Source organism: Vibrio sp. RW (assembly GCF_027587105.1).
Taxonomy (GTDB): Bacteria; Pseudomonadota; Gammaproteobacteria; order Enterobacterales; family Vibrionaceae; genus Vibrio; species Vibrio toranzoniae.
In genome coordinates this window covers 1-57,671 of sequence record NZ_JAPPTM010000004.1, presented here as the reverse complement: position 1 = coordinate 57,671, position 57,671 = coordinate 1, and the positions used below count along the sequence as shown (strand labels likewise).

Here is a 57,671-nt window from a genome sequence, read left to right as displayed (position 1 = left end):
CACCCACTGCCACGCGTCGACGAAATCACCACCGACGTCGATAAAACGCCACACGCTTACTACTTCGAACAAGCTGAGAATGGTGTATACGCTCGCGAAGCCCTATTGGCCCTAGTTCTTAACGACACTTTATAAGCAGGAGAAACAGTCATGGTTAAACAAACTCAGCTACAAGTAGAAGCGATCCGTAACGGCAGCGTCATTGACCACATCCCTGCTCACCTTGGTATAAAAATCCTTAAACTGTTTAAGCTGCATAAAACAGAACAACGCATCACCATGGGGTTAAACCTGCCATCATCAGCACTCGGTAACAAAGACCTGATCAAGATTGAGAACATCTTTCTGACCAAGGAACAAGCCAACCAATTGGCTCTGTATGCGCCGCAAGCCACAGTCAACCAAATTGAAGAGTACAAAGTAGTCAACAAGCTAACCCTTGTGCTGCCAGAGCAAATCAACAGTGTGTTCGCTTGCCCAAATAGCAACTGTATTTCACACGATGAACCGGTCGAAAGTAGCTTTAAAGTGCAGCTAAAACACGAAAACGTACAGCTAAAATGTCACTATTGTGAAAAAGTATTCTCTCGCGAGATCATGAGCGAAATTCGCTAACCCTTAGCGCTATTACCTTTGCTACAAAAAACCACTTAATCCTAATGGATATTTATTCTCAACCTGGAATAAATATCCATTCAACCAAAGAATAAAAAACCAAAATAAAAGCACTTAACCAGAATATTGTTTGGTGATCATCTTCAAAAAGATAACTATCCTTTAGTGTTAGACTTAGTGAATAGATGATCATACATCTCGCATACCCTCCCTTCTTTATTTCGGGATTCATCGGTAAGCCCTAATTAATCATTGTACTCTACGGCTTTGGGAGTGCGTTCGACGCTATGGACAAGCGATATCCACACGTTGACCTTAAGGAGTTGTTCATGAACGAAATCACTGAGCACGGTTGCTTGTATTCAGCTGAAGATAAAACACTGACTGCAGCGTGCAAACGCTTGCTACAACAACAAAGCTTCTCGACCCAGAATCAACTGAGAGAGAAACTCGTCGACATTGGCTATATAGGTATTAGTCAATCGACCGTATCTCGCATTTTGTCACAACTCGGCGTTGTAAAAGTTCAAAACGCCTGTGGTAAGAAGGTCTACTGCATAACTGTTGAGAGTGCACCGGTACGTGTCGACGCATCCATCTCCTCGCAAATCGAATTAATTACTCACAACCAAGCTATGGTGATAGTAAAGACTCACCCGGGTTGTGCACAGCTGGTCGCAAGATTAGTCGATATCGACCCACACACTGAAATTATCGGTACCGTTGGCGGCAATGACACGGTGTTAATTATTCCAAAAGACACGATGAATATTGATGCCTGCGAACAAGTGGTAAAAGCACGTTTGGGCGTCGCCTAAGCGTCTCACTTGCACAAAACTAAGCACTTAAATCCATAACTCCCCTTAGATACGGCAAGCCAATGCTTCACTTCTCCAAGGGGATATTTATTTGTCGATGAAACTAATCACAAACTATTACGGTCTGATTGAGTTAAGATACCTTCAACTCCATTTTGATGACTAAATAGTATGCGACGACTTGCCACATTACTTTTTGTTTGTATTTCCCTATTCACCCAGCCTGCGTGGGCGCTTTTTGGAAATGACAACGCCGAGCCAAGCTTCAGAGGCAATAACAATGGTTTTGTCCCTGTAGACCAAGCTTTCCCTTTCAATTACTACCAGCAAGACGGCAAGGTGCTTCTCGACTGGCAAGTAAAAGAAGGCTACTACCTCTACCAACATAGCCTCTCTTTCAGCGGTCAAAATCTCGCGATCGGTAATGTTGAAATAGAAGATGGCCAACCACACCAAGATGAATTTTTTGGTGAGGTGAGCATTTATACTCAACCGTTGTTCGTGCAAGTTCCGCTACAGAGTTACCAAGATGGCTCACAGCTGATCGTTAAATACCAAGGGTGTGCGGACGCGGGTTTCTGCTATCCACCCGAAACTCGAATCATCGACATTGAGCCATTTACGGCTACAGGTTCAGGCGACTCTCAAGCTAATGCCGTGTCGCAAGACTCATCGGCTGCTAGCAATGAGACCGAAGCTTCAACACAACAAGCTTCCCCAAGAGCAGACGTTGCAAGTAACACCACTTCACAATCCAGTGCACCCGTTTCAAAAGACGCAGGCTTAGCAGATAAGCTCGGTGACAGTTGGTGGACACCATTACTATTCTTAGCGCTCGGTGTTGGTTTAGCCTTTACGCCGTGTGTTCTGCCTATGTATCCAATTCTAACGGGTATCGTTTTAGGTGGTGGCAAGCTCAGCCAAGGTCGTGCGCTGATGCTGTCGTTCATTTATGTGCAAGGCATGGCGTTAACCTACACCTTATTGGGTTTAGTGGTTGCCTCTGCGGGTATGCAGTTCCAAGCTGCGATGCAACATCCTTACGTATTAATTGCGTTGAGCGTTCTGTTCGTGGCGTTGGCGATGTCGATGTTTGGCGTTTATAACCTGCAACTGCCGAGCAGTATCCAAACTTGGCTCAACAACCAAAGTAACAAGCAACAAGGTGGCAATACCTTGGGGGTGTTCGCGATGGGTGCGATCTCGGGCTTGGTGTGTTCACCTTGTACCACTGCGCCACTGTCGGGTGCGCTGTTGTACGTGGCTCAAAGTGGTGACCTATTTACCGGTGCTATTGCTCTGTACGCCTTAGCCATGGGTATGGGTATCCCGCTGATCTTGGTGGCGGTATTTGGTAATAAACTTCTGCCGAAAGCAGGCAGTTGGATGGACAAGGTGAAGATCGTATTTGGATTTATCTTGCTGGCAGCTCCTATCTTCTTACTAGAGCGCATTATCCCTGAGTTATGGGCAACCGTGCTTTGGTCTGGCCTTGGCTTCATCGCCTTTGGTTGGCTGTACCACAGCAAGAATGCACTGCCATTCGGCGGTTGGAAGCAGAGCGCTGTGGGCATCATCGCGATGCTTGGCCTGTTCGCTTCCGCACAACCGGCGTTGAACTATTGGTTTGCGGAGAAGAGCATAACGGTAGAGCAACAGCATATCCAATTTGCACGCATCAATACCGTTGAAGAGCTCGAAATCCAACTCATCGAAGCGAAAAAACTGGGTAAACCTGTGATGCTCGATTTCTACGCCGATTGGTGTGTGGCGTGTAAAGAGTTTGAGAAGTACACCTTCCATCAAGCCGATGTCGAAAACAAACTATCTGACTTCGTACTGCTGCAGGCTGACGTAACGAGAAACATGCCTCAAGACATTGAACTGCTTAAACAATTACAGGTACTCGGCTTGCCAACGATTGAGTTCTGGGATGGCGAGGGTAACCATGTTCCAAATGCTCGTGTCACTGGTTTTATGCCTGCCGATGTATTCTTAAAACACATGCAAGACCACCAGCTATAACGACGACATTCATCTAAAGAAAAGCCCAAACGAAAGCCGCACTGCCCCTCGGTAACGAGATGACAGTGCGGCTTTTTTATTATTCAGAGTAACACTTTCTTATTCTGGGGATAAAAGTCGATATGGTTCAGACTTTTCATGCATAGATATTGTCCACATACTCAATCAGGATGATAATAAATCTTAACTAAATTGTTAAAAGTATGAACGTCATGGATTCGACCTATACCATCATCATTGCTGATGACCACCCTCTCTTCCGCAACGCCCTGTTTCAGTCAGTTCATATGGCGATCAGTGGCGCGAACCTTCTTGAAGCCGATTCTCTGGATGCCTTGCTGACTTTACTAAAGAAAGAAGATGAGCCCGACCTCTTGTTACTCGACCTTAAAATGCCAGGTGCAAATGGGATGTCAGGTTTAATTCAGCTGCGCGCTGAATACCCAGATTTACCGATTGTCGTGATCTCAGCCAGCGAAGATGCCAGCGTGGTCAGCCAAGTTAAAAGTCATGGCGCTTTTGGCTTTATTCCTAAGTCGAGTGATATGCGTGAACTCTTGAGTGCACTCAACCAAGTTCTCAACGGTGATCCATTCTTCCCTGAAGGGCTCATCACCAATAATGCGGCTTGTAGCGACCTTGCAGAAAAACTCTCCACACTGACCCCTCAACAATATAAGGTCTTGGGAATGCTATCTGATGGTCTACTTAACAAGCAAATTGCCTATGAATTGAATGTATCAGAAGCGACCATAAAAGCACATATGACCGCTATCTTCCGTAAACTGGACGTGAAAAACAGAACTCAAGCCGTTATCTTGCTACAAGAAGTCCACAATTAGGCTTCACTAATATCCTTTTCTAAAGTCGTCTTTGGTAAACATAAGCCCAGCTTGACGACTTGATAATCATTGACCTCAGCGACCACCCAATTAATGTCATGCCACTCAAAGCTGTCACCCAATACTGGATATACACCAAGCTCTTGTTCTACTAACTGTTTTAGCGTCATTTCTCGCTCTTCTTCCGAGCCAAGCTCAATACCATACCAGTCACTTACCGCAGTAATTGATAAGCTAACATCCAGGAAGAAATCACCAAAAAATCGTGCCGTTTCTTCGGCTAACGGAGCTTCACTGAATAGCTGGCTTAAACTACCTAAGTCTTTATCTTGGCCCAGTACGCACAGAATATCATTGGCCTCTAATACTGTACTGCCCGATGGGTGAAGCAAGACATCTTGTCGAAATAGTGCGGTAATTCGCGTTCCTTCAGGCATAGACAAACGCTTTAGAGGCTCGCCAATACACCACTTTTCGTCTTTCAGCTTGTAAACAAACATCTCCCACTCACTGGTAGGGTAGATCTCAATCCCCGTGCGAGAAATCGGTGTCGGCGTTGGTGGTAGCGTCACCTGAGCTAATCGAGCAACTTTCATCAAGCTACCACCTTGAACAATCAACGAAACCATCACCACGAAGAAGGCGATATTGAAATACAGCTGCGCATTTGGCAAACCAGCCATCATCGGGAAAACCGCTAAAATGATCGGTACTGCGCCACGTAAACCAACCCAAGACACAAACCAACGCTCTTTGGTGGTAAAGTTTCTGAACGGCAGTAAACCCAACCAAACAGACACTGGACGAGCAAACAAAATCATACCGAAAGCAAGCACAAGTGCCGGTACTGCTATGTCCATCAACGTCGATGGTGTCACTAATAAACCCAACACCAAGAACATCACGATCTGGCTTAACCACGTCATCCCATCAAGAACATTGAGAATAGAATGTCGAGAGCGAGTCGGGCGATTTCCGATGAACAGACCTACGAGGTAAATCGATAAAATCCCGCTGCCGCCGAGCATGTTAGAGAATGCAAACAGAGCAATGCCACCACTGAGCACTAAAATAGAATAAAGACCATCAGCCAGCTGCACTCGATTAATTGATTTCCACAGAATCCAACCACCGCCAATTCCGACAACAATGCCGATACCAAACTGCATTACAAAACTTTTGAGTAGGAAAGCTCCCCCCATATCGGCATCTGGGTTGCCCAACAGTGCGATTAAAGTCACCGTCAGAAAGACCGCCATTGGATCGTTAGTGCCGGATTCGATCTCTAGTGTTGAACCCACACGCTCATTGAGACTCTGCCCTTTCAACAAAGAAAATACCGCAGCAGCATCGGTTGAACCGACAATCGCTCCAACCAAAATCCCCTGCATAAACGAAAGGTCAAATAACCAAGCTGCCATTAGACCCGTTAAGGTTGCAGTACATGCTACCCCTACGGTTGCCAACGAGAGTGATGGCCAAAAAGCCACTTTGAAACTCGCAACTTTGGTTCGCATACCGCCATCCAGAAGAATTACGGCAAGCGCAAGGTTACTCACCAAGTATGTCAGTGAATAATCATCGAACTTAATGCCACCGAGTCCATCTTCACCCGCTAACATACCAACGAAAAGGAAGATCAAAAGAATAGGAATGCCCAATCGAGAGGACACTGGTGAGAAAAGCACACTGATGGAGATTAATACTGCACCAGTTAAAAACAAGTGGTTGATAGTTATTGCGTCCAATTCGTTCCCCTAAAGAATACAACACCGTGCTTTAAGCATGTCAAACGTTTGCCGTAAAGCAATGCACGGTCGGTGAACATGCCTTTTTACTATAACAAAATTATATCGTTGTTCATGACATATACGGGTTCAGAGACAATTTATCTGTCATTTCATTGTTAAATTTTATGACCAACGCACTAATTCAGACTTTTTTGTTAGACCTTTGGCTAATTTAACAACATTGCAACATCACATTTTTTTGCACTTATGGCTTCTCAGTCCCAAATTTCAGTACATTAGCGTTAATAATGTCCCGACTAAAGTTGCACAGATACCTTGACTTATCCTTGCTACATTCTAAATCGTAACATTACATTAACATATTAATTTATAAAGACACGGTTTCTACGAAAACGGAATAAAGGAGAAGGCAATGGCGTTCGAATCTACGGAACATGCTCAAGCCTACTGGAAAGAAAACTTGGGGATTATGGGAACACTGCTCGCGACCTGGTTCGCAGTGTCTTACGGCGCTGGCATCTTATTTGTGGATGCCCTTAACACCGTTCAGTTTGGCGGGTTCAAGCTCGGCTTTTGGTTCGCTCAACAAGGTTCGATATACACCTTCGTTGCGCTGATATTTATTTACGTTGTACGCATGAACGCGCTCGACAAAAAATACAACGTACAGGAAGACTAGAGGCTAGAACATGGATATTCAAACTTGGACGTTTATTCTCGTCGGTATTACTTTTGCAGTATATATCGGCATCGCAATCTGGGCTCGTGCAGGGTCAACCAGTGAATTCTACGTTGCTGGCGGTGGTGTACACCCAGTAGCAAACGGCATGGCGACTGCCGCTGACTGGATGTCGGCAGCATCATTCATCTCAATGGCAGGTATCATCTCATTCGTTGGTTACGACGGTGCGGTTTACCTAATGGGTTGGACAGGTGGTTACGTACTACTGGCGCTATGTTTAGCACCTTACCTACGTAAGTTCGGTCAGTTTACGGTTCCTGATTTCATCGGTGAGCGTTACTACTCGAAAACAGCCCGTATGGTCGCGGTATTCTGTGCAATCTTCGTATCATTCACGTACGTTGCAGGTCAGATGCGTGGTGTAGGCGTTGTATTCTCTCGTTTCCTAGAAGTCGACATTAACCTAGGTATCATCATTGGTATGGGTATTGTGTTCTTCTACGCAGTACTGGGTGGCATGAAAGGCATCACTTATACGCAGGTAGCTCAATTCTGTGTCCTCATTTTCGCCTTCCTTGTCCCTGCTATCTTTACTTCAATTATGATGACGGGTAACCCGCTACCACAAGTTGGCATGGGTTCGACGATCACAGGTACTGATGTTTACCTACTTGATAAACTGGATGGCCTCACCGAAGAGCTCGGATTTACCGCCTATACCGAAGGTAACAAGAGCACTGTCGACGTCTTCTTCATCTGTGCGGCTCTAATGGTTGGTACAGCCGGTCTTCCACACGTAATCATTCGTTTCTTCACGGTACCAAAAGTACGTGATGCACGTATCTCAGCGGGTTGGGCTCTACTGTTCATCTCATTGTTATACACAACAGCACCAGGCGTTGCAGCCTTCGCTCGTGTAAACATGATCGAGACAATCAACGGCCCAGACATGCAAGGTGTCACCGCAGTAGACGCGCCAAGCTGGTATAAAAACTGGGAAAGCACTGGCCTAGTGGGCTGGGAAGACAAGAATGGCGATGGCAAAATGTTCTACTCGGGCGATGAACGAAACGAGATGAATATTAACCGTGACATCATTGTACTGGCTTCTCCAGAGCTAGCAAAACTACCAAACTGGGTTGTAGCACTACTGGCCGCCGGTGGCCTAGCAGCCGCACTATCAACAGCCGCTGGTCTACTATTGGTAATCTCAACGTCGATTTCACATGACTTGTTGAAGAAAGGCTTCAGACCAAACATGACCGACAAGCAGGAGCTGTTAGCCGCTCGTTTGGCCGCCATGGTCGCGATTGTGGGTGCCGGTTACTTAGGTATTAATCCACCAGGCTTCGTAGCTCAGGTAGTAGCATTTGCCTTCGGCCTTGCCGCCGCATCTTTCTTCCCTGCCATCATCCTAGGTATCTTCTACAAGAAGATGAACAAGGAAGGCGCGATTGCGGGTATGTTGACGGGTATCGCCTTTACGGCAAGCTACATCATCTACTTCAAGTTCATTAACCCTGCAGCAAGCACACCTGAAAATTGGTGGTTTGGTATCAGCCCTGAAGGCATCGGTACGCTAGGTATGTGTCTAAACTTCGTCGTATCAATTGCAGTGAATAAAGTGACAGCTGAAGTTCCTGAAGATGTACAAGAGATGGTTGAGTCTATCCGCTACCCTAAAGGTGCTGGTGAAGCTCACGACCACTAAGCAGAGATGTTTAGAAAAAATGAATCAGTACTTACATTGTAGGGATTAGGTACTGAATCTCAGAAAGCCGATACTTCATGTATCGGCTTTTTCTTTTCCCCCTTTCATTTTATAAAAAGAAAAATAAAGGGTTGTTTTTAAAACCTCATTTGATAATAATTATCATTAACATCCAATGAAGAGATGCAAATGATGATAAAAGAACAGCAGGGTCTCTATTCGAGGTTTTACAAAGCACAAGATCGCTTTGCTTCATTAGAACAAGTTCAAGGCCACGAGCCGTTTGTGATTCGAGACTACATCGAGTGTGCGCTTACGCTTTCTACTTATTATGAAAGGCATGCCACCCAAGAAAATACCTTGCTGTGTGAACTGTACCTGCGCCAAGTGTTCTTCCATTTAATTGAAGCAATCGAATCACCAGGTCGCAGTTTCACCTTTCGTCATATCTGCCTAGACTCTATTCACGCGCCACTATTTTATTTAAAACGCCATTATTGCCAGCAACCACAGGGCCAAGCGCGTTTTTTGAATCTCAGCCAAATACTACAACAAGTCCAAGCGCCACTTGGCTAATAAGGATAGAAGATGACCCAAAAATTTCGGATTGAAAAAGACAGCATGGGCGAAGTGAAAGTCCCTGCTGATGCGCTATACCAAGCACAAACTCAACGTGCTGCAGATAACTTCGCTTTTAGCTCACACAAGATGCCAACCAGCTTTATTCAAGCACTGGCATTCATTAAGCAGGCCGCCGCTGACACCAACGCTCAGTTAGGTTTATTGGAAGGTGATATTGCCAACGCGATAGCCGAAGCCAGCCAAGAGATCATCGAGGGTAAACACCTCGAGCAATTTCCTATTGACGTCTATCAGACGGGCTCTGGCACCAGCTCCAACATGAATGCCAATGAAGTGATTGCGACACTCGCTTCAAGAAGCTTGCAAGGCGACGTGAACCCCAATGATCACGTAAACATGGGGCAAAGCAGTAATGACGTGGTGCCAACCGCAATCCAAGTCAGTGTCGCTCTGATGGCAGAAAATAAGTTGTTGCCGGCATTAACCCACCTTTCTGCAGCGCTTGCTGTAAAACAACATGAGCTTGCTAAGATAATCAAAACTGGCCGTACCCACCTAATGGATGCGATGCCGATAACCTTTGCTCAAGAGCTTGGTGGTTGGAAGTGTCAGATAGAACACGCCAAGCAAGCGATTGAAAGCAGCTTGCCAGCAATCAAGGCACTTGCTCAAGGTGGCACAGCGGTAGGTACAGGGATCAATGCTGAGCCACGCTTTGCCGATAAGTTTGCGATCAATCTTTCTCAATCGACAAAGATCAGTTTTACCTCAAGTGAAAACTTCTTTTTTAACCTCAGCAGCCAAGATGCGATCGTAGCATTCTCTGGCCAGCTAAAAACGGCAGCCGTTGCGATCATGAAGATCTCAAATGATCTTCGCTGGATGAACTCAGGGCCACTGGCCGGCTTGGGTGAAATTGAATTGCAGGCACTACAGCCGGGCTCATCTATCATGCCGGGTAAAGTGAACCCTGTGATTCCAGAAGCCGCAGCAATGGCGGCGGCGCAAGTGATTGGTAACGACACTACCATCACTGTCGCAGGCCAATCGGGCAACTTCCAACTGAATGTGATGCTGCCTGTGATTGCTCATAACGTATTAGAAAGTATTGAGCTGCTAGCAAACAGTTCCGTCGCATTGGCTGATAAAGCGATTGCTACCTTCACGGTACGACAAGACAACCTTGATTTAGCGCTTTCAAAGAACCCAATTCTCGTCACGGCACTTAACCCTGTGATTGGTTACTTGAAGGCGGCTGATATTGCTAAAAAGGCTTACAAAGAAGGATTACCGATCCTTGATGTCGCCGAAAGAGAAACCGATCTTAGCCGAGAAGAACTCAGCAAGCTGCTTGACCCAACCACACTGACGCAGGGTGGTATTGCCGGCTAGTTAGCAAGCTGACAGGCATTTGCTGAAACTCGCTGAAATAGCAGAGACAAAAAAAGGCCTCATACGAGGCCTTTTTCATATCTTGGATGTTAATTTCATTAACTCACACGATTCAGTACCGCTCTGAGTTTGAGCGGCTTCACAGGCTTAGCGATAAAACTAAAGTTGTTAGCCTTTATCGCTGCCAACATATCATCGGTTCTATCGGCACTGATGATGACGCCTTCAAAAGAATCTCCAAGGCGTAAACGACACTGTTGTAACACTTCCAGACCCGTTCGATCATTATCGAGACGATAATCCGAGAAGATCACATCTGGCTGCCAATCATTCTCTAGGCACTTCAAACTTTCGACTAAGTCGACAGCGGTCTTCACTTCACACCCCCAACGGCCTATCAAGTTCTCCATGCCAACTAAGATTTCTCGTTCATTATCGACACATAGTATTTTTAGGTGTTCGATATCGCTAGTGGCCATTGGAGCTGAAACTTGAACAACCGGAGCCACCTTTTCTGCTCTCGCTAAGGTGATAGAAAAAACGCTGCCTTGCCCCGGCCATGAGCGCATCGATATTTGATGACCGAGTACTTGAGCAATACCTTTAGAGATAGCTAACCCTAAACCCAAACCTTGATCGGCGCGCACTTGGCTACCACGAGTAAACTCTTCAAAGATCTCTTGCTGTTTATCTTCATCAATACCGGTTCCATTATCCCATACATCGATTCGAACCTGACCGTTAACTCGTTTCGCTCCGAGTATCACTTTACCTTCTGGGTTATAACGAAATGCATTGCTCAAAAAGTTCTGAATAACACGCCTTAATAACTTCGGATCAGAGTGAATAAATAGCGACGATGGGACCATCTTAAACTCAATGTTCTGCTGAGTGGCTAGGGCGTTAAACTCGGCATTCAAATTGGCTAGTACATCACGCACTGCGATCGCGTGGGTGTTGGTTTCTAATTTCCCCGATTCCAATCGAGAGATATCCAGCAGGTCACCAATCAGATCTTCCGCGGCTCCGAGTGCACTCTCGATATGGGACGAAAGCTGCTTCACTTCTTGCTCTTTTGCCATCTCAGAAAGTGACGAAGCAAACAAGCGTGCCGCATTCAATGGCTGCATCAAATCGTGGCTTACTGCCGCGAGAAAACGACTCTTAGATTGAGATTCTTGATCAGAGATCTGTGTTGCCTTGACCAAGCGATGGTTAAGCTTTTCTAATTCTTGAGTTCGCTCGTGTACTCGCAACTCTAAGGTTTCATTAGCATCTTTTAGCGCTTGCTCTGCTTGTCTGAATACCGTGATGTCGGTAAAGCTCATCACAAAACCACCACTTGGCATCGGATTACCTTGCACTTCAATGACTCGTCCATCGGGGCGAATACGTGAAGAGGTATGTCGAGTACCTTGTTCAAGGTGATAGACACGACGTCGAACGTGATCTTCTGGGTCACCCGGGCCACATAGACCTTGCTGCGCATTGTGACGAATCACATCTGAAATGGGTCGGCCAACTTGAATCAAGCCTGCAGGGAATTCAAACAGTTCTAAATAACGTTGATTCCACGCCACCAACCTCATTTGTTTATCGATCACTGCGATGCCTTGGCCAATATGTTCAATCGCACCTTGCAATAAGCCACGGCTGAAATCGTACAGCTCAGAGGCTTCATCAACGATAGTCGCGACCTCTTCAAGCTGCATGTTTCTTCCGCGCAAAGCGGAAGTAAGTACTAACTTAGCAGAAGAAGCACCGAACACCCCAGCGAGTACGCGCTCTGCATGTCGGATCAGGCTTGCTGGTGCTTGTTGGTTAGGAAGCAGCGGCTGTCCGTGTTGCTGCCAATAACTGTGTAAGGCACTTTTCGCACGCTTTCGGCCCACAAAACGCGACGCCAACATCTCTAATTCAGCCACCGTCACGCGGCTCTGATACAGACTGATGTTCTCATTTTCAGGTAACGGTGTGCCAATAAAAGTGGCTGATTGCAAGCGCTCACTTAGGCTTGGTCTGGTCGATATCGAGACCACCGCATAGCACAAGGTATTGAGTAAAATGCTCATCACAATTCCCCAGTTTGAGCTGCTGACACCCCAGCTAATCAGCAGTTCAGGGGGCGTGATGATCCACAGTAGTAAGTTACTCTCACTATCGCCAGCCAGCATACTGGTTTGACTCATCAGGGTAATAAGCCAGACCACCGAGCCGACAAGCAACCCCACATAAACCCCCTTTCGATTTCCGGGGCGCCAATACAAACCACCAATTAATGCTGGAGCAAACTGAGCAATAGCCGCAAACGAAAGAAACCCGATCGCCGACAGTGAATGAATGGTATCGAGTGCCTGATAAAACGCCCACGCACCAAGTAAAAGCAATAGGATTAATCCGCGACGAATCACCAACAACAAACCAGAAAAATGCTTATGCGTTCTCTGAGTTAGGCGCATACGACGCAACAACAACGGCATCACTAAATCATTCGACACCATGATCGCTAATGCGATAGTCGATACGATCACCATCCCACTCGCAGCTGATGTGCCGCCCAGAAAAGCGAGCAAAGCAATGTGGTTCGCTCCTACCGCCATTGGCACACTTATCACATAAGTATCTGCTGGCATGTTAGTGAGTAACCCCTGACCGGCCCAGGCAATGGGTAGTACAAACAACCCCATCAAGATCAAGTAAACCGGAAATAACCAACGTGCTGTGTGTAAATCCTGAGGGCGTTCGTTCTCCACAACCATGGTATGAAACTGACGCGGTAAACAAACAATCGCCAACATGGTCAAAACGGTATGAATGACTAAGGTAGGAATATTGGGGGATTCATACGTGGATGCTGCAACATCAAGCAAGTCAATTTTATCGTGACTCATCGCCAGATAAATAATAAACAAGCCGACAATCAAGAATGCCGCAAGCTTAACAATAGATTCAAACGCCACAGCCATCATCATACCGCGGTGATGTTCTGTGTTATCGATGTGCCGGGTACCAAACAGCATGGTAAAAATGGCCAATGCACCGACCACAAACCAAGAAACGTGATAGTCCTGATAGCCAAAATCAGTGGCTAGGTTGGGCGCAACAATATCCAATCCCATGGTAATGCCACGAAGTTGCAGTGCGATATAAGGAAGGATACCCACCACAGCAATAATGGTGACAGCAACGGCTAAGCCTTGAGATTTTCCGTAGCGAGCCGCGATAAAGTCGGCAATAGAAGTGATGTGCTCGCGCTTCGCAATAAGGATCAGCCGAGCTAAGATCCGCCACCCCAACGTAAACACTAAAATGGGGGCGAGATAGATAGGAAGAAAAGACCAAGGGTTATCACTCGCCTGCCCGACCGTCCCATAAAACGTCCAAGAGGTACAATACACCGCAATGGAGAGACTATAAATCCATGGGCGCCAACGCGAAAGCCAACGCACCTGTCGGTCTCCATACCAAGCGATCAGAAATAACACGCCCAAGTAGGCTAAAGAGACTGGAATTACTATCCATCCTTGCATTAACAACCCTTTTTCATCCATAAAAAAACCTCTCCATAAGGGAGAGGTTTCATTTAACTAAGGATGCACCATTAACTCAATCGCATCACTTAAATTCTGTGCTTTGGGCTTTAATAATGTACTTCGCCACTAACTTTTTGCTTCAAGTTGTTCAGACCCAACTTGATTAACTTCAACAACCGAGCTTCTTTCATCAAGCTTAATAAATAACGCAAGAGCCCCCATCGCAGCCATACCCCAGAAAATATTAGCCCCCCATAACTCATAGCCCCAGCCACTCAACGTTGTCATTAGAGCAATAAACGCCCCCAATGGAATGGCGTTATAAAGCGCTTGTAAAGCCACCATTTTGTTTTGCTCTTCAGACTGAATGTACTGAATCGCCGCAATATGAGCCATTGCGAATGTCACGCCGTGCAACAGTTGAACCAAAATCAAAGCACCAATTGCCGTAGTCGATGCCGTAATTCCCCAACGAGCCATTACCCCTATTGCCGCGACCACAAAAAGAGTACGCAGTGACCAACCAGAAAATAAACGCTTACTTAAAGCAAACACAGCCACCTCTGCGACAACACCTAGGCTCCACAAATAACCGATGATCGCCTCTGAGTGCCCTGCTTCTTTCCAATAAATCGCACTAAAGCTGTAATAAGCCGCATGGCTACCTTGCAACAACGCCATCAAGGCTAAGAATTTCACCACTGACGACTCACGTAGTAACTCACCTAACTTCGGTCGCACCGTTTGTTGCTCAGATTGCGTTACTGGCATCACGTTAGGGCTTCTCATCGCCAACACCAGTGACAACAACACGCCCGCAAGTGCTGTATACAAAATCATGTCTGTGCCAAATTCAGCAACCAGATAGCCAACCACTGTAGAGCCCGCGATAAAGGCAATCGAACCCCATAATCGAGTACGTCCATAATCAAGCATTTTTAGGCGGCTGTAATGATTCGCCATGGCGTCAGACAACGGAATAATTGGGCCACAACATAGATTGAATAATACCGTGGCTAGCAACATCAGCAGAAAGCTGCCACCGGTGAAGAAGTGGAAACCGACAAACAAGAGCGCGGCAAAACTCAGACAACGCAGAGCTGGCATTAAGTGCTCCACTTTATGGATGCGCGGCGTAATCACTAGGTTTGCAACACAACGCGTCGCAAAGCCGATACCAATTAAAACCCCAATATCACCAGCCGAGACGCCTTGATCTTCAAACCACAACGCCCAAAATGGCAAATAAACACCATAGGCAAAAAAGAAACCAAGGAAATACTGGGAAATCCAACCATAAGGTGAAGGGCTAAACATAAATGACCTATAAAGTGTATGGAAAAAGGCAGCACCAATTATGCCTATCTCGCATACAATGAAAAAGGGAATTATTACTAAGATAGCGTTCCCATATTGACTCAACTCGTCACTTCACTCTCCAACAAAATCATACTTCAACCGAGAACTGCATTTGCGTTTAGACTAAAGTCGTCTGGAGGTTCGCTGGTAATTTGTCAGACTGAAAAGAGATTCCTAATTCTTTCGATGTTTATGCCTGATAAATTTAATATGCAGCACCCACCCTTCGATAGCCTGTCCGATACAGAACAGCTAACGCTGCGATCATCATTAGATGTGGTTTACTACCGAACACACGAAGTGATATTGGAGGCCGACCGACCAAGTCGTCATTTGCATATTCTTATTAAAGGGGCTGTTGAAGAACGAGCCAGCAGCGATGGGGAAATCTACGCGCACTATGCCAATGACGATATTTTTGATGTCCGTAGCCAGTTTGAGTCTCATACCAAGCACCAATATGTCGCGCTTGAAGATACCTTAAGTTATTTGCTGCCAACCGATGTATTCCTTGAGCTTTACCATGCCAACGGCCAATTTGCGGCTTATTTTGATAGCAACCTATCGACCCGAAAAGCACTGATTGAAGCCGCTCAACAGCAACAGAATCTTGCCGAGTTCATACTAACCAAAGTAGACGACTCTATTTATCACCCACCGCTAATATTGGAACCAACCCAGCCGATTAACCAAGTCACTCAAACCCTAAAAGAACAGGGATTAGATTCGGCCTTAGTCCACCTAGATCATCATCAACTCAATACTTTTGGAACATCATCTATTTTCCCGTATGCCATCGTCACTCGGACCAATTTATTGCATGCAGTGATGCTCGACAATCGCCCGCTCGATAGCGCAGTTGGCGAGATAGCAACTTTCCCAGTGTTGCACGTTAACCAAGGTGACTTCTTGTTCAATGCCATGATTACTATGACCAGAAACAAGGTGAAAAGGCTGATGGTTTGTGATGACCAAAATGCTGTGGGTATGTTGGACATGACGCAGATTCTCAGTGCGTTCTCAACTCACTCGCACGTGCTGACTTTGCGAATCGCGCGAGCCACCAGCATTGAAGAATTGGCAATGGCTTCTAACAAACAGCGTCAACTGGTCGAGAGCTTGCTCAGTAACGGGATTCACACACGCTTTATCATAGAGCTGATTTCTGCTGTTAATGAACAGATCATAGAGAAAGCATTTGAGTTGGTTATCCCACCAGCGCTGCACAATCATTGCTGCTTAATCGTGTTGGGCTCAGAAGGGCGTGGAGAGCAAATTCTCAAAACCGATCAAGACAACGCTCTGATTATTCAAGATGGTTTGGAGTGGCATCAATGCCAAAGTGCCATGAACGACCTCACCCACACATTGCAGCAATTGGGCTATCCACTCTGCCCTGGCAACGTGATGGTCAACAATCCGAAATGGGTACACTCACAGCAAGAATGGAAACACATCCTCACGAGTTGGGTGAAGAAAGCCTCTCCCGATAGCGTGATGGAGGTTGCGATTATGGCGGATGCGCACGCCGTCGCGGGTAATAGAGAATTATTAAAACCGGTGAAACAGCACCTCAGTGATTTAATGCTCGGACAAGAGTTGATTCTGACCGAGTTCTGCCGTCCAGCCCTGAACTTTTCAGTTCCCTTGACCCTGTTTGGTAACGTGAAACAGTCCAAATCAGGGCTCGACATCAAACAAGGCGGTATTTTCCCTATCGTGCATGGCATTAGAGCACTCTGTCTTGAACACGGCGTGACCGTAAACAACACCTTTGAGCGCATTGAACAGCTAGTCAGCAAGAACGTACTAGAACAAAGCACAGCCGATAACCTCGGTGAAGCGCTCAAACAGTTCTTTAAGTGGCGTTTGGCCCAGCGACTATCACAACAGCACAGCAGTAATAAGATCAACATTAAATTGATGGATCGAGCAGACAGAGATTTGCTGCGTCATAGCCTGCATGTCGTTAAAAAGTTCAAGCAATGGCTCGGCTATCACTATCAGATACGGGATTAGACGACTGAACGATGAATAGACTGGTTCGCTATTACTGGCATTACAAGCTCAAAGGCTCTCCGTATCAGCCTCTGTTTGCTGCGCCTGTTATTCATGAATATGTATCACTCGACTGTGAAACCACCAGCCTCGACCCTAATCAGGCGGAATTAGTCACTATTGCCGCGACCAAGATCATCGGTAACCGAATCATTACCAGCCAACCTTTTGAAGTTCGACTACGAGCGCCTCAATCGCTCGATTGCAATTCCATAAAAATCCACCGTATTCGCCATCAAGATCTTAAGCACGGCATTGAAGAAAAACAGGCTTTAATCGAGCTACTGAACTTCATCGGTAATAGACCTTTAGTCGGCTATCACATCCGCTATGATAAAAAAATCCTCGACCGCGCCTGTTTAAAACAGCTTGGATTTCCGCTGCCTAACCGATTAGTCGAAGTGAGCCAACTTTATCAAGACACACTCGAAAGACAGCTGCCTAATGCCTATTTCGATCTCAGTATGGACGCCATCTGTCGTCAGCTAGATTTGCCTATCTCCACCAATAAACATGATGCATTACAAGACGCTATCTCTGCTGCACTGATCTTTATTCGCCTAAAATACGGTGATCTACCTCGCTTCAACTCCTCTTATTCTTAATTCAACTAGTGCATTTCCACATAGAGAGCAATCTCGCAAAAATGAACTTAACTCGCTATTTTGTAAGTAGAAAGCAGCATCTCATCCTAAAGTCTAATTGTGGAAATCATCGTCCTAGCTGAGAGTGATAACACAGACAGTCCTGTAATAGACTTAGAAACTGAACACAAAGGAAGTTGCCAGTTCATTAGGAATGTAGGCACAAGGAGAGATGCAATGAGTGAAGCCCACGTTTATCCGGTAAAAGAAAATATTAAATCAACCACACACGCGGATAATGACACTTACCTAGCCATGTACCAGCAATCTGTTTCTGACCCTGAAGGCTTTTGGGGTGAACACGGAAAAATCGTTGATTGGATTAAGCCTTTCACACAAGTAAAAAATACCTCTTTCGACCCTGGCCACATCGACATCCGCTGGTTTGAAGATGGCACGCTTAACGTTTCGGCTAACTGTATCGACCGCCATCTTGCTGAGCGCGGTGATGAAGTCGCTATCATCTGGGAAGGCGATGACCCTGCTGATGATAAAACCCTAACCTTTAACGAACTACACAAAGAAGTGTGCCTGTTTTCAAATGCTCTAAAAGAGCAAGGCGTACGCAAAGGTGATGTGGTTTGTTTATACATGCCAATGGTGCCTGAATCGGCAGTTGCCATGCTGGCGTGTACCCGTATCGGTGCGGTTCACACGGTAGTATTTGGTGGTTTCTCACCAGAAGCACTGTCTGGTCGTATTATCGATTCAAACTCTAAAGTCGTAATCACTGCCGATGAAGGCGTGCGTGGCGGCCGCGCGGTTCCACTGAAGAAAAATGTTGATGAAGCACTGACGAATCCTGAAGTAAAAAACATCGAGAAGGTTGTCGTATTCAAACGCACTGGCGGTGATGTTGCTTGGCATGAACACCGTGATGTGTGGTGGCATGATGCTATCGCAAACGTATCGGCAGATTGCCCACCAGAAGAGATGAACGCAGAAGACCCACTATTCATCCTTTATACGTCAGGATCTACGGGCAAACCTAAGGGTGTTATGCACACCACAGGTGGCTACCTAGTATATGCAGCAATGACCTTCAAATACGTATTCGACTACCAAGAAGGCGAGACTTTCTGGTGTACTGCGGATGTGGGTTGGATTACCGGTCACACTTACCTTGTTTACGGACCGCTTGCCAATGGTGCAAAGACCATTCTGTTTGAAGGCGTACCGAACTACCCGAACACTAACCGCATGAGCGAAGTGGTCGATAAGCACCAAGTTAATATTCTTTATACTGCACCAACGGCGATTCGTGCGCTGATGGCGAAAGGTAACGAAGCCATTGAAGGTACTTCTCGTGACAGCCTAAGAATCATGGGCTCAGTAGGCGAACCTATCAACCCAGAAGCGTGGGAGTGGTACTACAAAACGATTGGTAATGAGCAATCTCCAATTGTCGATACTTGGTGGCAAACAGAAACGGGCGGCATCTTAATCGCACCACTACCGGGCGCAACCGATCTAAAGCCGGGTTCGGCGACTCGCCCATTCTTCGGTGTGCAACCAGCGCTTGTCGACAACATGGGCAACATCATTGAGGGCGCGACTGACGGCAACCTTGTGATTCTTGACTCTTGGCCAGGCCAAATGCGTACTGTCCATGGCGATCATGATCGTTTTGAACAGACTTACTTCTCTACCTTTAAAGGCATGTACTTTACCAGTGATGGCGCTCGTCGTGATGAAGACGGTTACTACTGGATCACTGGCCGTGTCGATGACGTGCTTAATGTATCTGGTCACCGTATGGGTACCGCTGAGATTGAATCGGCTCTAGTGGCGTTCGACAAAATTGCAGAGGCAGCGATTGTCGGTATTCCTCACGATATTAAAGGCCAAGCCATTTATGCTTATATCACCCTTAATGATGGTGAGTTTCCAACCGCAGAGCTACACAAAGAAGTGAAAGATTGGGTACGTAAAGAGATTGGCCCAATCGCAACACCCGACGTACTGCATTGGACAGACTCTTTGCCAAAAACTCGTTCGGGTAAAATCATGCGTCGTATATTACGTAAGATAGCCACAGGCGATACGGGTAACTTAGGTGATACTTCGACACTGGCAGATCCTGGTGTGGTAGATAAGCTCATCGCCGAGAAAGCCGAACTGGCATAATCATCAACCAGTCACATCAGCTAATTACTGTTTAAAACAGGTTCATCCTAAACCGTCACCTATGTGGCGGTTTTTTTATGGCTGATCTTGATCTCAAATATCCAGCCCCAAATTAAGGCTAAGGCGCTTTTTTGTTAAGTTGGTAACAATTCCATGTTGTATCAATAGGAGATTAGACCAGTAAATTGCTGCGATTTGCGCTGAATTAGCTATAATCTGGTTCTAATTTTTAAATTTGGGTTTTCCTTACTGGAAATTAACCCCAAATTTTCAATAAAATGGCAACATTCACGTTCGTAATCACGATAAAGGAAGATAGCCCCATAATGTCTACAAAGTTTCGCATTCTAGTTTTAAATGGCCCAAACCTTAACCTGTTAGGCCTTCGAGAACCTGCACATTACGGTTCTCAAACACTTGACCAGATTATTAGCTCATTGACCGAGCAAGCGAAAACACATGATGTTGAGCTATCTCACTTACAGTCAAATCGCGAGTATGAACTGATTGAAGCTATCCATAGTGCTTCTCAAAGCGTTGATTTCATTATTATCAACCCAGCCGCCTTTACACATACCAGTGTGGCACTGCGAGATGCACTACTTGGTGTTGCTATCCCATTTATTGAGGTTCACCTATCGAATGTTCACGCGCGTGAACCATTCCGTCACCACTCTTACCTATCTGATAAAGCAGAAGGTGTGATTTGTGGCTTAGGGGCCCAAGGTTATCAATTTGCTTTGACCGCTGCGCTCAGCAAGCTCAACTCAAAGTAAACATAAACAACGAACTATACTAACCTACTCAGTCATAGAGTAAGTTCAATTAACAGATAAAGAGAAAGATACAATGGATATTCGCAAAATCAAAAAGCTAATCGAATTGGTTGAAGAGTCTGGTATTTCTGAACTAGAAATCTCTGAAGGTGAAGAGTCAGTACGAATCAGTCGTAACAGCACAGCACCTGTAGCACCGGTTCAATATGCAGCAGCTCCTGCACCTGTAGCGGCTCCAGCTCCTGCAGCGGCACCTGTAGCAGTGGAAGCAGCAGCTCCCGCAGCTCCAACTGGTCACCAAGTTCTTTCTCCAATGGTTGGTACTTTCTACGGTGCTCCAAGCCCAGATGCAAAACCATTCGTTAAGGTTGGTCAATCTGTAACGGCTGGCGAAACTCTATGTATCGTTGAAGCAATGAAAATGATGAACCAAATCGAAGCTGATAAGTCTGGTATTGTGACAGCGATTCTAGTTGAAGATGGTCAACCAGTAGAATTCGACCAAGCTCTAGTAATTATCGAATAATAGAGAGCACTCATTATGTTAGATAAATTAGTAATCGCAAACCGTGGTGAGATTGCACTACGTATTCTACGTGCATGTAAAGAACTTGGTATCAAAACGGTAGCGGTTCACTCAACGGCTGACCGCGATCTTAAGCACGTACTTCTTGCAGACGAAACCATCTGTATCGGCCCAGCTCGTGGTATCGATAGCTACCTGAACATTCCTCGTATCATCAGCGCAGCTGAAGTTACAGGTGCTGTTGCTATCCATCCAGGCTACGGTTTCCTATCTGAAAATGCAGATTTTGCAGAGCAGGTAGAGCGCAGTGGTTTTATCTTCGTTGGTCCTAAAGCTGAAACCATTCGTATTATGGGTGACAAAGTGTCAGCTATCACGTCAATGAAGAAAGCAGGCGTACCTTGTGTACCAGGTTCTGACGGTCCTCTTGATAACGACGACGCGAAAAACAAAGCGCATGCTAAGCGCATTGGTTTCCCAGTAATCATCAAGGCATCTGGCGGCGGCGGCGGTCGTGGTATGCGTGTTGTTCGTTCTGAAGCAGAACTAACAGAAGCTATCGCAATGACTCGTGCAGAAGCAAAAGCTTGTTTCAACAACGATATGGTTTACATGGAGAAATTCCTAGAAAACCCACGTCACATTGAAGTACAAGTACTTGCAGATGGCCAAGGCAATGCTATCCACCTCGGTGAGCGTGACTGTTCAATGCAGCGTCGTCACCAGAAAGTTGTGGAAGAAGCACCAGCGCCAGGTATTACTGAAGAGATGCGTAAGTACATCGGCGAACGTTGTACTCGTGCTTGTCTTGAGATTGGTTACCGCGGCGCAGGTACATTTGAATTCCTATACGAGAACGGTGAGTTCTACTTCATCGAAATGAACACTCGTATCCAGGTTGAGCACACGATTACTGAAATGGTAACGGGTATCGACCTAGTGAAAGAGCAACTGCGTATTGCTGCTGGTCAGCCTCTATCATTTACTCAAGATGATATTAAGCTGCGCGGTCACTCCATCGAATGTCGTATCAACGCGGAAGATCCCGTTCGTTTCCTACCTTCACCAGGTAAGATTCAACGTTTCCATGCTCCAGGCGGCATGGGTGTACGTTGGGAATCTCATATCTACAGTGGTTACACAGTGCCACCACACTACGATTCAATGATTGGTAAGCTGATCACTTACGGTGAGAACCGTGATGTTGCTATCGCTCGTATGAAGAACGCATTGGGTGAGATGATAATTGAAGGCATTAACGTTAATACTGAGCTTCAATTGGCTATTATGAACGACGAAAACTTCCAACACGGTGGTGCAAACATTCACTACCTTGAGAAGAAGCTCGGTCTACAATAGAAGCTAGCCTTCAATCATTCGTTCTTTTAAGAACAGGTAAAATGCTCACTTCGGTGGGCATTTTTTGTTTTTAGAGCACTCGAAAAAATCAATCGATAATCCCTTTTATATTCCATGGGGTTTTGGTGAATTTGCTCATATTTTCTGCTAGACTCGCCATCCAATTTTTCTCATATAGAAGATGCAGCCATGCCTTGGATTCAAATCAAGCTTAATGCTACCAATGAAAATGCCGAACAGATCGGCGACATGTTAATGGAAGAGACAGGTGCTCTTTCTGTAACTTTCCTGGATGCACAAGATACCCCTGTATTTGAGCCTCTGCCGGGTGAAACTCGTCTTTGGGGTGATACTGATATCCTAGCGCTTTACGACGCTGAGACTGATACTAGTGTCGTCCTAGCACAGATTAAAGCAAGCAACATGTTCCCAGCAGACTTTGCTCATAAGGTAGAGCAAATTGAAGACAAAGATTGGGAACGTGAATGGATGGACAACTTCCACCCGATGAAGTTTGGTGAGCGTTTATGGATCTGCCCTAGCTGGCGCGATATCCCTGAACCTGACGCAGTAAACGTCATGCTAGACCCAGGTCTTGCATTTGGTACCGGTACTCACCCAACAACGGCATTGTGTCTTGAGTGGCTTGAAGGCTTAGACCTGACAGGCAAAACCGTGATCGACTTTGGTTGTGGTTCAGGCATCCTCGCGATCGCTGCGATCAAACTTGGCGCTGCAAGAGTTATCGGAATCGACATTGATCCTCAAGCTCTGCTGGCTTCAAAAGACAACGCACAGCGCAACGGCGTGGCAGATCAATTAGACGTATTCTTGCCGCAAGATCAACCGGAAGGTTTGCTCGCTGACGTTGTGGTTGCCAACATTCTTGCCGGTCCATTACGTGATCTTTCAGGCATCATCAAAGGCTTAGTGAAACCAAATGGTGTGCTAGCAATGTCGGGTGTTTTAGATACACAAGCGGAAGATGTAGCGACTTATTATCGTGATGAGCTTCACATTGATCCGATCATTGAGCAACAAGAATGGTGTCGCATCTCAGGTCGCAAGCAAGGCTAGACAAGACTTTGAGCGCTAATTGACTGATATTTAAACAAATTACAAAAACAAATTGTAAATGCTCAAATATTAGTCTTTTCACGCAGCGAAAAAATGCGTAAAATGCGCGCCCTTGCTGGTACAGAACTGTGATGACATTTTTGAAAATCGGAAATTATCAACTTAAGAACAATCTAATCGTCGCCCCTATGGCTGGCGTAACGGATAGACCATTCCGTGAGTTGTGTCTTCGCTACGGTGCGGGGATGGCAGTCAGTGAAATGATGTCCTCCAATCCGAAAGTTTGGAAAACGTCAAAGTCTCAGCAGCGTATGGTACATGAAGGCGAATCGGGCATTCGTTCAGTACAAATCGCTGGTGCAGATCCACAGCTTATGGCCGAGGCTGCTCAATTTAATGTCGATAACGGTGCGCAAATCATCGATATCAACATGGGTTGTCCAGCCAAAAAAGTGAATAAGAAGCTTGCGGGCTCAGCCCTACTACAGCATCCAGAACTCATTGAAGACATTCTGAAAGCGGTGGTAAATGCTGTCGACGTTCCAGTAACGTTGAAAACGCGCACAGGCTGGGATACAGACAATAGAAACTGTGTCCAAATCGCTAAAATAGCCGAAGACTGCGGCATACAAGCTCTTGCCCTCCATGGAAGAACACGCGCTTGTATGTACAAAGGTGAGGCGGAATACAAACACATTAAAGCAGCGAAACAAGCAGTATCTATTCCGGTTATCGCTAACGGTGATATCGATAGCCCGGAAAAAGCGAAGTTTGTGCTGGAGTACACCGGCGCTGATGCTTTAATGATAGGTCGACCTGCCCAAGGGCGCCCTTGGATTTTTAACGAAATCCTACACTATTTGGAAAACGGTACCACGATGGATCCACTCCCGATTTCGGAAGTGAAAGACATCATGCTTGGTCATGTGAACGCTCTACATGAATTTTATGGCGAGTTTTTAGGCCCCCGAATTGCTCGTAAGCATGTGGGTTGGTACCTAAAAGAACATGAACAAGCGAGTGAGTTTCGCCGTACCTTTAACGCATTCGAAGCAGGTGATCTGCAGCTTGAAGCGCTAGAAGGTTTTTTTGATAACGTTGCACCATAATTACGAGAAGAGCTAGACCGAATATGTTCGAACAAAATCTGACTTCAGAAGCATTGACAGTAACTACAGTTACATCACAAGACCAAATCACGCAGAAGCCACTACGTGACTCAGTTAAAGCATCATTGAAAAATTACCTTGCTCAATTAAACGGTCAAGAAGTCAGCGAGTTATACGAATTAGTATTAGCTGAAGTTGAACAGCCACTACTAGACACTATCATGCAGTATACTCGCGGTAATCAAACTCGCGCAGCAACCATGATGGGTATTAACCGCGGTACTCTTCGCAAGAAACTTAAAAAATACGGCATGAACTAATCGTTCTTTCGTAATTTATTAAATTGAAAGCCAAACTCATTGATTGAGTTTGGCTTTTTTTGGCTTGTCACTTGTGTCATTGAACCCTATGGATGTAAACAGGTGTTAGATCCCACTCCACAGCCACTGTTAGTTGCTACAATGGCCTTTATCAAGATTGGCTGAGTCCAAGGCGGCCAAAATCGAACAATGGCTCGCATCTTCATCTATGTGGCCACAGCACGCATCATTAATTTTTTTAAGCGCAGTGCGAATCTTAGTTAATTCGGTAATCTTCTCATCGATCATCTCTAGTTTCGCTGTGGTAATCGACTTCACTTCGGCACAACTGTGCTGTGTTGCTTCCAAGCGAATCTCAAGCAATTCTTTAATCTCACCCAAACTCAATCCCAATGCTTTAGATTTGAGAATAAATGTCACCTGTTTCTGGTTATTTTCGTCATACAGGCGATAACCCGACTCACTGCGGCTGGCTGGAGCAATCAATTTATTCTTCTCATAAAATCGCAAGGTATCGGCCGTCACACCGCATCGTTTCGCTAATTCACCGATCTGAAACATGTTTTTTCCTACTCTGTCGTCTAATGCACAATTAACCTTATCGTTACTTTTTAGGCTAAAATGGCACTTTTCATAATTAATTTTGAGATGCCAAACGATTGCGCGAGCTTTTTTGTAATAAATTAGTTAGAATCTGCGCCATCAAATTTGGAGTTGGTTATCTTATAGCGTGATCATAAGACTAACCCAAAGGTCTTTACCAAAACTGGCCAATATTTTATCTCTTACTGGTATCTAAGATAATCCACGCTGAGAAGATAGAAACAAGTTCTTTTTTGGCAAATATCTTTATTTTAACCCCATGAATTTGAGGAAGATGGAAGCATGAATAACGCTCGTCCAATTCGCCGCGCTCTCATCAGCGTATCAGACAAAACTGGTATCGTTGAATTTGCACAAGCTCTTGCTAACCGTGGTGTAGATATCTTATCTACTGGTGGCACTGCTCGCCTACTTGCTGAAAAAGGCATCTCTGTTACAGAAGTATCTGACTACACTGGTTTCCCTGAAATGATGGATGGCCGTGTTAAGACTCTACACCCAAAAGTTCATGGTGGTGTTCTAGGCCGTCGTGGTCAAGACGATGACGTGATGGAAACTCACGGTATCAACCCTATCGATATGGTTGTTGTAAACCTATACCCATTCGCAGAAACCGTTGCTAAAGAAGGTTGTACCCTTGCTGATGCCGTTGAGAACATCGACATCGGTGGCCCAACAATGGTTCGCTCTGCTGCGAAAAACCACAAAGACGTAACGATCGTTGTAAACGCACACGACTACGAACGTGTTGTGGCTGAAATGGACGCGAACGAGAAGTCTCTAACCTTAGAGACTCGCTTCGACCTCGCTATCGCAGCATTCGAGCACACCGCTTCTTACGACGGCATGATCGCCAACTACTTCGGCACTATGGTTCCTAGCTACGGCGCGAACAAGGAAGGCGATGAAGAGAGCAAATTCCCTCGCACATTCAACCAACAGTTCGAGAAGAAGCAAGACATGCGCTACGGTGAAAACAGCCACCAAGCCGCTGCATTCTACGTTGAAGCAACCCCTGAAGAGGCATCAGTTTCAACGGCTCGCCAAATCCAAGGTAAAGCACTTTCTTACAACAACATCGCTGACACTGATGCAGCACTTGAGTGTGTGAAAGAGTTCGACGAGCCAGCATGTGTGATTGTTAAGCACGCTAACCCATGTGGTGTCGCACTAGGCGAAGACATCCTAGAAGCTTACGACCGTGCATTCAAAACAGACCCAACGTCTGCATTTGGCGGCATCATCGCATTCAACCGTGAACTAGACGCAGCTACGGCAACGGCTATCACTGAGCGTCAATTTGTTGAAGTGATCATTGCACCTTCTGTTTCTGCTGAAGCAGTAGCAATCGTCGCGGCTAAGAAAAACCTTCGCCTACTTGAATGTGGTGAGTGGACAACGAAGACAACTGGTTTTGACGTGAAACGCGTTAACGGTGGCTTGCTCGTTCAAGACCGCGACCAAGGCATGGCTTCTGAAGATGACCTTAAAGTGGTTTCTAAGCGCCAACCAACCGCTGAAGAGCTAAAAGATGCTCTATTCTGCTGGAAAGTAGCGAAATACGTGAAATCTAACGCGATTGTTTACTCGAAAGGCGACATGACGATTGGTGTGGGCGCAGGCCAAATGAGCCGCGTTTACTCTGCGAAAATCGCAGGCATCAAAGCGGCAGACGAAGGTCTGCAAGTTGAAGGTTGTGTAATGGCATCTGATGCGTTCTTCCCATTCCGTGACGGTATTGATGCGGCTGCAGAAGCGGGTATCAAGTGTGTTATCCAACCGGGCGGCTCTATGCGTGATGACGAAGTTATCGCAGCAGCAGACGAACACGGCATGGCGATGATCTTTACAGGCATGCGTCACTTCCGCCACTAATTCTCTTGTCATCATTGGGGCGGTAACTGCGTTGACTACGCTCGCTTACCCTAATCACATAGCGGGCTATGCTCATAGGGATAAGCTCGCTTGTCGCCTTGTTAGCGCTCCCACTGATTTAAAGAGACCTCAAATAGTTGAATAACGTAAGCACCAACTACTTTGAGTAAGACTTATAATTTTGTTTTTTAAATATTCCGATATTTGAAATACGTAGAGCAAGTCAGTGACTTTAGTTCAAGGAAAACACGCGGAGCTTATGACCATAAGTGAGCATGTTTGACACAGAAATAAAGGCTCTGAAGCAGCTATAAGGATTTTAAAACATGAATGTACTTATTATTGGTGCTGGCGGCAGAGAACATGCTTTAGGTTGGAAAGCAGCACAAAACCCAAACGTTGAAACGGTATTTATCGCTCCAGGTAACGCAGGTACTGCACTTGAGCCGAAACTTGAGAACGTAAACATCGACGTTGAAGACATCGCAGGTTTAATCGCGTTTGCTCAAGAGAAAGAAATCGAACTGACTATCGTTGGCCCTGAAGCACCATTAGTTATTGGTGTGGTTGACGCATTCCGCGAAGTGGGTCTTCCTATCTTTGGCCCAACTCAAGCAGCAGCACAGCTTGAAGGTTCAAAAGCATTCACTAAAGACTTCCTAGCTCGTCATGACATCCCAACGGGTTACTACGCAAACTTCACTGAGATTGACCCAGCTATCGCTTACGTACGTGAGCAAGGTGCGCCAATCGTAGTAAAAGCTGATGGCCTTGCGGCTGGTAAAGGCGTTATCGTTGCGATGACGCTTGAAGAAGCCGAAGACGCAATCAAAGACATGCTAGCGGGCAACGCATTTGGCGAAGCTGGCAGCCGCGTGGTTATCGAAGAGTTCCTGGAAGGCGAAGAAGCAAGCTTCATCGTAATGGTTGACGGTTCTAGCGTATTGCCAATGGCCACCAGCCAAGATCACAAACGTGTTGGCGACAAAGACACTGGTCCTAATACTGGCGGCATGGGTGCTTACTCTCCAGCGCCAGTCGTGACTCCAGAAATCCATAACCGTATCCTTGAAGAAGTTATCTACCCAACGGTACGTGGTATGGACGCAGAAGGCGCACCTTACACAGGTTTCCTTTACGCTGGCCTTATGATCGATGCTGACGGCACGCCTAAGGTTATCGAATACAACTGCCGCTTCGGCGATCCAGAAACGCAACCTATCATGATGCGTATGGAGTCAGACCTTGTTGAGCTTTGCCTAATGGCTATCGACGAGAAGCTGGATGAAGCAGAGTCTAAGTGGGATCCACGCGCTTCGATCGGTGTTGTTCTTGCAGCTGGCGGCTACCCTGCTGACTATGCAAAAGGTGACGTTATTTCACTACCAACAAGCGAAGTTGAAGGTCAAAAGGTGTTTCACGCGGGTACCACAAATAACGAAGCTGGCGATGTGGTAACAAACGGTGGTCGTGTACTTTGTGCGACCGCACTAGGGAACACGGTTTCTGAAGCGCAGGAGCGCGCTTACGCGTTAACGAAGCAAGTTAGCTGGAATGGTATGTTCCACCGCAATGACATTGGTTACCGTGCGATTGCGCGTGAGCAAGAGCAGTAATCAATCTTGTTACTCGCTTACTTTCCAATAACAGTAAGCAAATGACAGCAAGCGAATAACAGCAAAAGGCGTCTCGATAGGCGCCTTTTTATTACTCAATCTTTCTAGAAATCTGTATCTGTACAGACAAATCAGCACTTGGCCTACAGTAGACCAAATGCTCTCAATCCTTTGATTGCTTGCTATTCTTTCAACAATGATGGCCTAACAACACAGTCATGGCTATCTTCAGCCAGCATCAGTAACTCTTCAACCGTCATTTTACCGAGCGAGTCACTGCCCAGAAATGCCGCATAGCTTTCCACAGACGCCAATCGGTCAACCACGAAATTTGGCAAGGTCTGGTTAAACTCAAAGGTCTCAAACTCACCGCCAGAGCACGTTTCGAAAGAGCTGCCATTCCAGTACCCCTGAATCAATCGAAACCCTTCGTCATATTGTTTCATTGTGGTTTCTAGAGCCGACTTGGCTTCTTTCTGGTAGCCCTCCAACTGCTTAGTTTGGATAGGTAAGATCTTGTTGTTAAGACGATACTGTTGATACACAGCTTCGCCTGACTTATTGAAACGCACATGGACGCGATAAGGAACCAACTCATTCGATGAATTACGCAGTTCGCCCTCACGAATGAACTCACGTAATACACCTTCCGACCAAGCATAGTCAGTTTGGTACCAGCCATAATCGCCCACAGTGACGTAGTCAGCTGAAGTATGAGGTTGTGTTAGCTTGTTGGTGACCCAGTAGAAACTTGTCGCGTCGCCCATCACTTGGCCGCCGGTGTAGGTTTCAAATTGCTCTAGGTTTTTGCGAGGACTGGTTGAAGAACAGCCAATGAGAAATGTAGATAACAGTGAAACGAGAAGAAATGCTTTTTTCATAAAAACCTGTACCGAGGTGGAATACGACTACCTCGGTACAGTTTAGATTATTTCACTGAATCTTTCAGCGCTTTACCTGCAACAAATGCTGGAACATTTGCAGCAGCGATTTGGATCTCATCACCAGTTTTTGGGTTACGACCAGTGCGAGCTGCACGGTGGTTTACTTTAAAAGTACCAAAACCAATTAGCTGAACTTGATCGCCATCTTTAAGCGCATCTGTAACACCACCAAGAGTCGCTTCTAGAGCAGCTTTAGCTTGTGCTTTAGAAAGGTCCGCTTTTTCAGCAATAAAGTCGATTAATTGAGTCTTGTTCATTTTAGGTTTCCCTTCTTTGTATTTTTGAATTCAATTCACTCTAAAACATAAATGCCCCATCTGGCAAAGGTTTGTCGTCGATCTTTAGCTCTAATGCCGCAGTTTTAGCCATAATATGAGTAATCACTCACAATTTGTTACTGATTTTATTGAGTAAGCCCTTGTTTAAAAGGGGCTGAGCGCGAAATTAATGATGACCTAACCACTACTTTTTATCTATAATCCACGCTGAATCGCTGACAAAGCGTACAATTTAATTTAAGGGCAAACATGCTGCTGCTAACTATTTACGTCTCCATTGCTATTGGAGTTTCTTTTATTTGTTCTGTTTTGGAAGCTGTACTTTTGAGTATTAGTCCGAGCTACATTGCTCAACTAAAACAAAATGGGCACCCTGCAGCAAAGTCATTAGACAAACTGAAAACAGACATTGACCGTCCACTCGCGTCAATTTTAACGCTCAACACCATTGCACACACTATCGGAGCTGCGACAGCAGGTGCACAAGCAGCGGTTGTTTTTGGTAGCCAATGGTTGGGAGTATTCTCTGCCGTCCTCACTTTGGGTATTTTGGTTTTGTCTGAGATTGTTCCAAAAACAATTGGGGCAACCTACTGGCGTCAACTTGCTCCTGCATCATCAACCGTACTTCGTTGGATGGTGTTCTTCCTAACTCCGTTTGTTTGGTTCTCAGAGCAAATTACCAAACGTCTGGCTCGCGGCCATCAGGCGCCCAAAATGCGTGACGAGCTATCTGCAATGGCTATTTTAGCAACAGAAAGTGGTGAGTTTGCTGAAGGCGAATCAAAAATCCTGAGTAATCTACTTGGCATTCAAGATGTACCCGTGACTCAAGTAATGACACCACGCCCGGTTGTATTCCGTGTCGATGCAGAAATGAATGTGAATACGTTCTTAGAACAACATAAAGACACACCATTCTCACGTCCGCTGGTCTATAGCGAGCAGAGCGACAACATCATTGGTTTTGTTCACCGCTTGGAACTGTTTAAGCTACAGCAAACCGGTTGTGGTGAAAAAGCACTAGGTGATGTGATGCGCCCTATCCATGTATTACTGAACAATATGGGCTTAGCGAAGGCATTTGAGCAAATGATGGCAAACCGTTTGCAACTCTCTTTGGTTGTTGATGAGTACGGTACGATTCAGGGCATCATCACTCTAGAAGACATCTTTGAGCATTTAGTCGGTGAAGAGATCGTTGATGAAGCGGATAAAACGACCGATATGCAAGAATTGGCGTTTCAACGTTGGGAAAAGTGGAAAGAGACACACGGTGTTATCGAAAACCGCGATGAGGAAGAGGAGCTAGAAGAAGCTCTCGCTGACAACGATACCTCACATTCAAAGCCAGCGGATGATTGCAAAGGACAGAAAGAAGAGAAAAAAGACGCTTAATCTAAACTTGAGATCGTCAGAGACAACAAAGGCTCCTTAGGGAGCCTTTGTTTTTATTCGTACTTTCGAACGATAGCGAATTATAAAGCCACACCAATGTTACTCACTGGGTCTTCACGCAGTTCGTGGCGCAAATCTTTGATAAGCTCTAGGTCACGCTCAGTCGTTTCACGTAGAGGTCTGAAGATGGCCCATTGCACATCCCACTCTTCACACACCGCTTCGTTTTCTTTCTGATTTTCGTTCGTCACTTCTTCAGCGCCCTGCGCAAACTCAAGCTCAGCAACTGTCTTTACTGACTGTTGGCTCACTTTAATCACAGCTTCAAGCATATGTTCACGATCAAGCAAGCCATGAATGAGCGTTGCTAAGCCCTGGCATGCATCCATTGCTGGGTAAACACCATAGAAATCAAAATCATCTGCGCTAGGGAACAGTTCTTCGACTTTCTCTAGTTGGCGTTCAAAGTTCACCTTTGCCGTTTTAACCGTTAAGATTTCCCAAATACTATCCAAAACATCACGATAGATTCGAGCTTCCGCAAATTCTGTATTCTCACAAAACATGGCATAGTTAGGGTACATACGCTCACATAGACACGCCATAAAGGTAATTTGTTGCCAAGGTTCTAACTTTTCAAGACGAACCTGCAGTGGATTCTGAAGCATAGTCACTCAATAATTGCAGAAAAAGACAGCGAAAGTGTACTTGATAAACCTAGGATGGAAAAGGCAGGCCGATGAACAATTTTACGAATAAGCTCTATATTCTTACAGAGCATGACAATACCTATACGCAACTGATTCAAAACCAAGAGTTACCAGACCTCGAAATCACTCAAACCCCCGAATCAGCACAGATTATCTTAGCGTCACCTCCCCTGCTCGCTGAGCGTCTCGACGAGTTTAAAGCACTAGATTGGGTACAAAGTACCTATGCAGGCATCAATAAACTCACTCAGCCGGATCTACGTCAAGATTACACTCTGACCAATGTCAGAGGCATCTTCGGCCCCGCTATCGCAGAATACGTCTTAGGCTACACAATCAGCCATTTTAGACACTTTCCTCATTACCATCAGCAGCAACAGCAGCAAAACTGGCAGCCTCAGCTTTATTCTAGCCTAACCGACAAAACCATGGTGATTTTAGGAACAGGCTCAATTGGCAGTCATTTGGCCAAAGCCGCTTCAGCGCTTGGCATCCATACCATTGGCGTCAATCGTACTGGTATCCCATCCCAACAAGAGACCTTTAAAGATACATTTCACATCAATGAGATGGAAGCCGCCCTTAAACAAGCAGATATTGTGGTCAATACTCTACCATCAACGGCCGAAACCTATCAGTTGCTCAATCAAACCACATTAAGTTACTGCTCAAATGTACTGCTGTTTAATGTCGGCAGAGGAGAAAGCCTCGATAATAAAGCTTTGCTGCTAGCAATTAAGAACCGATGGGTAGAACACGCTTTCTTAGATGTGTTTGAAAGCGAGCCCCTTTCGCAAGATCACCCTTTCTGGAAACTGCCTCAAGTGACGATTACGCCACACATTGCGGCACTCAGTGAGCCAAGACAAGTGGTGGAGATCTTCGCCGATAATTATCAGCAATGGCGAGATGGTTTTACACTGAACCATGTTATTGATTTTGATAAAGGCTACTGATGTCCTCACCGTTACTCACTCAAGTACGACAATGCAAAGCGTGTGAGCCTCACCTCTCACACGGTGCCAACCCTGTCATCCAAGCACACCCAAACGCGCGCTTGTTGATCATAGGTCAAGCACCCGGTATCAAGGTTCATGAATCATCTATCCCTTGGAACGATGCCAGTGGCGAACGATTAAGAGAATGGTTAGGGATGGATAGCGATACGTTTTATGACGAGCAAAAAGTCGCGATTGTCCCAATGGGCTTTTGTTATCCAGGGAAGGGAAAAAGTGGCGATCTACCACCACGAAAAGAGTGCGCCGCGTTATGGCACCAAAAAGTGCTGCAATCACTGCCCAACATTCAAATGACCTTGCTGATTGGTCAGTATGCGCAAAACTATTACTTAAAGAACCGAACCACCAAAACACTGACAGAAACCGTGATGAACTGGCAAAACTGGGCGCCTGAGTTTTTACCGCTTCCCCACCCTTCACCACGTAATAATATTTGGCTCAAGAAGAACCCTTGGTTTGAACGTGAAGTCATTCCCTATATCAGAAAACATATCTCGGAGCATTTAGCCTACTATGATTCAAATGCCTAAGTAACGGCATATCACGAGATTAAATCGCGCTCAAATGCCAATCGCAGGCAATAAAAAAGCGCCGTTGGTTTCCCAACAGCGCTTTCAATCATGTTACTCAGAATTACTTGTGATAAGGCTTAGACAGTTCGTGAACAGCGTCAACGAATACGCCAGCATTCTCAGGCGGAACATCTAAATGGATACCGTGGCCAAGGTTAAATACGTGGCCAGTACCACCATCGCCGAAGCCTTCAAGGATGCTGCCTACTTCTTCACGGATACGTTCAGGTTGAGCGTAAAGCATTGAAGGATCCATGTTGCCTTGTAGAGCAACTTTATCGCCAATACGTGCTTTTGCATCAGCAATATTGATTGTCCAGTCTAGGCCAACTGCATCACAGCCCGTCGCTGCAATAGATTCAAGCCACATTCCACCGTTCTTAGTGAACAGAGTCACTGGAACACGGCGGCCTTCGTTTTCACGGATTAGGCCATCGACAATTTTGTGCATGTACTGCAGTGAGAACAGGTTGTAATCACGCGGAGTCAATACACCACCCCATGTATCAAATACCATTACCGATTGAGCACCCGCTTTAATTTGTGCATTCAGGTATTCGATAACACTGTCAGCCAGCTTGTCTAGAAGCAGGTGCAGAGTCTGTGGTTCGGCATACATCATCTTCTTGATCTTGGTGAACGCCTTCGAGCTGCTGCCTTCAACCATGTAAGTTGCCAGTGTCCATGGGCTACCAGAGAAACCGATCAGTGGCACTTCGCCTTTCAAATCTTTACGGATCTGACGAACGGCATTCATTACGTACTGAAGCTCACCTTCTGGATCAGGTAGGCCAATCTTCTCTACGTCAGCTTTACACGTAATAGGACGCTCAAACTTAGGACCTTCACCTGTTTCAAAGTACAAACCTAATCCCATTGCATCAGGGATAGTTAGGATGTCTGAGAACAAGATTGCCGCATCAAGCGGGAAACGACGCAAAGGTTGAAGGGTAACTTCTGATGCGAGCTCTGCGTTTTTACACAAAGACATGAAGTCGCCTGCTTCTGCACGCGTTGCTTTGTACTCTGGAAGGTAGCGGCCAGCTTGGCGCATCATCCATACTGGTGTGTAATCAACAGGCTGTTTTAAAAGTGCGCGTAAATAGCGATCGTTTTTTAATTCGGTCATTCCGTTAAATTCCAATTCAATCTTGTCTAGTTTTGATGGCCAGTATTCTAACACTGATTGAAGGGTAAAAGCTGTGTGCTTTGCAACCTAGATCAAGTTATTAACTTTTAAATCAATGCTTAATTTGCACCCAATTAAAGGACCATGTTAAAAATTTGTTTGCTAGCGAAAATTACAATTATAATATCTGAGTAGCTACTACTCAGCATCTCATAACGACATCTTACTTACCCCCTCCACTTGTGGAGGGTTTTTTTTAGCTTTTAGCCACCTATAGGCCAAATACTTTCACAGGCTTTTTAGTGCTCGAGCACCTGCTCAATCACTTCGCCTTTCATCACGCCATCGACTGTTTTTTCAATCAATTCTCTCGCAATCGTTCCTACTGGAGCCACATCAGGCAGGCTTGTTACATCAAACCATTGAGCATCTGAGAGCTCGCTGTAGTCAGGCTTAAGCGTACCACCAGCGTAATCAGCGAGAAAGCCCATCATCATACTCGATGGAAACGCCCATGGCTGGCTGCCAAAGTAACGAATATTACTGATATCGATCCCTGTCTCTTCTTTGACTTCTCTTGCCACGCACTGCTCTAAGGTTTCTCCAACCTCTAGGAAGCCCGCTATCACAGTATACATCCCTGTTTTATGTCTAGGATGCTGCGCCAGCAGTATCTTGTTGTCGTTTCGCACAGCGACAATGATGCACGGGAAGATACGAGGATAATGAAGCGCCCGACAATCACCGCACTGCATCGCTACCTGATTGTGATTAAGGTGATTACGACCGCCGCACTGTGGACAAAAACGCATACTCTGGGTCATGTGCCCATACTGGATGGCTTTGCTTGCCATGAGGAAACTAGATTCAGGCCAGTGAAGTAACTCTCTTAGGCTTACCATGACCAGTTCGCTCTCGACATCGCAGTCATTGAGCCAATAGACCTTATGCCCTTGGTGATGACCAATACAGATAGCGTACTCAGCATTCAGTCCTAGTTCGTCAGCAGAACCGTAAGGAAACTGATCATTACTAACCCAAATATCACTAGCTGAAACGACGCACCAATAAGCTGACTCTGTCATTTTGTTATCACTTTTTAACATCCCTATCCCTCATTGCTTGCAGTTCGTTCATTTTACTGGCAATCTGATTTCATACTAGAGTGGTAGCAAATAATAATTCAAGCTATTACTTTAAGTAGATACCAATAAATGGACCCTGCTTAGGCAATTACTTGATCACAAGGTTGTGATCAGATCATGAGGACATGGTCATGCTAAATAAATTTAAAAAAGTACAAGAACAATGGGGTGGCTCTAATGAGGTCATCGATCATTGGCTCGACACTCGACAGTCTCTAATCGTTGAGTATTGTAAGCTTGCCGCTCTACAACCTTCATCATCAAAAACAACGGCTGTAACAGAATTACCCTCTCCTGAAGAGCTTCAAAAATTCAGCCAACACCTAGTTGATTACATTTCCGAAGGTCATTTCAAAATTTATGACATGGTGATGGACAAGTGGCAAGCTACAGGCTTCAAAGCAACAGACGAGATTAACCAATCTTATGGTCATATCGTCCTTACCACAGATCCTCTACTCAACTTTACCGATAAGTACGCTGCCATTGATGCTGATGATGCATTAGAAAGTTTGGATAGTGATTTATCACTCATTGGTGAAACCCTTGAAGTGAGGTTTGAAGTTGAAGATCAACTGATACAGCAAATTGCTGAGAGTCTAGCAGTTCCGCCAGGAGCTTAATGTTATAACGCTTTATAAGCTTGCCTCTGTGCAAGCTTTTTGTTTTGCCTATAAGGCTAATCCAAACTATCCAATTCCACCAAAAACTATTCGTTCTTACTTTAACCTTTAGCGATGGTATAGGTTATAGGCCAAATCAGGCTCAACACCAATAGCCAACCTGCCGTTAGCTTGAAAGAACAGAGCTCAGTGCCTACTCATGTCCAAGTCAATCAAATAAGCCAAGCCAGTTTATTGTTTTATTCCTATCGCTAAATACCAATGCGCCAGATACAAAAAAGGCACCCGAAGGTGCCTTTTTCTTATCTCTTAGAGACAACTCGTAGAGCTTACTCTTCTGAAGAGAAACCAGCATTTAGAAGTGCTGCTAGATTGTCAGTAGCTTGTTCAGCTGAAGGACCGTCTTGCTCTTCTTCGCGCTTAGCTTGACGCTCTTGGTGGTATGCGAAACCAGTACCAGCTGGGATCAGACGACCAACAATTACGTTCTCTTTCAGACCACGAAGGTCATCACGCTTACCAGAAACCGCAGCTTCTGTTAGTACGCGAGTCGTTTCTTGGAATGATGCCGCTGAGATAAATGACTCAGTTGCAAGAGATGCTTTAGTAATACCTAGTAGATCACGTTCGAAACGTACTAGTTCTTTACCTTCAGCTTCTAGCTTACGGTTAGCAATCTTAACATTGTGATACTCAACTTGTTCGCCAGGTAGGAACTGAGAGTCACCAGAATGAGTGATTGTACACTTACGTAGCATTTGACGAACGATAGTTTCAATGTGCTTATCGTTAATCTTAACGCCTTGTAAGCGGTAAACTTCTTGAACTTCGTTCGCGATGTACTGAGTCACAGCGTGGATACCACGTAGACGCAGAATATCGTGTGGAGTTTCAGGACCGTCGGCGATTACATCACCACGTTCAATCTTCTCACCTTCGAACACGTTCAATTGACGATGCTTAGGAATCATCTCTTCGTAAGCTTCACCGCCTTCACGAGTGATTACTAGACGACGTTTACCTTTCGTTTCTTTACCGAAAGACACAGTACCTGTGTGCTCAGCAAGAATCGCAGGCTCTTTAGGCTTACGAGCTTCGAATAGGTCTGCTACGCGTGGTAGACCACCGGTGATATCTTTGTTTCCGCTCGATTTTTGAGGGATACGAGATAGTGTGTCACCAATGCCAACTTCAGCGCCATCTTCAATGTTTACAATCGCTTTACCAGGCAAGAAGTAGTGAGCTGGCATATCAGTACCAGGGATCATTACATCGTTACCTTGCTCGTCAACAAGTTTGATTGCTGGACGCATATCTTTACCTGCTGCTGGACGAGCTGCTGTGTCTGTCACTTCACTTGAAGAAAGACCAGTCAGATCATCTGTTTGACGAGAAACGGTTACGCCATCGATCATATCAACGAACTGGATGCGACCTGCCACTTCAGTGATGATTGGCATGGTGTGGGCTTCCCAGTTAGCGACAACTTCGCCAGCTTCCACTGCGTCGTTATCTGCTTTGCTCAGAATCGAACCGTAAGGAAGTTTATGCTTCTCTTTAGTACGACCGAACTCATCAATAATCGTCATCTCAGATGCACGAGAAGTAATGACTAGCTTCTTATCTTTGTTGATTACGAACTTAGCGTTGTGAAGCTTCACAGTACCCGTAGTCTTAGCTTGGATGCTGTTCTCTGCTGCTGCAGTAGATGCTGCACCACCGATGTGGAACGTACGCATCGTTAGCTGTGTACCCGGCTCACCGATAGATTGTGCAGCGATAACACCAACTGCTTCACCTTGGTTCACTAGGTGACCACGTGCTAAGTCACGGCCGTAACACTGCGCACAACAACCGAAGTCTGCATCACAGGTAACAACAGAGCGCACTTTCATGCTATCTACTGAGTTGTCTTCCATGATTTGACACCACTTCTCATCAATCAGAGTATTACGTGGAATCAGTACATCTTCAGTACCAGGCTTAAGAACGTCTTCAGCAACTACACGACCTAGAGCAAGCTCAGAAAGTGCAACTTTAACGTCACCACCTTCGATGTGAGGCATCATGTCGATACCTTCTTGCGTACCACAGTCATGTTCGTGTACTACAACGTCTTGAGCAACGTCTACTAGACGACGAGTTAGGTAGCCCGAGTTTGCTGTTTTCAGTGCTGTATCCGCAAGACCCTTACGAGCACCGTGCGTTGAGATAAAGTACTGAAGGACGTTTAGACCTTCTTTAAAGTTCGCAGTGATCGGCGTTTCGATGATTGAACCATCTGGACGCGCCATCAGACCACGCATACCCGCTAGCTGACGAATCTGAGCTGCAGAACCACGTGCGCCCGAGTCGGCCATCATGTAGATGCTGTTGAACGATTCTTGCTGTTCTTCTTCACCGTCACGGTTGATAACGGTTTCAGAAGATAGGTTATCCATCATTGCTTTCGCAACGCGGTCATTCGTAGATGCCCAGATATCGATAACTTTGTTGTAACGTTCACCCGCAGTAACAAGACCAGATTGGAATTGCTCTTGGATTTCACGAACTTCTTCTTCAGCAGATTCAATTTCGTCGTATTTCGCTTGAGGTACAACCATATCGTCGATACCTACAGAAACACCAGAAAGTGCCGCGTATGCAAAACCTGCGTACATGATTTGGTCAGCGAATACGACTGTGTCTTTAAGACCAAGCTTACGGTACGCTTCGTTAAGAAGGGTAGAAATTTGCTTCTTACCTAACTTTTGGTTAACGATGCTGTACGGTAGGCCAGCTGGAACGATTTGCCATAGCATTGCACGGCCGACAGTTGTATCAACCATCTTCGTTTCAGTAGTGCTGTTACCATCTTCGTCTACTACGGTCTCAGTGATACGAACTTTAACGCGAGCGTGTAGCTCTGCACTCTTAGTACGGTATGCCTTCTCAGCCTCTTCAGGGCCAGCAAGGTACATACCTTCGCCTTTCACATTGATCTTTTCACGAGTCATGTAGTAAAGACCCAATACAACGTCCTGAGAAGGTACGATGATCGGATCACCTGACGCTGGCGACAGAATGTTATTCGTCGACATCATCAGTGTACGTGCTTCAAGCTGTGCTTCTAAAGTTAGAGGCACGTGTACCGCCATTTGGTCACCATCGAAGTCGGCGTTGTATGCCGCACACACAAGTGGGTGAAGCTGAATCGCTTTACCTTCGATTAGTACTGGTTCAAACGCTTGGATACCTAGACGGTGAAGTGTAGGTGCACGGTTAAGCAGTACTGGGTGTTCACGGATAACTTCATCTAGGATATCCCAAACGATAGCTTCTTCACGCTCTACCATCTTCTTAGCTGCTTTGATAGTCGTAGCCATGCCACGAGTTTCTAGCTTGCTGTAGATGAACGGCTTAAATAGCTCTAGTGCCATCTTCTTAGGAAGACCACACTGATGTAGACGAAGGTATGGACCTACTGTGATTACAGAACGGCCAGAGTAGTCTACACGTTTACCTAGAAGGTTTTGACGGAAACGACCTTGTTTACCCTTGATCATATCAGCAAGAGATTTCAGAGGACGCTTGTTCGAACCTGTAATAGCACGACCACGACGACCGTTATCTAGAAGGGCATCAACAGACTCTTGCAACATACGCTTTTCGTTACGTACGATGATGTCTGGAGCCGCTAGCTCTAGAAGGCGCTTCAAACGGTTGTTACGGTTGATCACACGACGATAAAGGTCGTTCAGATCTGAAGTCGCAAAACGACCGCCATCTAGAGGTACTAGAGGACGTAGATCTGGCGGTAGAACCGGAAGTACAGTCAGAATCATCCATTGCGGATCGTTACCCGATGCAATGAACGCTTCCACTAGCTTCAGGCGCTTAGTAACTTTTTTACGCTTAGTTTCTGAGTTAGTCGTTTCTAACTCTTCGCGCATTTCTTCCACTTCTTGATGAAGGTCCATTGTTGAAAGCAGATCTTTGATCGCTTCAGCACCCATCTTAGCAGTGAATTCGTCACCCCATTCTTCTAGGCGATCCAGATACTCTTCTTCAGTAAGCATCTGAGATTTTTCTAGATCCGTCATACCTGGTTCAGTTACTACGTACATTTCGAAGTAAAGAACACGCTCGATATCACGTAGAGGGATATCCATCAACAAACCGATACGAGACGGTAGTGATTTAAGGAACCAGATGTGAGCAACTGGTGAAGCTAGCTCGATGTGGCCCATGCGGTCACGACGAACTTTAGTTTGTGTAACTTCAACGCCACACTTCTCACAGATAACACCACGGTGCTTCAGGCGCTTGTATTTGCCACAAAGACATTCATAGTCTTTAACTGGACCAAAAATACGTGCACAGAACAGACCATCACGTTCAGGTTTGAACGTACGATAGTTAATTGTTTCCGGCTTTTTAACTTCACCAAAAGACCATGAACGAATCATGTCTGGTGAAGATAGACCGATTTTGATTGCATCAAATTCTTCGGTCTTATGCTGTGCTTTTAGAAAGTTTAATAAGTCTTTCACATTCAGCTCCTGTAAGGAGTTAAAGGAGCTCACTGCTGTAGCAAGCTCCCTTTTACCAAATAATCCTATCTTCTTTTAAAAAGAGGAGGGATTACTCTTCGTCTTCTAGCTCGATGTTGATACCTAGCGAGCGAATCTCTTTCAACAGTACGTTGAACGACTCAGGCATACCAGGTTCCATGCTATGGTTACCGTCTACGATGTTCTTATACATCTTAGTACGGCCGTTAACGTCATCTGACTTAACTGTTAGCATTTCTTGTAGAGTATATGCAGCACCGTATGCTTCTAGTGCCCATACTTCCATCTCACCGAAACGCTGACCACCGAACTGAGCTTTACCACCAAGTGGTTGCTGAGTTACTAGGCTGTAAGAACCCGTCGAACGAGCATGCATCTTGTCATCAACCAAGTGGTTTAGTTTCAGCATGTACATGTAACCAACAGTTACAGGACGCTCAAACGAATCACCAGTACGACCATCAAACAGTTTAAGCTGACCAGATTCTGGCAGATCACCCAGTTTAAGTAGCTCTTTGATTAGAGGCTCAGAAGCACCGTCGAACACAGGAGTAGCAATCGGTAGACCGCCACGTAGGTTCTTAATCAGTGTACGAACTTGATCATCAGACAATTCTGCAATATCAACTTTCTGACGAGTATCACCAAGATCATAAACCTTCTGTAGGAACTCACGGAACTTATGCAGTTCTTGTTGTTCCTTAACCATTTGGTTGATCTTGTCGCCGATACCTTTCGCAGCCAAACCTAAGTGTACTTCTAGGATCTGACCGATGTTCATACGCGATGGTACACCCAGCGGGTTAAGTACGATGTCTACAGGCTGACCTTTCTCATCGTATGGCATGTCTTCAACAGGGTTAATCTTAGAGATTACACCTTTGTTACCGTGACGACCGGCCATCTTATCACCAGGCTGGATACGACGTTTAACCGCTAGGTAAACTTTAACAATCTTAAGAACGCCAGGCGCTAGATCATCACCTTGAGTGATTTTACGACGCTTAGTTTCAAACTTCTTATCGAAGTCTGCTTTTAGCTCATCCCACTGCTCAGCAAGTTGCTCAAGCTGTGTTTGTAGCGCGTCGTCTTCTAGAACTTGCTCTAGCCATTGCTTACGACCGATAGTATCAAGCTTAGCTTCAGAGTAACCACCAGACAGAAGTACAGCTTTAACACGGTTAAGAAGGCCACCCTCAAGAATTTGGAACTCTTCAGTTAGGTCTTTCTTAGCTTCTTTAAGCTGCATCTGTTCGATTTCAAGTGCACGCTTGTCTTTCTCTACGCCATCGCGAGTGAAGACTTGTACATCGATGATAGTACCCGAAACAGAGTTTGGTACACGTAGAGAAGTATCTTTAACATCAGATGCTTTCTCACCGAAGATAGCACGTAGTAGCTTCTCTTCAGGAGTCAGTTGAGTTTCACCTTTAGGGGTTACTTTACCAACTAGGATGTCGCCACCCTTAACTTCAGCACCAATGTAAACGATACCTGACTCGTCTAGTTTAGACAGAGCAGACTCACCTACGTTTGGAATATCAGCTGTGATCTCTTCAGAACCCAGCTTAGTATCACGAGCCACACAAGATAGTTCTTGGATGTGGATAGTCGTGAAACGGTCTTCTTGAACTACGCGCTCAGATACTAAGATCGAGTCTTCGAAGTTGTAACCGTTCCAAGGCATAAACGCGATACGCATGTTTTGGCCAAGAGCGAGTTCACCAAGGTCTGTTGAAGGACCGTCAGCAAGAACGTCGCCGCGTGCAACTGGTTCGCCAGGAAGTACAGTTGGACGTTGGTTGATACATGTGTTTTGGTTCGAACGCGTGTACTTAGTCAGGTTGTAGATATCGATACCAGCTTCGCCAGGTACCAATTCATCTTCGTTAACCTTAACTACGATACGAGAAGCGTCTACAGACTGAACTTGACCACCACGTTTAGCAACCGCTGTAACACCAGAGTCAACGGCGATATTACGTTCAATACCAGTACCGACTAGAGGCTTATCAGCCTTAAGTGTTGGTACAGCTTGACGTTGCATGTTCGCACCCATCAATGCACGGTTCGCATCATCGTGTTCTAGGAACGGGATAAGCGAAGCTGCGATAGATACAACTTGGTTTGTCGCAACGTCCATGTAGTCAACGTGATCACGAGGGTGAAGACCAGATTCACCTTTTTGACGAGCTGTGATTAGCTCATCGGCAAACGTACCTTCTTCTGTAAGAACAGTGTTTGCCTGCGCGATTACGAATTGACCTTCCTGGATTGCAGACAGGTAATCAACTTCTTCTGTTACTACACCATCCACTACACGACGGTACGGAGTTTCTAGGAAACCGTAATCGTTACAACGTGCAAACGCAGATAGCGAGTTAATCAGACCGATGTTTGGACCTTCAGGCGTTTCGATCGGACATAGACGACCGTAGTGAGTTACGTGAACGTCACGTACTTCGAAGCCTGCGCGCTCACGAGTAAGACCACCAGGACCTAAAGCAGAGATACGACGCTTGTGCGTAACTTCTGACAATGGGTTGTTTTGGTCCATGAACTGTGAAAGCTGTGAAGAGCCAAAGAATTCTTTTACTGCAGCAGAGATCGGCTTAGCGTTGATAAGGTCTTGAGGCATGATTGCATCAAGGTCACCAAGGCTTAGGCGCTCTTTAACGGCACGTTCTACACGAACTAGACCAACACGGAATTGGTTTTCTGCCATTTCACCTACAGAACGGATACGACGGTTGCCAAGGTGGTCGATATCGTCCACTTCACCAATACCGTTACGGATACCAATCAGTTTCTTCATCACCTCGATGATGTCTGATTCATCCAGAGTACCGCGCTCTTCTTCTTCTTCACGCTCGATAGAGCTGTTGAACTTCATACGGCCTACAGTTGATAGGTCGTAACGATCTTCAGAGAAGAATAGGCTTTCGAACAATGATTCTGCAGCTTCTTTCGTTGGTGGCTCGCCAGGACGCATCATGCGGTAGATTTCTACCAATGCAGAGATGCGATCTACTGTGCTATCGGCACGTAGAGTATCCGACATGAATGGACCGTGATCTAGGTCATTCGTGAACAGAGTTTGTAGAGCCTTGTGGCCTGCTTGAGACAGGTTAGCAAGTGCTTCTAGGCTAATCTCTTGGTTCGCGCCAACGATGATCTCGCCAGTTGCTTCATTGATGTAATCTTTAGATGCAACTTTACCAACGATGTACTCTACTGGTACTTCGATGTGCTCAACGCCATCTTTTTCAAGTTGACGGATATGGCGAGCAGTAACACGACGACCAGTCTCAACGTAAGTTTTGCCATTTGCTTCAATGTCGAATGACGCAGTTTCACCGCGTAGACGATCAGGAACCAACTCCATAAGAAGAGTTTGATCTTTAACTTCGAAGTTCACTTTGTCGAAGAACAGATCAAGGATCTCTTCCGTCGATTTACCAAGTGCACGAAGAATAATCGATGCTGGTAGTTTACGACGACGGTCGATACGTACGAATAAGTTATCCTTAGGATCGAACTCAAAGTCTAACCATGAGCCACGGTAAGGAATTACACGTGCGTTATAAAGAACTTTACCTGATGAGTGAGTCTTACCCTTATCACTGTCGAAGAACACGCCTGGGCTTCGGTGCAGCTGGGATACGATAACCCTCTCGGTACCATTAATTACGAAAGTACCATTGTCTGTCATAAGCGGAATTTCGCCCATGTAGACTTCTTGTTCTTTAATGTCTTTTACAGTACCTGCTGGTGCGTCTCGATCAAAGATAACTAAACGTAGTTTTACGCGTAGTGGCTTTGAGTAAGTAACACCGCGGATTTGACATTCTTTAACGTCAAAAACTGGCTCACCAAGACGGTAGCTAACGTATTGCAGCTCAGAATTGCCGTTGTAGCTCTGAATTGGAAATACAGAACGGAAAGCAGCTTCAAGACCGTATTGACCTTCAGGATCCTGTTCGATGAATTTGTCGAAAGAATCAAGCTGGATCGATAGTAGGTATGGAATGTCCAAAACTTGTGGACGAGTACCAAAATCCTTACGGATGCGCTTTTTCTCGGTATAAGAGTAAACCATGGGGTTCCTCAGCTCGCTGATAAGTGACCCAAACCACCCAAAACACTCTTCAGAGGGGGTGGTGACAAACAGCTGTTTACTGTAGTGAACAATCATTTCGAAAAAATGACTGTTTTTTTGCTCGGATTATGACGGTTAAACAGCGGAAATTTCGTCATAGCCCTACAGCGCAAAAAGGCCGGTGGTTAATTAACCACCAGCCATTAGCCTTTCGGCTATGAAATTAAGTAGTAATTACTTAACTTCAACAGAAGCGCCAGCTTCTTCTAGCTGTGCTTTAAGAGCTTCAGCTTCAGCTTTGTCAACGCCTTCTTTAAGCGCTGCAGGAGCTGAGTCTACAAGACCTTTAGCTTCTTTAAGACCTAGGCCAGTTGCGCCACGTACAGCTTTGATAACTTGTACTTTGTTAGCGCCAGCACCTGTTAGGATAACGTCGAATTCAGTTTGCTCAGCAGCAGCTTCGCCGCCAGCAGCGCCGCCAGCTACAACAGCAGCTGCTGCAGTAACGCCGAATTTCTCTTCCATAGCTTCGATAAGCTCAACAACTTGCATTACAGACATTTCTGCAACTGCGTCTAGGATTTGCTCGTTAGTAATAGACATAACAATTCTCTTTTAAGTCAACAATAAGTTTAAATAGCAACCAGTGAAAAGCAAGGCTTATGCCGCAGCTTCTTCTTTTTGGTCGCGAACAGCAGCGATAGTACGAACCAGCTTGCCAGCAGAAGCTTCTTTCATGCACATCATTAGGCGTGCAATTGCTTCGTCGTAAGTTGGTAGTGTCGCTAGTACTTCAGCATCAGTAACTGCGCCTTCAAATGCAGCAGCTTTGATCTCGAAATCTTTATTCTCTTTAGCGAAGTCTTTGAAAAGACGCGCTGCAGCACCTGGGTGCTCATTAGAGAATGCGATCAGAGTAGGACCAGTGAAAGTGTCTACTAGACACTCGTAGTCTGTACCCTGAACCGCACGGCGTGCTAGTGTGTTACGAACAACTTTCATGTAAACACCCGCTTCGCGAGCTTGTTTACGTAGAGAAGTCATTGCGCCAACTTCAACGCCACGAGAATCAGCTACAACTGCAGAAAGTGCACCACTGGCAGCTTCGTTGACTTCAGCAACAATTGCTTTTTTGTCTTGAAGATTTAAAGCCATTTGGATTAACCTCTGGTTGTGATTACAGCACCCAATACAAAATGTATTGAGCGTTTACGATGTTATTTAAAAATGAATAAATTCATTTCAAACCACAACATCGCCTACGTAGGTTTTATTAAGCCATCAACAATCTAATGAAAATCGATAGCGCCTACGGTCTTGGGATAGATAATTTCAAATTGCTTTAAAACCATCCAACCACAAATATTAGGCGCAGAAGTATACACTAAATCTGCGCCTAAGCAAATTAGTTTGCTTGAGTATCAAGACTAGCTTGATCAACAGCAACACCAGCACCCATCGTAGTCGAGATGCTTACTTTCTTCAGGTAAGAACCTTTAGCTGAAGAAGGCTTAGCTTTCTTAAGAGCAACTAGAAGTGCTTCTAGGTTCTCTTGAAGCTGGTTAGCTTCGAAAGATGCTTTACCGATAGTAGTGTGGATGATGCCGTTCTTGTCGTTACGGTAACGAACCTGACCAGCTTTAGCGTTCTTAACCGCTTCAGCAACGTTAGGAGTTACAGTACCAACTTTAGGGTTTGGCATAAGGCCGCGTGGACCTAGGATTGTACCTAGTTGACCAACAACGCGCATTGCATCTGGAGAAGCAACAACAACGTCGAAGTTCATTTCGCCTTTTTTCACTTGCTCAGCAAGATCTTCCATACCAACGATATCTGCTCCAGCAGCTTTAGCAGCTTCTGCGTTTGCACCTTGGGTGAAAACAGCAACGCGGATGTCACGGCCAGTACCGTGAGGTAGCACAGTTGCGCCACGAACGTTTTGGTCAGATTTACGAGCATCGATGCCTAGGTTAACAGCAACGTCTACAGACTCAACGAACTTAGCAGTTGCTAGTTCTTTAAGAAGAGCAACAGCTTCGTTGATCTCGTATTCTTTAGTTGAATCAACTTTGTCGCGGATTACGCGCATACGCTTAGTAAGTTTTGCCATGATCTTATCCCTCTACCACTAGGCCCATTGAACGAGCAGTACCAGCAATAGAACGCTTCATTGCTTCGATGTCAGCACCAGTCATATCAGCAGCTTTAGTTTCTGCGATTTCTTGGATTTGAGCGTCAGTTACAGTGCCCACTTTTTCAGTGTTTGGACGACCAGAACCAGACTTAACGCCAGCAGCTTTCTTAAGAAGAACAGCAGCAGGTGGAGTCTTAGTTACGAACGTGAAAGAACGGTCGTTGTAAACAGTAATAACTACTGGAGTAGGTAGACCTTTCTCAACAGATTCTGTTTTTGCGTTGAACGCTTTACAGAATTCCATGATGTTCACGCCGTGTTGACCTAGAGCAGGACCAACCGGTGGACTTGGGTTTGCCATACCAGCTGCAACTTGCAGTTTGATATAAGCTTCAACTTTCTTAGCCATGATATTTCCTAATATTTGGGTACATGCGCCAGCCGTCAAGCAAGCTCCCCATAATTTCAATTAACTCTTTTCCGCTTCCATAGAAGCAAAAAGGCGCGAAATTATAATCATAATTCGCGCCTTTAACAACCCTAAAAAGGTGATTTTTTATACTCTTTGATTTTGAACAGCTTATAAACTATTTATCCACAACTTGCTCAAAAGATAAGAGTATTAATCCAGTTTTTCGACTTGACCAAATTCAAGCTCAACCGGTGTTGCACGACCAAAGATCGATACAGATACCTTAATGCGGCTTTTCTCGTAATCTACTTCTTCAACAGTACCGTTAAAATCAGCAAATGGACCATCGTTCACACGAACCACTTCACCCGCTTCGAACATTGTCTTAGGACGTGGAGACTCGCTCGCTTTCTCTAGACGGTTCAAAATAGCATCAGCTTCTTTATCAGTGATTGGTGCAGGACGATCAGAGGTACCACCAATGAAGCCCATAACACGCGGAATGCTGCGTACTAAGTGCCATGATTCATCATTCATGATCATTTGAACTAAGACGTAGCCAGGGAAGAATTTACGTTCACTTTTACGGCGTTGACCTGCACGCATTTCTACTACTTCTTCAGTAGGTACTAGCACATCGCCGAATAGTTCTTCCATGTTGTGCATTTTAATATGCTCGCGCAGCGACTGTGCAACACGACCTTCAAAACCAGAAAAGGCTTGAACTACATACCAACGTTTTTTTGGAGCTTCACTCATGAATCAGAACCCTCTACACCCCAGTTGCTAGAGAAACTAGACGGACCATAATGCCGTCAATTCCCCAAAGCACTAGAGACATAACAATACATACAGCTAAAACGATCAATGCAGTTTGCATAGTTTCTTGGCGAGTAGGCCAAACAACTTTACGAATCTCCATACGAGATTCTTTTGCAAAATCGATCGCAGCTTTACCTTTAGTTGTTGTTGCTGCAACGCCTAGTGCGGCAGCAATCAGCACAACTACACCTGCAGCGCGAATCACAACAGACAATTCACCATACAGGTAATTACCCACAACAGCAGCAGCCAACAGAACAAAAGCGACAATCCACTTCATTGTATCTGCTGCACTTGAGCTATCAGGAGTTTCAGCGTTTGCTTTCATAAAACCAACCTGTGACAAGCCTTAAATATAGACGACAATAACCCCGCTGTTGCAGGGCACATTCCTTTGCGTTGCAAAACAACACATCTAACAGTCATTTTAGCCAAAAAGACCGTTTAATTCCTTGCTAAGAGTCGAAATTGATGTCAAATCGCTCAACTCTTTTTTCAGCGCAGAAAAAGGGCATCAAATGATGCCCTTTTTACTAGTGGTTCGTCAAATCTTATGCAAAGATTTTAGCTACAACACCAGCACCAACTGTACGGCCACCTTCGCGGATTGCGAAACGTAGACCTTCGTCCATTGCGATTGGAGCGATTAGCTCAACAGTCATTTGAACGTTGTCACCTGGCATTACCATTTCTACGCCTTCTGGTAGAGTGATGTCGCCTGTTACGTCAGTTGTACGGAAGTAGAACTGTGGACGGTAACCTTTGAAGAAAGGAGTGTGACGGCCGCCTTCGTCTTTAGAAAGTACGTATACTTCAGACTCAAACTTAGTGTGTGGGTTGATTGAACCTTTCGCAGAAAGTACTTGACCACGTTCAACGTCATCACGCTTAGTACCACGTAGAAGTGCACCAACGTTCTCACCTGCACGACCTTCGTCAAGCAGTTTACGGAACATCTCAACACCAGTACAAGTAGTAAGAGTTGTCTCTTTGATACCAACGATTTCTACTTCGTCACCTACACGTAGGATACCGCGCTCGATACGACCAGTTACAACAGTACCACGACCTTGAATTGAGAATACGTCTTCAATTGGTAGTAGGAACGGTTGGTCTACTGCACGCTCTGGCTCTGGGATGTAAGAATCTAGTGCTTCTGCAAGCTCAACAATCTTGTCTTCCCACTGCTTCTCGCCGTTTAGTGCGCCAAGTGCAGAACCTTGGATAACTGGTAGGTCATCACCTGGGAAGTCGTATTCAGAAAGAAGTTCACGAACTTCCATCTCAACTAGCTCAAGTAGCTCTTCGTCATCAACCATGTCACATTTGTTCATGAATACGATGATGTAAGGGATACCAACTTGACGACCAAGTAGGATGTGCTCACGAGTTTGAGGCATAGGGCCGTCAGTCGCAGCAACAACTAGGATGCCGCCGTCCATTTGTGCAGCACCAGTGATCATGTTTTTAACATAATCCGCGTGTCCTGGACAGTCTACGTGTGCGTAGTGACGTGATGGAGTGTCGTACTCAACGTGAGAAGTAGCGATTGTGATACCGCGCTCACGCTCTTCTGGAGCGTTATCGATAGATGCGAAATCTTTAGCAACACCACCGTACACTTTTGAAAGTGTAGTACAGATAGCAGCAGTTAGAGTTGTTTTACCGTGGTCAACGTGGCCGATAGTACCAACGTTTACGTGCGGTTTCGTACGTTCAAATTTTTCTTTAGACATGGGGTGTCCCTCTAGGTACGGATTAGGTGGCTTACAATAAGACCACGCAACCAAAAAATGGTTTTCTTAATTAAAAGGAGAAGAAGCTTTAGACTGGTGCTAATACTCAGAGTCGAACTGGTGTCTTCACCCTTTACTAAGGGTGTAATCTACCGACTGAGCTTATATCAGCACACAAAATGAGTTGGAGCGTGCAGCGGGAATCGAACCCGCATCATCAGCTTGGAAGGCTGAGGTAATAGCCATTATACGATGCACGCAACACGTAACTCTGTTTGAGCTATTTAACCTTTAGAATATGGTGGAGGGGGACGGATTCGAACCATCGAAGGCAGTGCCGGCAGATTTACAGTCTGCTCCCTTTGGCCACTCGGGAACCCCTCCAAATTTTGAGCTTTCTCTCGCTTACCTTATTGGAAGGGAGAAAGTGGTGCCGACTACCGGAGTCGAACTGGTGACCTACTGATTACAAGTCAGTTGCTCTACCTACTGAGCTAAGTCGGCACAAGTGGGGCGCATTTTATTGAATGATTTTCCACCTTGCAATAGCAAATTGAAAAAAAATGAAAAAATCTCGTCTCAAATTCCTCTATACCGCTATTTCGCTCAAGGTTTCTGTCTTTAACTCGTATCTAACACAGGAAGATATTTTATTTATCTAGCGCTTGATGTATTTTCCATGCTCTTATTTTGTTATCCACTGTAGAGTTTTGTATGAGCCCATTTATGTCATTTGACCGCGAACGCTGGTCGGAGTTAAGGAATTCAGTTCCTATGACACTTTCTGAAAGCGACTTAAAAGAGCTTCAAGGCATCAATGAAAAGCTCACTATGGAAGAAGCTGTGGAGATCTATTTACCGCTATCTCGTCTATTGAACCTCTATGTGGCAGCCAGACAAAACAGAAATTCAATACTTCATCAATTTCTTGATAAGAAAGAAAAAGCGCCACCTTTCATCATCGGTATCGCAGGTAGTGTTGCGGTTGGCAAAAGTACAACGGCTCGATTGCTCAAGGCATTATTATCACGTTGGGAGAATCATCCAAAGGTCGAGCTTGTGACCACAGATGGTTTCTTGTATCCAAATGAAGTTTTGGAAGAAAAAGGCTTAATGAGCAAGAAAGGGTTTCCCGAATCCTACGACATCAAACGTTTAGTGAAGTTTGTCTCGGATGTAAAAGCATGCCAAAGAAATGTCACCGCACCGGTATACTCGCATCTTACTTATAACATCACAGATGAGGAAAAATGCGTTGACCTGCCAGATGTGCTTATTATTGAAGGGCTTAATGTCTTACAGACAGGCATGAACTACCCACACGAGCCGCATCGTGTATTTATCTCCGATTTCCTCGACTTTTCACTCTACGTTGATGCTGATAGTCAACAAATTAAAGAGTGGTACATCAATCGTTTTTTCAAATTCCGCGATGGTGCGTTTACTAAACCAGGTTCATATTTTAGTCATTACACTAAGCTATCAAACCAAGCGGCATTGGACAAAGCGGAAGGTATCTGGAGTTCAATCAATGGCTTGAACCTTGAACAAAATATCCTTCCGACAAGAGAAAGAGCGCACCTGATTCTGCGAAAAGGAGCAGATCATATGGTTGAAGAAGTGTTACTCAGAAAATAATGCGCCTTAACCGCCTTTTCGTAACGATATTTCGCCGCCAATATAACTCTCTATGCCATTATCGGTTTTAAGTAGTACAGCACCTTGTTCATCAATCCCCTGAACAATACCTTCAATTTCTCTAGGTCCAATAATGAGCTTTACATTGCGACCTAAGAAGTTATCCAAGCGATTCCAACGAGCGACAAAATTCGACATCCCTTTCAGCTCATAGTCGACGAGAGCTTTGTCCCAAGCATTAATCAGAGTCTGAGCCAAATGGTTGCGATCCGGCACTTTACCACCGCAAACTTCTTTGAGAGAGGTCCAAGGCTGGCCAATTCCGGAGGTTTTTGGATCCATTGATAGGTTTAACCCCAAGCCAATAACGATATGAGCAGCGCCACCGGACTGTCCTGATAATTCCACCAAGATACCCGCAAGCTTCTTATCATTATGATAAAGGTCATTTGGCCATTTCAGCTTAACACCCTCAACGCCCATCACTTCTAAAGCTTCAACAACGGCAACACCAACAACAAGGCTTAACCCCATAGCTGCAGCCATACCAGCATCTAATCTCCAATACATGGATAGGTATAGATTCGCACCGAATGGGGACACCCACTCTCGCCCACGACGTCCACGACCTGCAGATTGATATTCTGCAACACAAACAGAGCCTGATTTAAGGGTATTCGTGCGTTCTAATAGATGCTGGTTTGTTGAACCAATAATAGAAATAAGATCAAGAGAAGCATCGTGGCTTACTGCTGACAGTTTCTGTTGGTCAAGCATGTCTAATCGTTCAGCTAACTTGTAACCCTTACCTTGCACGCGATAAATATCCAAACCCCACTCTTGAATACCTTTAATATGCTTACTGATAGCCGCTCGTGATACGCCAATCATCTCACCGAGATCTTCTCCAGAGTGAAACTCACCATCGGCCAGGCATTTCAACAGTGCGAGCTTAGTCGTGTGCTCCTTCATGCCAACGCCTCCAAAGCTCTATCTAGGTTTGTCTCGCTGTCTCGTCCTATAAATCGCACTTCATGCTCCAATCGAATATCGAATTTTTTCAATACAGACCGACGAATCCGCTCCGCAAGCTTAAGGATGTCCGCAGCAGAAGCCTCGTCATAATTGATGATCACCAATGCTTGATTTGGATGGACTTGAGCTCCTCCTTCAACCACACCTTTGAGCCGACATTGATCAATAAGCCACCCAGCGGCGACTTTGATCATGTCGTTACTCTCATAGCCGACGATGTCTGGGTACAAAACCAACAAACGATCAAAGTGGTCTTTGGTGATCACGGGGTTTTTGAAAAAGCTACCGGCATTGCCTTGTACTGATGGATCGGGCAACTTGCTTGAACGAATGGCACATACTTTTTCAAATATCACGCTAGGAGAAAGTGTCTCCGCAGGCAAACTTTTAAGCGGACCGTAGTGATTACAGGGCTTCCACTCTTTCGGCAGTATTAAACCAATAGCGACAACAATCGCTTTTCCATAGAGAGCGTGTTTAAAAATAGAATCTCGATAACCAAAGAAGCACTCCTCTTTATTTAATCGCTTAACTGTATAAGTATCCAGACATAGAATATCGACGTATTCACAGATGTCTTGTAGTTCAACGCCATACGCGCCAATATTCTGAATCGGCGCTGAGCCTGAACAGCCCGGTATCATTGCTAGGTTTTCTAGACCACCCAGACCTTTATCAACACTCCACTTAACCAAGCTAGGCCAATCCTCACCGCCATTAACATGTAATAGATGATGAGTCGTTGTCTCGGCTAGCTTAATCCCAACTAGCTGATTCACAACAACCAGTCCAGCAAAGTGTTCGGTGAAAAGCATATTACTGCCCTTACCTAATATTAACTTAGGTCTGGTTGACCACTTTGGATCCTTGTAAATCGAAATCAGCTCTTCAATAGTGGTCACTTCGACCAACGCATCACACGTCTGGTCGATGGAAAAAGTATGAGCATTTTTTAAACTTGCATTGAGATGGAATTGCATGACGATATTCAATTAACTTACACTGTGATCATTCTACAGCAGATAAACCAGTGGCGCAGTGACAGAATGAGCAATGTCATCATTACCCAGTTAGATCCAGTAAAGGTTCCCCTAGTTAAACGTTTCTATAAAGAACATTATCCAATAGGGAAAGCCAACAAGAGTGAACTTATCTACTCGCTATCACTTGATAATGAGCTTTGCGGCGTCGTGCGTTTTCGAGTGATAGAAGATGCGCGCTTACTTACCGGCATGGCGATTTCAAAGCAACATCGTGGTAAGCATCTAGGCTCTAAGCTTATGGACTATTGTGCTAAACACACGTTGACCAACAACGATTACTGCTTTGCTTACGCTTATCTCATTAACTTCTACACCCGACATCAGTTCGTACCAATCCCCGCTAAAGAACTACCAAATGGTTTAAAGGTTTTATTCGAGCGCTATTCAAATAGCGGAAAAGATCTCATTCCTATGCATTATCAGCAAAATTGTTAGAGAATGACTCGATTATCTAGTATTTGATGCTATGCCTTTGGTAAAATTAAAGGTTCGCAATTTTGCATATTTATAAGGTAAAACAGTCAATATGATTGCCAGTAGGAATCCATTCATACAGTTGCCAACCATAGCGCAGAATCCTGACAAGTTTGAAGTACTACTATCAGCACAAGAGTTTCGAGTTCGTTTACTTAATGAGATAGCTCGCGCAACGACTCGTATTAGTTTAGTCGCTTTGTACCTTGAAGATGATGAGGCTGGCCGTGAGATCCTAACTGCCTTATATGAAGCAAAGCAAAAGAATCCAGAACTAGACGTGAGTGTATGTGTCGATTGGCACAGAGCGCAACGTGGATTGATTGGCGCAGAGTCCTCTGAAGGCAACGCGGCAATGTATAAAGAGTTTGCTGAAAAGTATCAGCACCCTGTACCTGTCTATGGTATCCCGGTTCGCGGCAAAGAAGTCTTTGGTGTGTTACATCTAAAAGGCTTTATCGTCGATGATAACGTGATATATAGCGGTGCCAGTCTTAATAATATCTATCTTAATTACCATGACCGTTATCGCTTTGACCGCTACCATGTTTTAAACAACGCAGCGCTTGCAGATTCAATGTTTGCGTATGTACACGATCAGATGGTCCCAGACAGTGCGGTTTACGACTTAGCTGATAAAAACAAGCCAATCACAAAAGAACTAAAACCAACAATTCGTCAGTTCCGCGCATCACTTGCGAGATCTCAGTATAAGTTCGATGGGCAAGATGTATCTCCAGAGCAAGTCGCCGTTACGCCATTAGTCGGAATAGGTAAAAGACGTAACCGTTTGAATCAAGGAATCAACCAACTCATTGCCCAAGCTAAAGATGAGATATTCATCTGTACCCCCTACTTCAATTTCCCTCCTAGCTTAGCTAAGGAAGTTAAGAAGGCGTTAAAACGCGGAGTCAAGGTTAGTATTGTTGTTGGTGATAAAACAGCGAACGATTTTTTTATTTCACCAGAAGAAGAGTTCAAAACAATTGGTGGATTACCATACCTTTATGAGTTGAACCTACGCCGTTTTGCCAAAGCAAATGAAGCGAATATCGCCAGTCGCAATCTATCGATCCGCCTTTGGAAACATGACTCCAATAGTTTTCATCTTAAAGGTATTTGGGTCGATAAACGCTATATGCTGCTAACAGGTAGTAACCTAAATCCTAGAGCATGGAAACTTGATCTAGAGAACGGTATATTTATCCAAGACAATTACCATCATCTAACCGATAAGTTCCAAGCTGAGGTTGATAATATCCTTCAACATACCCAGTTAATTTGCACTTATAAACAGTTAGACAAGATAGATAGCTACCCGGTGGAAGTGCAGAAACTACTTCGCAAGATAACTCGAGTGAAAGCCGACAGAGTACTCAAACAAATACTTTAAGTTTCTTTCTAGCTATTATCTAGGTGCCCAGCCTCATCGCTGGGCATTTTATTCTAGGTAAGAAGCTTAAAATTAATATCAAATGGCTATATCTATTCTGAAATCATGTCCTCAAGAGCTTACTACCATCCACTCACAGCAATGGTATTTAGGTAACTCTTAACAAACCTCAGATTCGATAAGACTTTGATGTAATACCAATTCCGTTAATTTTGTGATCTAATGTGATTTCTTAAAAGGAATCCTTATGAAGCATGATTTTCCGAGTCTGATGAATTCCACATCCAATGCTCGACTTAGAATACGTTATTTATCCGTCTCTCATTTTGTTGACGGTAAAAGTCGCACTCAAATAGCTAAGTACCTTAAAGTTAGCAGAGTAAGCGTCAATAAATGGATCAAAGCATATCTCGACAATGGTCTTAAAGGACTTCAAGAGAAACCACATTTAGGTAGACCTCATCGCCTAACAGACGAGCAAAAGTCACAACTCAAAGAATATGTTATCGAACATGCCGTAAATGAGAATGGCGGTCGCCTTCAAGCGAGAGACATTGGGCGCTATATAGAAAGCAACTTCAATACATCCTATAAAAAGTCGGCGCTCTATCAGTTATTACATAACATAGGCTTGAGTTGGATTACTACTCGTTCCAAACATCCTAAGCAATCAGTTGAAGCTCAAGCAGCTTTTAAAAAAATTCCCAATCGAAACGATCCTTAAGCTCCCGGGTCACATCCCCTTAAAAGAGGTTCAAATATGGTTTCAAGACGAGGCTAGATTTGGTCAACGCAATACAACAACGCGAATATGGACAGAGAAGGTACGCGCCCTAGAGTAGTACAACAACAGCAATTTGAGTATGCATACCTTTTCGGAGCTGTATGTGTCACGACAGGAGAAGCTGAAGCTATAGTGGTTCCCCTGAGCAATATGGAAGCAATGAAAGAGCAACTCAGATTAATTTCTCAAGCCACACCAGTTGGTAAGCATGCAGTTGTGATCATGGATCAAGCGAGTTGGCACCAAAGCTATCTTGCAGATGAATTTGAGAACCTCACCATAATTCATATCCCACCTTATTCTCCCGAACTTAACCCTATAGAACAGGTA

49 protein-coding genes and 4 tRNA genes (1 of these 53 running past the window's edge) are annotated in these 57,671 nt (G+C 45.2%); 29 read left to right on the top strand and 24 right to left on the bottom strand.

The window, feature by feature from the left end:
• The 5 genes from pyrB to OCT63_RS04615 all read left to right on the top strand — a co-directional run.
• Positions 1-135: the 3' end of an aspartate carbamoyltransferase gene (gene pyrB / locus OCT63_RS04635; protein ID WP_060468780.1), read on the top strand. It extends 795 nt beyond the left edge of the window; 135 of the gene's 930 nt are visible here — the last part of the coding sequence; its start codon lies off the left edge, out of view; the stop codon is at positions 133-135.
• Positions 136-150: 15 nt separating this feature from the next.
• On the top strand, positions 151-615 hold the full coding sequence (gene pyrI / locus OCT63_RS04630; RefSeq protein ID WP_269983302.1) for an aspartate carbamoyltransferase regulatory subunit: 465 nt from the start codon (positions 151-153) through the stop codon (positions 613-615).
• Between the two features lie 329 nt (positions 616-944).
• Complete coding sequence (locus OCT63_RS04625; RefSeq protein ID WP_017055885.1) at positions 945-1,433, top strand: arginine repressor; 489 nt, start codon at positions 945-947, stop codon at positions 1,431-1,433.
• Positions 1,434-1,604: 171 nt separating this feature from the next.
• Positions 1,605-3,458 (top strand): protein-disulfide reductase DsbD, encoded by a 1,854-nt coding sequence (locus OCT63_RS04620; RefSeq protein ID WP_269983301.1) that lies wholly within the window; start codon positions 1,605-1,607, stop codon positions 3,456-3,458.
• A gap of 212 nt (positions 3,459-3,670) precedes the next feature.
• The gene (locus OCT63_RS04615) at positions 3,671-4,300 is read left to right on the top strand and encodes a response regulator transcription factor (RefSeq protein ID WP_046225019.1); all 630 of its coding nucleotides are present in this window, start codon (positions 3,671-3,673) and stop codon (positions 4,298-4,300) included.
• Here the strand turns inward: OCT63_RS04615 and OCT63_RS04610 are convergent.
• A complete protein-coding gene (locus OCT63_RS04610; RefSeq protein ID WP_161680501.1) occupies positions 4,297-6,048 on the bottom strand; it encodes a potassium/proton antiporter in 1,752 nt (583 codons plus the stop codon). The genes OCT63_RS04615 and OCT63_RS04610 overlap by 4 nt on opposite strands.
• 415 nt (positions 6,049-6,463) lie before the next feature.
• Between OCT63_RS04610 and OCT63_RS04605 the strand changes: the two genes are divergently transcribed.
• The 4 genes from OCT63_RS04605 (at position 6,464) to OCT63_RS04590 (ending at position 10,418) form a co-directional block, all read left to right on the top strand.
• On the top strand, positions 6,464-6,730 hold the full coding sequence (locus tag OCT63_RS04605) for a DUF4212 domain-containing protein (protein ID WP_017055889.1): 267 nt from the start codon (positions 6,464-6,466) through the stop codon (positions 6,728-6,730).
• A gap of 10 nt (positions 6,731-6,740) precedes the next feature.
• Entirely contained in the window at positions 6,741-8,444 is a 1,704-nt protein-coding gene (locus OCT63_RS04600) for a sodium:solute symporter family protein (protein ID WP_017055890.1), read from the top strand.
• 189 nt (positions 8,445-8,633) lie between these two features.
• Positions 8,634-9,020, top strand: coding sequence for a hypothetical protein (locus OCT63_RS04595; RefSeq protein ID WP_269983300.1), 387 nt, complete (start codon positions 8,634-8,636; stop codon positions 9,018-9,020).
• 12 nt (positions 9,021-9,032) lie between these two features.
• Entirely contained in the window at positions 9,033-10,418 is a 1,386-nt protein-coding gene (locus OCT63_RS04590) for a class II fumarate hydratase (RefSeq protein ID WP_269983299.1), read from the top strand.
• A gap of 98 nt (positions 10,419-10,516) precedes the next feature.
• On the opposite strand, the gene OCT63_RS04585 is transcribed toward OCT63_RS04590, so the two are convergent.
• Positions 10,517-13,948 (bottom strand): hybrid sensor histidine kinase/response regulator, encoded by a 3,432-nt coding sequence (locus OCT63_RS04585; RefSeq protein WP_443088542.1) that lies wholly within the window; start codon positions 13,946-13,948, stop codon positions 10,517-10,519.
• A gap of 129 nt (positions 13,949-14,077) precedes the next feature.
• Positions 14,078-15,268, bottom strand: coding sequence for a 3-phenylpropionate MFS transporter (locus OCT63_RS04580; protein WP_161680456.1), 1,191 nt, complete (start codon positions 15,266-15,268; stop codon positions 14,078-14,080).
• A 228-nt stretch (positions 15,269-15,496) separates the two neighbouring features.
• Between OCT63_RS04580 and OCT63_RS04575 the strand changes: the two genes are divergently transcribed.
• The 9 genes from OCT63_RS04575 (at position 15,497) to fis (ending at position 25,306) form a co-directional block, all read left to right on the top strand.
• A complete protein-coding gene (locus OCT63_RS04575) occupies positions 15,497-17,329 on the top strand; it encodes a DUF294 nucleotidyltransferase-like domain-containing protein (RefSeq protein ID WP_269983297.1) in 1,833 nt (610 codons plus the stop codon).
• 11 nt (positions 17,330-17,340) lie between these two features.
• Positions 17,341-17,973: a 3'-5' exonuclease gene (locus OCT63_RS04570; RefSeq protein WP_269983296.1), complete on the top strand. Its 633-nt coding sequence runs from the start codon at positions 17,341-17,343 to the stop codon at positions 17,971-17,973.
• A 216-nt stretch (positions 17,974-18,189) separates the two neighbouring features.
• The gene (acs, locus tag OCT63_RS04565; RefSeq protein WP_269983295.1) at positions 18,190-20,139 is read left to right on the top strand and encodes an acetate--CoA ligase; all 1,950 of its coding nucleotides are present in this window, start codon (positions 18,190-18,192) and stop codon (positions 20,137-20,139) included.
• A 326-nt stretch (positions 20,140-20,465) separates the two neighbouring features.
• Positions 20,466-20,915 (top strand): type II 3-dehydroquinate dehydratase, encoded by a 450-nt coding sequence (gene aroQ / locus OCT63_RS04560; protein WP_017055898.1) that lies wholly within the window; start codon positions 20,466-20,468, stop codon positions 20,913-20,915.
• Between the two features lie 73 nt (positions 20,916-20,988).
• Positions 20,989-21,441, top strand: a complete 453-nt coding sequence (accB, locus tag OCT63_RS04555) for an acetyl-CoA carboxylase biotin carboxyl carrier protein (RefSeq protein WP_046225013.1) — start codon at positions 20,989-20,991, stop codon at positions 21,439-21,441.
• A gap of 15 nt (positions 21,442-21,456) precedes the next feature.
• Positions 21,457-22,800 carry an acetyl-CoA carboxylase biotin carboxylase subunit gene (gene accC, locus OCT63_RS04550; protein ID WP_060468789.1) on the top strand — a complete coding sequence of 448 codons (1,344 nt, stop codon included), beginning with the start codon at positions 21,457-21,459 and terminating at the stop codon, positions 22,798-22,800.
• 189 nt (positions 22,801-22,989) lie between these two features.
• Complete coding sequence (gene prmA, locus OCT63_RS04545) at positions 22,990-23,877, top strand: 50S ribosomal protein L11 methyltransferase (RefSeq protein ID WP_060468790.1); 888 nt, start codon at positions 22,990-22,992, stop codon at positions 23,875-23,877.
• Positions 23,878-24,017: 140 nt separating this feature from the next.
• On the top strand, positions 24,018-24,986 hold the full coding sequence (gene dusB, locus OCT63_RS04540) for a tRNA dihydrouridine synthase DusB (protein WP_004729742.1): 969 nt from the start codon (positions 24,018-24,020) through the stop codon (positions 24,984-24,986).
• Positions 24,987-25,009: 23 nt separating this feature from the next.
• Positions 25,010-25,306, top strand: coding sequence for a DNA-binding transcriptional regulator Fis (fis, locus tag OCT63_RS04535; RefSeq protein ID WP_004729744.1), 297 nt, complete (start codon positions 25,010-25,012; stop codon positions 25,304-25,306).
• Positions 25,307-25,435: 129 nt separating this feature from the next.
• On the opposite strand, the gene zntR is transcribed toward fis, so the two are convergent.
• A complete protein-coding gene (gene zntR / locus OCT63_RS04530; protein WP_269983294.1) occupies positions 25,436-25,867 on the bottom strand; it encodes a Zn(2+)-responsive transcriptional regulator in 432 nt (143 codons plus the stop codon).
• A 324-nt stretch (positions 25,868-26,191) separates the two neighbouring features.
• Between zntR and purH the strand changes: the two genes are divergently transcribed.
• The gene (gene purH / locus OCT63_RS04525) at positions 26,192-27,784 is read left to right on the top strand and encodes a bifunctional phosphoribosylaminoimidazolecarboxamide formyltransferase/IMP cyclohydrolase (RefSeq protein WP_269983293.1); all 1,593 of its coding nucleotides are present in this window, start codon (positions 26,192-26,194) and stop codon (positions 27,782-27,784) included.
• Between the two features lie 326 nt (positions 27,785-28,110).
• Positions 28,111-29,400 (top strand): phosphoribosylamine--glycine ligase, encoded by a 1,290-nt coding sequence (gene purD, locus OCT63_RS04520; RefSeq protein WP_269983292.1) that lies wholly within the window; start codon positions 28,111-28,113, stop codon positions 29,398-29,400.
• A gap of 182 nt (positions 29,401-29,582) precedes the next feature.
• On the opposite strand, the gene OCT63_RS04515 is transcribed toward purD, so the two are convergent.
• Positions 29,583-30,281 carry a DUF1481 domain-containing protein gene (locus OCT63_RS04515; protein WP_060468794.1) on the bottom strand — a complete coding sequence of 233 codons (699 nt, stop codon included), beginning with the start codon at positions 30,279-30,281 and terminating at the stop codon, positions 29,583-29,585.
• A gap of 47 nt (positions 30,282-30,328) precedes the next feature.
• On the bottom strand, positions 30,329-30,601 hold the full coding sequence (gene hupA / locus OCT63_RS04510; RefSeq protein WP_004729753.1) for a nucleoid-associated protein HU-alpha: 273 nt from the start codon (positions 30,599-30,601) through the stop codon (positions 30,329-30,331).
• Between the two features lie 270 nt (positions 30,602-30,871).
• On the opposite strand from hupA, the gene OCT63_RS04505 reads away from it, so the two are divergent.
• Positions 30,872-32,020, top strand: a complete 1,149-nt coding sequence (locus OCT63_RS04505; RefSeq protein WP_060468795.1) for a CNNM domain-containing protein — start codon at positions 30,872-30,874, stop codon at positions 32,018-32,020.
• An 80-nt stretch (positions 32,021-32,100) separates the two neighbouring features.
• Here the strand turns inward: OCT63_RS04505 and OCT63_RS04500 are convergent, their stop codons facing one another.
• Complete coding sequence (locus OCT63_RS04500; RefSeq protein WP_017055908.1) at positions 32,101-32,688, bottom strand: YjaG family protein; 588 nt, start codon at positions 32,686-32,688, stop codon at positions 32,101-32,103.
• A 71-nt stretch (positions 32,689-32,759) separates the two neighbouring features.
• Between OCT63_RS04500 and OCT63_RS04495 the strand changes: the two genes are divergently transcribed.
• Both OCT63_RS04495 and OCT63_RS04490 read left to right on the top strand, forming a co-directional pair.
• Positions 32,760-33,686: a D-2-hydroxyacid dehydrogenase gene (locus OCT63_RS04495; protein WP_269983291.1), complete on the top strand. Its 927-nt coding sequence runs from the start codon at positions 32,760-32,762 to the stop codon at positions 33,684-33,686.
• Positions 33,686-34,279, top strand: a complete 594-nt coding sequence (locus OCT63_RS04490) for a uracil-DNA glycosylase family protein (RefSeq protein ID WP_269983290.1) — start codon at positions 33,686-33,688, stop codon at positions 34,277-34,279. The genes OCT63_RS04495 and OCT63_RS04490 overlap by 1 nt, the downstream gene beginning before the upstream one ends.
• 103 nt (positions 34,280-34,382) lie before the next feature.
• Here the strand turns inward: OCT63_RS04490 and hemE are convergent, their stop codons facing one another.
• Both hemE and nudC read right to left on the bottom strand, forming a co-directional pair.
• Positions 34,383-35,450, bottom strand: a complete 1,068-nt coding sequence (gene hemE, locus OCT63_RS04485; RefSeq protein ID WP_046225006.1) for a uroporphyrinogen decarboxylase — start codon at positions 35,448-35,450, stop codon at positions 34,383-34,385.
• A 299-nt stretch (positions 35,451-35,749) separates the two neighbouring features.
• Entirely contained in the window at positions 35,750-36,556 is an 807-nt protein-coding gene (gene nudC / locus OCT63_RS04480) for an NAD(+) diphosphatase (RefSeq protein WP_269983289.1), read from the bottom strand.
• 164 nt (positions 36,557-36,720) lie between these two features.
• Here nudC and OCT63_RS04475 point away from each other — a divergent pair, with 164 nt between their 5' ends.
• Positions 36,721-37,218: an Rsd/AlgQ family anti-sigma factor gene (locus OCT63_RS04475; protein ID WP_060468799.1), complete on the top strand. Its 498-nt coding sequence runs from the start codon at positions 36,721-36,723 to the stop codon at positions 37,216-37,218.
• A 329-nt stretch (positions 37,219-37,547) separates the two neighbouring features.
• Here the strand turns inward: OCT63_RS04475 and rpoC are convergent, their stop codons facing one another.
• The 13 genes from rpoC to OCT63_RS04410 form a co-directional block, all read right to left on the bottom strand.
• Positions 37,548-41,750, bottom strand: a complete 4,203-nt coding sequence (gene rpoC / locus OCT63_RS04470; RefSeq protein WP_046225005.1) for a DNA-directed RNA polymerase subunit beta' — start codon at positions 41,748-41,750, stop codon at positions 37,548-37,550.
• Between the two features lie 91 nt (positions 41,751-41,841).
• Positions 41,842-45,870 carry a DNA-directed RNA polymerase subunit beta gene (rpoB, locus tag OCT63_RS04465; RefSeq protein ID WP_060468800.1) on the bottom strand — a complete coding sequence of 1,343 codons (4,029 nt, stop codon included), beginning with the start codon at positions 45,868-45,870 and terminating at the stop codon, positions 41,842-41,844.
• Positions 45,871-46,104: 234 nt separating this feature from the next.
• Positions 46,105-46,473: a 50S ribosomal protein L7/L12 gene (rplL, locus tag OCT63_RS04460; RefSeq protein WP_017055916.1), complete on the bottom strand. Its 369-nt coding sequence runs from the start codon at positions 46,471-46,473 to the stop codon at positions 46,105-46,107.
• Positions 46,474-46,530: 57 nt separating this feature from the next.
• Entirely contained in the window at positions 46,531-47,025 is a 495-nt protein-coding gene (gene rplJ, locus OCT63_RS04455; RefSeq protein WP_010435550.1) for a 50S ribosomal protein L10, read from the bottom strand.
• 250 nt (positions 47,026-47,275) lie between these two features.
• Positions 47,276-47,980 carry a 50S ribosomal protein L1 gene (gene rplA / locus OCT63_RS04450; RefSeq protein WP_017055917.1) on the bottom strand — a complete coding sequence of 235 codons (705 nt, stop codon included), beginning with the start codon at positions 47,978-47,980 and terminating at the stop codon, positions 47,276-47,278.
• Between the two features lie 4 nt (positions 47,981-47,984).
• A complete protein-coding gene (gene rplK, locus OCT63_RS04445) occupies positions 47,985-48,413 on the bottom strand; it encodes a 50S ribosomal protein L11 (protein WP_026084318.1) in 429 nt (142 codons plus the stop codon).
• Positions 48,414-48,626: 213 nt separating this feature from the next.
• Entirely contained in the window at positions 48,627-49,175 is a 549-nt protein-coding gene (nusG, locus tag OCT63_RS04440; protein WP_010435556.1) for a transcription termination/antitermination protein NusG, read from the bottom strand.
• A 13-nt stretch (positions 49,176-49,188) separates the two neighbouring features.
• Complete coding sequence (gene secE, locus OCT63_RS04435) at positions 49,189-49,566, bottom strand: preprotein translocase subunit SecE (protein ID WP_017055920.1); 378 nt, start codon at positions 49,564-49,566, stop codon at positions 49,189-49,191.
• A gap of 223 nt (positions 49,567-49,789) precedes the next feature.
• A complete protein-coding gene (gene tuf, locus OCT63_RS04430; protein ID WP_060468717.1) occupies positions 49,790-50,974 on the bottom strand; it encodes an elongation factor Tu in 1,185 nt (394 codons plus the stop codon).
• A 94-nt stretch (positions 50,975-51,068) separates the two neighbouring features.
• Positions 51,069-51,146, bottom strand: a tRNA-OTHER gene (locus OCT63_RS04425).
• Positions 51,147-51,159: 13 nt separating this feature from the next.
• Positions 51,160-51,234: transfer RNA gene (locus tag OCT63_RS04420), tRNA-Gly, on the bottom strand.
• A 39-nt stretch (positions 51,235-51,273) separates the two neighbouring features.
• Positions 51,274-51,358: transfer RNA gene (locus OCT63_RS04415), tRNA-Tyr, on the bottom strand.
• 44 nt (positions 51,359-51,402) lie between these two features.
• Positions 51,403-51,478, bottom strand: a tRNA-Thr gene (locus tag OCT63_RS04410).
• Between the two features lie 210 nt (positions 51,479-51,688).
• Between OCT63_RS04410 and coaA the strand changes: the two genes are divergently transcribed.
• A complete protein-coding gene (gene coaA, locus OCT63_RS04405) occupies positions 51,689-52,612 on the top strand; it encodes a type I pantothenate kinase (RefSeq protein WP_060468801.1) in 924 nt (307 codons plus the stop codon).
• Positions 52,613-52,618: 6 nt separating this feature from the next.
• Here coaA and birA read toward each other — a convergent pair whose 3' ends face one another.
• Together birA and murB are read right to left on the bottom strand one after the other, a co-directional pair.
• Positions 52,619-53,584: a bifunctional biotin--[acetyl-CoA-carboxylase] ligase/biotin operon repressor BirA gene (gene birA / locus OCT63_RS04400; RefSeq protein WP_161686640.1), complete on the bottom strand. Its 966-nt coding sequence runs from the start codon at positions 53,582-53,584 to the stop codon at positions 52,619-52,621.
• Complete coding sequence (gene murB, locus OCT63_RS04395) at positions 53,581-54,627, bottom strand: UDP-N-acetylmuramate dehydrogenase (protein ID WP_161686638.1); 1,047 nt, start codon at positions 54,625-54,627, stop codon at positions 53,581-53,583. The genes birA and murB overlap by 4 nt, the downstream gene beginning before the upstream one ends.
• Positions 54,628-54,693: 66 nt before the next feature.
• On the opposite strand from murB, the gene OCT63_RS04390 reads away from it, so the two are divergent.
• The 4 genes from OCT63_RS04390 to OCT63_RS21535 form a co-directional block, all read left to right on the top strand.
• On the top strand, positions 54,694-55,125 hold the full coding sequence (locus OCT63_RS04390; RefSeq protein ID WP_161686768.1) for a GNAT family N-acetyltransferase: 432 nt from the start codon (positions 54,694-54,696) through the stop codon (positions 55,123-55,125).
• Positions 55,126-55,216: 91 nt separating this feature from the next.
• Positions 55,217-56,557 carry a CDP-diacylglycerol--serine O-phosphatidyltransferase gene (gene pssA / locus OCT63_RS04385; protein ID WP_269983288.1) on the top strand — a complete coding sequence of 447 codons (1,341 nt, stop codon included), beginning with the start codon at positions 55,217-55,219 and terminating at the stop codon, positions 56,555-56,557.
• A gap of 247 nt (positions 56,558-56,804) precedes the next feature.
• A complete protein-coding gene (locus OCT63_RS04380; RefSeq protein WP_269983287.1) occupies positions 56,805-57,281 on the top strand; it encodes an IS630 family transposase in 477 nt (158 codons plus the stop codon).
• Between the two features lie 57 nt (positions 57,282-57,338).
• Positions 57,339-57,671 (top strand): transposase (locus OCT63_RS21535; protein WP_443088543.1); only part of this gene is annotated, 333 nt, incomplete at its 3' end.

Coding starts and splice junctions, on each gene's coding strand:
- fis (WP_004729744.1), top strand. CDS start 25,010: ATGTTCGAACAAAATCTGACTTCAGAAGCATTGACAGTAACTACAGTT.
- coaA (WP_060468801.1), top strand. CDS start 51,689: ATGAGCCCATTTATGTCATTTGACCGCGAACGCTGGTCGGAGTTAAGG.
- OCT63_RS04580 (WP_161680456.1), bottom strand. CDS start 15,268: ATGTTTAGCCCTTCACCTTATGGTTGGATTTCCCAGTATTTCCTTGGT.
- murB (WP_161686638.1), bottom strand. CDS start 54,627: ATGCAATTCCATCTCAATGCAAGTTTAAAAAATGCTCATACTTTTTCC.
- rplJ (WP_010435550.1), bottom strand. CDS start 47,025: ATGGCTTTAAATCTTCAAGACAAAAAAGCAATTGTTGCTGAAGTCAAC.
- tuf (WP_060468717.1), bottom strand. CDS start 50,974: ATGTCTAAAGAAAAATTTGAACGTACGAAACCGCACGTAAACGTTGGT.
- rpoB (WP_060468800.1), bottom strand. CDS start 45,870: ATGGTTTACTCTTATACCGAGAAAAAGCGCATCCGTAAGGATTTTGGT.
- pssA (WP_269983288.1), top strand. CDS start 55,217: ATGATTGCCAGTAGGAATCCATTCATACAGTTGCCAACCATAGCGCAG.
- OCT63_RS04605 (WP_017055889.1), top strand. CDS start 6,464: ATGGCGTTCGAATCTACGGAACATGCTCAAGCCTACTGGAAAGAAAAC.
- OCT63_RS04600 (WP_017055890.1), top strand. CDS start 6,741: ATGGATATTCAAACTTGGACGTTTATTCTCGTCGGTATTACTTTTGCA.
- OCT63_RS04590 (WP_269983299.1), top strand. CDS start 9,033: ATGACCCAAAAATTTCGGATTGAAAAAGACAGCATGGGCGAAGTGAAA.
- OCT63_RS04495 (WP_269983291.1), top strand. CDS start 32,760: ATGAACAATTTTACGAATAAGCTCTATATTCTTACAGAGCATGACAAT.
- rplL (WP_017055916.1), bottom strand. CDS start 46,473: ATGTCTATTACTAACGAGCAAATCCTAGACGCAGTTGCAGAAATGTCT.
- pyrI (WP_269983302.1), top strand. CDS start 151: ATGGTTAAACAAACTCAGCTACAAGTAGAAGCGATCCGTAACGGCAGC.
- rplK (WP_026084318.1), bottom strand. CDS start 48,413: ATGGCTAAGAAAGTTGAAGCTTATATCAAACTGCAAGTTGCAGCTGGT.
- OCT63_RS04615 (WP_046225019.1), top strand. CDS start 3,671: ATGGATTCGACCTATACCATCATCATTGCTGATGACCACCCTCTCTTC.
- OCT63_RS04380 (WP_269983287.1), top strand. CDS start 56,805: ATGAAGCATGATTTTCCGAGTCTGATGAATTCCACATCCAATGCTCGA.
- rplA (WP_017055917.1), bottom strand. CDS start 47,980: ATGGCAAAACTTACTAAGCGTATGCGCGTAATCCGCGACAAAGTTGAT.
- OCT63_RS04625 (WP_017055885.1), top strand. CDS start 945: ATGAACGAAATCACTGAGCACGGTTGCTTGTATTCAGCTGAAGATAAA.
- OCT63_RS04570 (WP_269983296.1), top strand. CDS start 17,341: ATGAATAGACTGGTTCGCTATTACTGGCATTACAAGCTCAAAGGCTCT.
- OCT63_RS04515 (WP_060468794.1), bottom strand. CDS start 30,281: ATGAAAAAAGCATTTCTTCTCGTTTCACTGTTATCTACATTTCTCATT.
- birA (WP_161686640.1), bottom strand. CDS start 53,584: ATGAAGGAGCACACGACTAAGCTCGCACTGTTGAAATGCCTGGCCGAT.
- OCT63_RS04620 (WP_269983301.1), top strand. CDS start 1,605: ATGCGACGACTTGCCACATTACTTTTTGTTTGTATTTCCCTATTCACC.
- purD (WP_269983292.1), top strand. CDS start 28,111: ATGAATGTACTTATTATTGGTGCTGGCGGCAGAGAACATGCTTTAGGT.
- aroQ (WP_017055898.1), top strand. CDS start 20,466: ATGTCTACAAAGTTTCGCATTCTAGTTTTAAATGGCCCAAACCTTAAC.
- hupA (WP_004729753.1), bottom strand. CDS start 30,601: ATGAACAAGACTCAATTAATCGACTTTATTGCTGAAAAAGCGGACCTT.
- accC (WP_060468789.1), top strand. CDS start 21,457: ATGTTAGATAAATTAGTAATCGCAAACCGTGGTGAGATTGCACTACGT.
- OCT63_RS04500 (WP_017055908.1), bottom strand. CDS start 32,688: ATGCTTCAGAATCCACTGCAGGTTCGTCTTGAAAAGTTAGAACCTTGG.
- accB (WP_046225013.1), top strand. CDS start 20,989: ATGGATATTCGCAAAATCAAAAAGCTAATCGAATTGGTTGAAGAGTCT.
- hemE (WP_046225006.1), bottom strand. CDS start 35,450: ATGACCGAATTAAAAAACGATCGCTATTTACGCGCACTTTTAAAACAG.
- OCT63_RS04490 (WP_269983290.1), top strand. CDS start 33,686: ATGTCCTCACCGTTACTCACTCAAGTACGACAATGCAAAGCGTGTGAG.
- nudC (WP_269983289.1), bottom strand. CDS start 36,556: ATGTTAAAAAGTGATAACAAAATGACAGAGTCAGCTTATTGGTGCGTC.
- secE (WP_017055920.1), bottom strand. CDS start 49,566: ATGAAAGCAAACGCTGAAACTCCTGATAGCTCAAGTGCAGCAGATACA.
- purH (WP_269983293.1), top strand. CDS start 26,192: ATGAATAACGCTCGTCCAATTCGCCGCGCTCTCATCAGCGTATCAGAC.
- prmA (WP_060468790.1), top strand. CDS start 22,990: ATGCCTTGGATTCAAATCAAGCTTAATGCTACCAATGAAAATGCCGAA.
- nusG (WP_010435556.1), bottom strand. CDS start 49,175: ATGAGTGAAGCTCCAAAAAAACGTTGGTATGTAGTTCAAGCCTTTTCT.
- OCT63_RS04585 (WP_443088542.1), bottom strand. CDS start 13,948: ATGCAAGGATGGATAGTAATTCCAGTCTCTTTAGCCTACTTGGGCGTG.
- OCT63_RS04505 (WP_060468795.1), top strand. CDS start 30,872: ATGCTGCTGCTAACTATTTACGTCTCCATTGCTATTGGAGTTTCTTTT.
- OCT63_RS04595 (WP_269983300.1), top strand. CDS start 8,634: ATGATGATAAAAGAACAGCAGGGTCTCTATTCGAGGTTTTACAAAGCA.
- OCT63_RS04575 (WP_269983297.1), top strand. CDS start 15,497: ATGTTTATGCCTGATAAATTTAATATGCAGCACCCACCCTTCGATAGC.
- OCT63_RS04475 (WP_060468799.1), top strand. CDS start 36,721: ATGGTCATGCTAAATAAATTTAAAAAAGTACAAGAACAATGGGGTGGC.
- acs (WP_269983295.1), top strand. CDS start 18,190: ATGAGTGAAGCCCACGTTTATCCGGTAAAAGAAAATATTAAATCAACC.
- OCT63_RS04390 (WP_161686768.1), top strand. CDS start 54,694: ATGAGCAATGTCATCATTACCCAGTTAGATCCAGTAAAGGTTCCCCTA.
- zntR (WP_269983294.1), bottom strand. CDS start 25,867: ATGTTTCAGATCGGTGAATTAGCGAAACGATGCGGTGTGACGGCCGAT.